The 56892-nt window shown below is 69.5% G+C and carries 50 protein-coding genes and 4 tRNA genes (1 of these 54 running past the window's edge); 22 read left to right on the forward strand and 32 right to left on the reverse strand.

Annotated elements, in window-relative coordinates:
* Positions 1-59 precede the first annotated feature (59 nt).
* The 13 genes from nusB to ACX80H_RS02215 all read right to left on the reverse strand — a co-directional run bounded on the left by nusB (position 60) and on the right by ACX80H_RS02215 (position 12881).
* Positions 60-470 (reverse strand): transcription antitermination factor NusB, encoded by a 411-nt coding sequence (nusB, locus tag ACX80H_RS02155; RefSeq protein WP_459310776.1) that lies wholly within the window; start codon positions 468-470, stop codon positions 60-62.
* Positions 467-1030, reverse strand: a complete 564-nt coding sequence (gene efp / locus ACX80H_RS02160; protein WP_087075808.1) for an elongation factor P — start codon at positions 1028-1030, stop codon at positions 467-469. The genes nusB and efp overlap by 4 nt, the downstream gene beginning before the upstream one ends.
* Positions 1031-1142: 112 nt before the next feature.
* Positions 1143-2237, reverse strand: coding sequence for a 3-dehydroquinate synthase (aroB, locus tag ACX80H_RS02165; protein WP_459310777.1), 1095 nt, complete (start codon positions 2235-2237; stop codon positions 1143-1145).
* Positions 2227-2814: a shikimate kinase gene (locus ACX80H_RS02170; RefSeq protein WP_459310778.1), complete on the reverse strand. Its 588-nt coding sequence runs from the start codon at positions 2812-2814 to the stop codon at positions 2227-2229. The genes aroB and ACX80H_RS02170 overlap by 11 nt, the downstream gene beginning before the upstream one ends.
* The gene (gene aroC / locus ACX80H_RS02175) at positions 2814-4022 is read right to left on the reverse strand and encodes a chorismate synthase (protein ID WP_459310779.1); all 1209 of its coding nucleotides are present in this window, start codon (positions 4020-4022) and stop codon (positions 2814-2816) included. Before aroC ends, ACX80H_RS02170 begins: the two co-directional genes overlap by 1 nt.
* Positions 4023-4054: 32 nt before the next feature.
* Entirely contained in the window at positions 4055-4933 is an 879-nt protein-coding gene (locus ACX80H_RS02180) for a shikimate dehydrogenase (RefSeq protein ID WP_459310780.1), read from the reverse strand.
* A complete protein-coding gene (mltG, locus tag ACX80H_RS02185) occupies positions 4934-6157 on the reverse strand; it encodes an endolytic transglycosylase MltG (RefSeq protein ID WP_459310781.1) in 1224 nt (407 codons plus the stop codon). It lies immediately after the preceding gene.
* Positions 6154-6771: a Holliday junction resolvase RuvX gene (gene ruvX / locus ACX80H_RS02190; RefSeq protein ID WP_459310782.1), complete on the reverse strand. Its 618-nt coding sequence runs from the start codon at positions 6769-6771 to the stop codon at positions 6154-6156. Before ruvX ends, mltG begins: the two co-directional genes overlap by 4 nt.
* A 7-nt stretch (positions 6772-6778) precedes the next feature.
* Positions 6779-9457: an alanine--tRNA ligase gene (gene alaS / locus ACX80H_RS02195; RefSeq protein ID WP_459310783.1), complete on the reverse strand. Its 2679-nt coding sequence runs from the start codon at positions 9455-9457 to the stop codon at positions 6779-6781.
* A 140-nt stretch (positions 9458-9597) separates the two neighbouring features.
* Positions 9598-9873, reverse strand: a complete 276-nt coding sequence (locus tag ACX80H_RS02200; protein WP_459310784.1) for a hypothetical protein — start codon at positions 9871-9873, stop codon at positions 9598-9600.
* Positions 9874-9898: 25 nt separating this feature from the next.
* Positions 9899-10273: a DUF948 domain-containing protein gene (locus ACX80H_RS02205; protein WP_087075824.1), complete on the reverse strand. Its 375-nt coding sequence runs from the start codon at positions 10271-10273 to the stop codon at positions 9899-9901.
* A 155-nt stretch (positions 10274-10428) separates the two neighbouring features.
* On the reverse strand, positions 10429-11055 hold the full coding sequence (gene rpsD, locus ACX80H_RS02210) for a 30S ribosomal protein S4 (protein WP_459310785.1): 627 nt from the start codon (positions 11053-11055) through the stop codon (positions 10429-10431).
* 347 nt (positions 11056-11402) lie between these two features.
* On the reverse strand, positions 11403-12881 hold the full coding sequence (locus ACX80H_RS02215; RefSeq protein ID WP_459310786.1) for a replication-associated recombination protein A: 1479 nt from the start codon (positions 12879-12881) through the stop codon (positions 11403-11405).
* A gap of 84 nt (positions 12882-12965) precedes the next feature.
* Here ACX80H_RS02215 and ACX80H_RS02220 point away from each other — a divergent pair, with 84 nt between their 5' ends.
* The gene (locus ACX80H_RS02220; protein ID WP_459310787.1) at positions 12966-13628 is read left to right on the forward strand and encodes an acVLRF1 family peptidyl-tRNA hydrolase; all 663 of its coding nucleotides are present in this window, start codon (positions 12966-12968) and stop codon (positions 13626-13628) included.
* A gap of 107 nt (positions 13629-13735) precedes the next feature.
* Here the strand turns inward: ACX80H_RS02220 and rpe are convergent, their stop codons facing one another.
* From rpe to ACX80H_RS02245, 5 genes are all read right to left on the reverse strand, one after another.
* Positions 13736-14395 (reverse strand): ribulose-phosphate 3-epimerase, encoded by a 660-nt coding sequence (rpe, locus tag ACX80H_RS02225; RefSeq protein ID WP_459310788.1) that lies wholly within the window; start codon positions 14393-14395, stop codon positions 13736-13738.
* A gap of 44 nt (positions 14396-14439) precedes the next feature.
* A complete protein-coding gene (locus ACX80H_RS02230; RefSeq protein WP_459310789.1) occupies positions 14440-16035 on the reverse strand; it encodes an RsmB/NOP family class I SAM-dependent RNA methyltransferase in 1596 nt (531 codons plus the stop codon).
* Positions 16032-17003: a methionyl-tRNA formyltransferase gene (locus tag ACX80H_RS02235; protein ID WP_459310790.1), complete on the reverse strand. Its 972-nt coding sequence runs from the start codon at positions 17001-17003 to the stop codon at positions 16032-16034. Before ACX80H_RS02235 ends, ACX80H_RS02230 begins: the two co-directional genes overlap by 4 nt.
* Positions 17000-17614, reverse strand: coding sequence for a peptide deformylase (gene def, locus ACX80H_RS02240; RefSeq protein WP_459310791.1), 615 nt, complete (start codon positions 17612-17614; stop codon positions 17000-17002). The genes ACX80H_RS02235 and def overlap by 4 nt, the downstream gene beginning before the upstream one ends.
* Positions 17615-17811: 197 nt before the next feature.
* Positions 17812-18687 carry a cytochrome gene (locus tag ACX80H_RS02245; RefSeq protein ID WP_459310792.1) on the reverse strand — a complete coding sequence of 292 codons (876 nt, stop codon included), beginning with the start codon at positions 18685-18687 and terminating at the stop codon, positions 17812-17814.
* 210 nt (positions 18688-18897) lie between these two features.
* On the opposite strand from ACX80H_RS02245, the gene ACX80H_RS02250 reads away from it, so the two are divergent.
* The 5 genes from ACX80H_RS02250 to ACX80H_RS02270 all read left to right on the forward strand — a co-directional run bounded on the left by ACX80H_RS02250 (position 18898) and on the right by ACX80H_RS02270 (position 19717).
* A tRNA-Gly gene (locus ACX80H_RS02250) sits at positions 18898-18971 on the forward strand.
* Positions 18972-19023: 52 nt separating this feature from the next.
* Positions 19024-19094: transfer RNA gene (locus tag ACX80H_RS02255), tRNA-Cys, on the forward strand.
* Between the two features lie 26 nt (positions 19095-19120).
* A tRNA-Val gene (locus ACX80H_RS02260) sits at positions 19121-19192 on the forward strand.
* Positions 19193-19221: 29 nt separating this feature from the next.
* Positions 19222-19295: transfer RNA gene (locus tag ACX80H_RS02265), tRNA-Gly, on the forward strand.
* Positions 19296-19465: 170 nt separating this feature from the next.
* Entirely contained in the window at positions 19466-19717 is a 252-nt protein-coding gene (locus ACX80H_RS02270; RefSeq protein WP_459310793.1) for an antitoxin, read from the forward strand.
* A 63-nt stretch (positions 19718-19780) separates the two neighbouring features.
* On the opposite strand, the gene zapE is transcribed toward ACX80H_RS02270, so the two are convergent.
* The gene (gene zapE, locus ACX80H_RS02275; protein ID WP_459310794.1) at positions 19781-20815 is read right to left on the reverse strand and encodes a cell division protein ZapE; all 1035 of its coding nucleotides are present in this window, start codon (positions 20813-20815) and stop codon (positions 19781-19783) included.
* Between the two features lie 369 nt (positions 20816-21184).
* On the opposite strand from zapE, the gene ACX80H_RS02280 reads away from it, so the two are divergent.
* A complete protein-coding gene (locus ACX80H_RS02280; protein WP_459310795.1) occupies positions 21185-22102 on the forward strand; it encodes a sulfurtransferase in 918 nt (305 codons plus the stop codon).
* A complete protein-coding gene (locus ACX80H_RS02285; protein ID WP_459310796.1) occupies positions 22099-22539 on the forward strand; it encodes a SufE family protein in 441 nt (146 codons plus the stop codon). Before ACX80H_RS02280 ends, ACX80H_RS02285 begins: the two co-directional genes overlap by 4 nt.
* Here the strand turns inward: ACX80H_RS02285 and ACX80H_RS02290 are convergent.
* Complete coding sequence (locus tag ACX80H_RS02290) at positions 22523-23791, reverse strand: alpha/beta hydrolase family protein (protein ID WP_459310797.1); 1269 nt, start codon at positions 23789-23791, stop codon at positions 22523-22525. The genes ACX80H_RS02285 and ACX80H_RS02290 overlap by 17 nt on opposite strands.
* Positions 23792-23881: 90 nt before the next feature.
* Here ACX80H_RS02290 and ACX80H_RS02295 point away from each other — a divergent pair, with 90 nt between their 5' ends.
* From ACX80H_RS02295 to ACX80H_RS02340, 10 genes are all read left to right on the forward strand, one after another.
* A complete protein-coding gene (locus ACX80H_RS02295) occupies positions 23882-24367 on the forward strand; it encodes a putative universal stress family protein (RefSeq protein WP_459310798.1) in 486 nt (161 codons plus the stop codon).
* 14 nt (positions 24368-24381) lie between these two features.
* Positions 24382-24807: a peptide-methionine (R)-S-oxide reductase MsrB gene (msrB, locus tag ACX80H_RS02300; RefSeq protein WP_459310799.1), complete on the forward strand. Its 426-nt coding sequence runs from the start codon at positions 24382-24384 to the stop codon at positions 24805-24807.
* A 209-nt stretch (positions 24808-25016) separates the two neighbouring features.
* Positions 25017-26381, forward strand: coding sequence for a DUF6421 family protein (locus ACX80H_RS02305; RefSeq protein WP_459310800.1), 1365 nt, complete (start codon positions 25017-25019; stop codon positions 26379-26381).
* A complete protein-coding gene (locus tag ACX80H_RS02310) occupies positions 26378-27085 on the forward strand; it encodes an SDR family NAD(P)-dependent oxidoreductase (protein ID WP_459310801.1) in 708 nt (235 codons plus the stop codon). Before ACX80H_RS02305 ends, ACX80H_RS02310 begins: the two co-directional genes overlap by 4 nt.
* Positions 27086-27092: 7 nt before the next feature.
* Positions 27093-28163: a threonine aldolase family protein gene (locus ACX80H_RS02315; RefSeq protein WP_459310802.1), complete on the forward strand. Its 1071-nt coding sequence runs from the start codon at positions 27093-27095 to the stop codon at positions 28161-28163.
* An 88-nt stretch (positions 28164-28251) separates the two neighbouring features.
* Positions 28252-28878 carry a DUF3000 domain-containing protein gene (locus tag ACX80H_RS02320; protein ID WP_459313347.1) on the forward strand — a complete coding sequence of 209 codons (627 nt, stop codon included), beginning with the start codon at positions 28252-28254 and terminating at the stop codon, positions 28876-28878.
* A 113-nt stretch (positions 28879-28991) separates the two neighbouring features.
* Complete coding sequence (locus ACX80H_RS02325; protein ID WP_459310803.1) at positions 28992-30302, forward strand: HRDC domain-containing protein; 1311 nt, start codon at positions 28992-28994, stop codon at positions 30300-30302.
* 104 nt (positions 30303-30406) lie between these two features.
* Complete coding sequence (locus tag ACX80H_RS02330) at positions 30407-31657, forward strand: thiolase family protein (RefSeq protein ID WP_459310804.1); 1251 nt, start codon at positions 30407-30409, stop codon at positions 31655-31657.
* Positions 31654-33780, forward strand: a complete 2127-nt coding sequence (locus ACX80H_RS02335; RefSeq protein ID WP_459310805.1) for a 3-hydroxyacyl-CoA dehydrogenase NAD-binding domain-containing protein — start codon at positions 31654-31656, stop codon at positions 33778-33780. The genes ACX80H_RS02330 and ACX80H_RS02335 overlap by 4 nt, the downstream gene beginning before the upstream one ends.
* A gap of 293 nt (positions 33781-34073) precedes the next feature.
* Positions 34074-35549 carry an HNH endonuclease gene (locus ACX80H_RS02340; protein WP_459310806.1) on the forward strand — a complete coding sequence of 492 codons (1476 nt, stop codon included), beginning with the start codon at positions 34074-34076 and terminating at the stop codon, positions 35547-35549.
* 148 nt (positions 35550-35697) lie between these two features.
* Here the strand turns inward: ACX80H_RS02340 and ACX80H_RS02345 are convergent, their stop codons facing one another.
* The 5 genes from ACX80H_RS02345 to ileS all read right to left on the reverse strand — a co-directional run bounded on the left by ACX80H_RS02345 (position 35698) and on the right by ileS (position 42362).
* Positions 35698-36663 carry an aldo/keto reductase gene (locus tag ACX80H_RS02345; RefSeq protein WP_459310807.1) on the reverse strand — a complete coding sequence of 322 codons (966 nt, stop codon included), beginning with the start codon at positions 36661-36663 and terminating at the stop codon, positions 35698-35700.
* Between the two features lie 76 nt (positions 36664-36739).
* On the reverse strand, positions 36740-37156 hold the full coding sequence (ndk, locus tag ACX80H_RS02350; protein WP_087075871.1) for a nucleoside-diphosphate kinase: 417 nt from the start codon (positions 37154-37156) through the stop codon (positions 36740-36742).
* Between the two features lie 77 nt (positions 37157-37233).
* Positions 37234-37665: a DUF4233 domain-containing protein gene (locus tag ACX80H_RS02355; RefSeq protein ID WP_459310808.1), complete on the reverse strand. Its 432-nt coding sequence runs from the start codon at positions 37663-37665 to the stop codon at positions 37234-37236.
* 7 nt (positions 37666-37672) lie between these two features.
* On the reverse strand, positions 37673-39064 hold the full coding sequence (locus ACX80H_RS02360; protein WP_459310809.1) for a bifunctional folylpolyglutamate synthase/dihydrofolate synthase: 1392 nt from the start codon (positions 39062-39064) through the stop codon (positions 37673-37675).
* Positions 39057-42362 (reverse strand): isoleucine--tRNA ligase, encoded by a 3306-nt coding sequence (gene ileS / locus ACX80H_RS02365; RefSeq protein ID WP_459310810.1) that lies wholly within the window; start codon positions 42360-42362, stop codon positions 39057-39059. The genes ACX80H_RS02360 and ileS overlap by 8 nt, the downstream gene beginning before the upstream one ends.
* A 421-nt stretch (positions 42363-42783) precedes the next feature.
* Between ileS and ACX80H_RS02370 the strand changes: the two genes are divergently transcribed.
* Positions 42784-43713, forward strand: a complete 930-nt coding sequence (locus tag ACX80H_RS02370) for a cytochrome P450 family protein (RefSeq protein WP_459310811.1) — start codon at positions 42784-42786, stop codon at positions 43711-43713.
* On the opposite strand, the gene ACX80H_RS02375 is transcribed toward ACX80H_RS02370, so the two are convergent.
* Positions 43604-44578 (reverse strand): diacylglycerol/lipid kinase family protein, encoded by a 975-nt coding sequence (locus tag ACX80H_RS02375; protein ID WP_459310812.1) that lies wholly within the window; start codon positions 44576-44578, stop codon positions 43604-43606. The two genes, ACX80H_RS02370 and ACX80H_RS02375, sit on opposite strands and share 110 nt — an antisense overlap.
* 5 nt (positions 44579-44583) lie before the next feature.
* Positions 44584-45378, reverse strand: coding sequence for an SDR family oxidoreductase (locus ACX80H_RS02380; RefSeq protein WP_459310813.1), 795 nt, complete (start codon positions 45376-45378; stop codon positions 44584-44586).
* Positions 45379-45623: 245 nt separating this feature from the next.
* On the opposite strand from ACX80H_RS02380, the gene ACX80H_RS02385 reads away from it, so the two are divergent.
* Positions 45624-47150, forward strand: coding sequence for a SulP family inorganic anion transporter (locus ACX80H_RS02385; RefSeq protein ID WP_459310814.1), 1527 nt, complete (start codon positions 45624-45626; stop codon positions 47148-47150).
* Between the two features lie 53 nt (positions 47151-47203).
* Positions 47204-49828: a valine--tRNA ligase gene (gene valS, locus ACX80H_RS02390; protein ID WP_459310815.1), complete on the forward strand. Its 2625-nt coding sequence runs from the start codon at positions 47204-47206 to the stop codon at positions 49826-49828.
* 61 nt (positions 49829-49889) lie between these two features.
* Here valS and ACX80H_RS02395 read toward each other — a convergent pair whose 3' ends face one another.
* Positions 49890-50507, reverse strand: coding sequence for a mycothiol-dependent nitroreductase Rv2466c family protein (locus tag ACX80H_RS02395; protein ID WP_459310816.1), 618 nt, complete (start codon positions 50505-50507; stop codon positions 49890-49892).
* A gap of 167 nt (positions 50508-50674) precedes the next feature.
* On the opposite strand from ACX80H_RS02395, the gene ACX80H_RS02400 reads away from it, so the two are divergent.
* Positions 50675-52204 (forward strand): glyceraldehyde-3-phosphate dehydrogenase, encoded by a 1530-nt coding sequence (locus ACX80H_RS02400; protein ID WP_459310817.1) that lies wholly within the window; start codon positions 50675-50677, stop codon positions 52202-52204.
* An 80-nt stretch (positions 52205-52284) separates the two neighbouring features.
* Here the strand turns inward: ACX80H_RS02400 and clpX are convergent, their stop codons facing one another.
* From clpX to tig, 4 genes are all read right to left on the reverse strand, one after another.
* Positions 52285-53577, reverse strand: coding sequence for an ATP-dependent Clp protease ATP-binding subunit ClpX (gene clpX, locus ACX80H_RS02405; protein WP_301227294.1), 1293 nt, complete (start codon positions 53575-53577; stop codon positions 52285-52287).
* 165 nt (positions 53578-53742) lie between these two features.
* On the reverse strand, positions 53743-54417 hold the full coding sequence (locus ACX80H_RS02410) for an ATP-dependent Clp protease proteolytic subunit (RefSeq protein WP_087075895.1): 675 nt from the start codon (positions 54415-54417) through the stop codon (positions 53743-53745).
* Positions 54418-54462: 45 nt separating this feature from the next.
* Positions 54463-55089 (reverse strand): ATP-dependent Clp protease proteolytic subunit, encoded by a 627-nt coding sequence (locus ACX80H_RS02415; RefSeq protein WP_459310818.1) that lies wholly within the window; start codon positions 55087-55089, stop codon positions 54463-54465.
* A 298-nt stretch (positions 55090-55387) separates the two neighbouring features.
* On the reverse strand, positions 55388-56892 hold the 3' portion of the coding sequence (tig, locus tag ACX80H_RS02420; RefSeq protein WP_459310819.1) for a trigger factor. It continues 10 nt past the right edge of the window; only the last 1505 of its 1515 coding nucleotides appear in the window; its start codon lies beyond the right edge, outside the window — the gene reads right to left on this strand; the stop codon is at positions 55388-55390.

The following is a 56892-nucleotide window of genomic DNA, read 5'->3' on the forward strand; positions in this document are numbered from 1 at the left end:
CGGGAGCTTCTGGAGGATACTGCGGGACTTGCTCGTGCAGAGCCTTATCGTGCAGGGCCTTACGCGAGCAGGGTCGGCTTGAGCTGCTGGAGCCGGCCGAGGAGCCCGTTGACGAACTTGGGCGACTCGTCGGTGGAAAGGATCTTCGCAAGCTCCACGGCCTCGCTGACGGCCACGCCGTCGGGCACGTCCCCGTTGTACAGGAGTTCCCAGCTGCCGATCCGCAGGATCATGAGGTCGACCGCGGGCATGCGGTCGAGCGTCCACCCCTGCGAGTAGGTGCTCAGGAACTCGTCGATCTGCTCCTGGTGCTCCAGGACGCCCTCCACGATGTCCACCGTGTAGTCGGCGATGACCATGTCCGTCTTCTCCCGGCGGGCGCGGATGACCTCGAGGGCCGGCATGGCGCGCTGCTCGGATTCGAAGAGGATGTCCAGGGCCCGGCGACGGGCCTTACTGCGTGCGCTCACTCGTTGACGCGTCCCAGGTACTCGCCCGTGCGGGTGTCGACCTTGACCTTGGTGCCGGTACCGAGGAACAGCGGCACCTGGATCTCGTGGCCGGTCTCGACCGTGGCGGGCTTCGTACCGCCGGTGGAGCGGTCACCCTGCAGGCCCGGCTCCGTGTAGGTGATCTCCAGCGTCACGGAGGCGGGGAGCTCGACGTACAGGGGCGAGCCCTCGTGGAGGGCGATGGTGGCCATCTGGCTCTCGAGCATGAAGTTCGCCGCGTTGCCGACGGTCTTGCCGGGCACGGTGATCTGGTCGTAGTCCGAGGTGTCCATGAACACGAAGTCCTCGCCGTCCTTGTACAGGTACTGGTAGTCGCGGCGGTCCACGGTGGCCGTCTCGATCTTCAGGCCTGCGTTGAAGGTCTTGTCGACGACCTTGCCGGAGAGGATGTTGCGAAGCTTGGTGCGGACGAATGCTCCACCCTTGCCAGGCTTGACGTGCTGGAATTCGAGGACGTTCCAGAGGTTGCCTTCGAGCTTCAGCACAGTGCCGTTCTTGATGTCGTTCGTGGTCGCCACAGATTCACTTTCGTCGGTTTCGCGGATGGATGGGCCGGCCGAGGCACAGCGGGCACGCGGAAGCGCGCTAAAAGTCCACGGTCCAGTCTACCCTGTGCAGCGTGAGGGGGAATCAGGAGGCGATTTCCTGGTAGGCGGCGAAGAGCAGCGAGGTGTCGGGGACCTCGAGCATGCCGGGGCGGCCGATGCCGTCCAGCACGACGAAGCGGAGGAGGTCGCCGCGCGACTTCTTGTCGCGGCGCATCCCGTCGAGCAGTGAGGCCCACCGGTCGCGCCGGTACGTCACCGGCAGGCCGAGGGACTCGAGGATGCTCCGGTGGCGGTCGGCGTCCGCGTCGCTGAGGCGCCCCACCATCCGGGAGAGTTCGGCCGCGAAGACCAGGCCCACCGACACGGCGGCGCCGTGCCGCCAGGAGTACCGCTCGGCGAGCTCGATGGCGTGCCCGAGGGTGTGGCCGTAGTTGAGGTACTCACGGCGGCCCGTGTCGCGCAGGTCCTCGGAGACGACGTCGGCCTTCACCCGGATGGCGCGTTCCACGAGCTCGCGGAGCACGGGCGATGCCGCGTCCGTGGCGGCCGCGGTGTCCTGCTCGATCAGGTCAAGGATGACGGGGTCCGCGATGAAGCCGCACTTGACCACCTCGGCGAGCCCGGTCACGAGCTCGTTCTTCGGCAGCGTGGCCAGGGCGTCCAGGTCGGCGAGGACGGCGGCGGGCGGGTGGAAGGCGCCCACGAGGTTCTTGCCCTCCGCCGTGTTGATGCCGGTCTTGCCGCCGACGGCGGCGTCCACCATGCCGAGCAGGCTGGTGGGGAGGTGCACCACCCGGACGCCGCGCAGCCAGGTCGCCGCGACGAAACCGCCGAGGTCCGTCACCGCGCCACCGCCGACGGTGACGACGGCGTCCGAGCGCGTGAAGTCGTTCTGGCCGAGCACCTGCCAGCAGAACGCCGCCACCTGGATGTGCTTGCCCTCCTCGGCGTCGGGGATCTCGGCGGTCACGGCCGTGAAACCGGCGTCGGCCAGTTCGGCACGCACCGTGTCACCGGTCGCCCGCAGCGCCCTCGGGTGGATCACCAGCACGCGGTGGACGCGCTCCCCGAGGATCGCGGGAAGCCGGCCGAGCAGCCCCCGTCCGACGACGACGTCGTACGTGTTCTCCGGAGTGCTCCCGGTGACAGGGATGATGGTCGGTTCGTCAGTCGCCATGGGGGTTCGTCCCGCTTTCCTCGTTCAGATCGTTCGGTGGTGCCGCGACGCTGTCGCGGGATGTTCCGGGGGCGGCCTCGAGGGCCGAGAGCACGGCGTCGGTCACTTCGCGCACCGACCGGCCGCGGGTGTCCACCACGACCGTCGCCACCGCGGCATAGACGGGCCGCCGCTCGTCGTACAGTTCCTGCCACCGCTCGGCGGGGCGCCCCGCGAGGAGCGGCCGTCCCGTGTCCCCGCTGATCCGCGGCAGCACGGTCGCGACGTCGGTGTCGAGGAAGACCACGGTGGCCCGCGCCAACAAGGCCTGCGTGGCCGGATGGAGCACCGCTCCCCCACCGAGCGAGACGACGGCGTCCCCCGCCCCGAGCGCCTCGCCGACGATGCCTGCCTCGAGGGTCCGGAACGCCTGCTCGCCCTGCTCCTCGAAGATGGTGCTGATGCTGCCGTGGCGCTCGACGATCTCGCGGTCCGAGTCGATAAACCGGGCACCGGTCCGCTGCGCGAGCATGCGGCCCACCGCCGACTTGCCGGAGGCCATCGGTCCGACGAGGACCACGGGGTGGTTCCGTTGCATCAGACCCCGGCGGAGTCCAGGAACTCCGGGATGTTCTCGAGGTAGCTGCGCAGATTGCGTGCGGTCTCCGCGAGGGAGTCGCCGCCGAACTTCTCCGTGACGGCCTCCGCCAGCACCAGGGCCGTCATGGCCTCGGCGACGACGCCGGCAGCAGGTACCGCGCACACGTCGGACCGCTGGTGGTGCGCCCGGGCGGCCGCGCCGGTGCTCACGTCCACGGTGCGCAGGGCCCGCGGCACCGTGGCGATGGGCTTCATCGCGGCGCGCACACGGAGGACGTCACCGATGCTCATGCCGCCCTCGATGCCGCCTGCACGGTTGCTGGCGCGGACGATCTTGCCGTCGTCGTTCCGCACGATCTCGTCGTGTGCCGCGGTGCCGCGGCGCGCCGCCGTCTCGAAGCCGTCACCGACCTCCACACCCTTGATGGCCTGGATCCCCATGAGGGCGGCAGCCAGTCGCGAGTCGAGGCGCCGGTCCCAGTGCACGTAGCTCCCGAGTCCCGGCGGCAGGCCGTAGGCGACCACCTCGACGACGCCGCCGAGGGTCTCACCCTCCTTGTGGGCGGCGTCCACCTCGGCCACCATCGCATCCGAGGTGTCCCGGTGGAAGCAGCGCAGGGGGTCGGTGTCGAGGGCGATGACGTCGCTCGGCGTGGGCAGGGGGGCGTCCTCGGGCACGGACACGGTGGCGATGGACACCGTGTGGCTGACCAGGCGGATGCCGAGGCCCTCGAGGAACTTCGCGGCCACGGTGCCGAGTGCCACGCGCGTTGCGGTCTCGCGGGCGCTCGCACGCTCGAGGACGGGACGGGCCTCGTCGAACCCGTACTTCTGCATGCCGGTGAAGTCGGCGTGCCCGGGCCGGGGCCGCGTGAGCGGGGCGTTGCGTGCGGAGACGGCGAGTTCCGCGGCGTCCTCCTCGTCGAGGGGATCCGCGGACATGATCTTCTCCCACTTGGGCCACTCGGTGTTCGCCACCTCGATGGCGACGGGACCGCCCTGCGTGAGGCCGTGACGGACACCGCCGATAATGCGGACGGAATCCTGCTCGAACTTCATGCGGGCTCCGCGGCCGTACCCGAGGCGCCGGCGTGCCAGGGCCTCCTGGATATCGCCGCTCGTGATGCCCACACCCGCGGGCATTCCCTCGATGATCCCGACCACGGCCGGACCGTGGGATTCTCCTGCCGTCAACCAACGCAACATGGTTTCCATACTGCCATGCAGGGCACCGGGCTTCAGCGCCGGGGAGCCCCCACTGCGTCACACATCACGTTTAAGACGGTCGCCGGGTCCTGGACCACGTCCGGGAAGAACAGGCGGACCTGCTCGACGGCCTGGTGGAGCAGCATGTCGAGGCCGGGGACGATCCTGCCGCCCGCCCGCTTCCATGCGGCGGCCAGGGCGCTCGGCCACGGGTCGTAGGCCACGTCGAGCAGCGTGCCGTCGGTCCGGAACCCGTCGCCGAGCGAGGCGGTGAGGGGATCCCCGGCGCGCGGCGGCAGCGTGGAGACGACGACGTCCGCGGAGCGCAGCGCAGCACCGGCCTGCGGCCAGCCCTGCAGCTCGACGCCGATGCCGAGGAGCGCCCCGATCCGCAGGAGATCGGAGGCTGCCTCCGGGCGGCGCACCACGACCCGCGTGGTCGAGGCGCCGAGGCGCGCCAGTCCCGCGACGGCGGCAGCGGCCGTGCCTCCACCGCCGACGATGACGGGCTGGGCGGGAGTGCCCACCCCGGCGCCCGCCAGGGCATGCGCCACGCCGGCGACGTCCGTGTTGTGCCCGGTGAGCACGCGGCGGGCACCGTTGCCGTCGACGACCACCGTGTTGACGACACCCAGCACGGTCGCCAGATGGGTGGTGGTGTCGGTCAGCCGTGCCGTCCCGGCTTTGAGGGGCATGGTGACGGACAGGCCGCGCCAGCCGTCGTCGGAGCGCACGGTGCCGAGGAACTCCTCGAGGGACCGCTCATCGACGTCGATCGCCGTGTAGGAACAGGTGATGCCCAGAGCGCGGTAGGCGGCGGCGTGCAGCAGGGGCGACTTCGAGTGTCCGATCGGCGAACCGATCACGGCGGCCCGGAGAGTCCGGGCCGCCGGAGATGCCTCCGGATGCACCTAATCGCACCGTCCGGGGTGGTCGGCGCACCATGCGTCGTACTCCGCGACGTAACCCAGGTGCTCCGCATACGTCTCGGAGAACTTGGTCTCCGCCGTGTCGAGGTCCACCGTCACCCAGAAGTAGAACGGGACGTCCGCCGGGTTCACCGTCGCGTCGATCGCCTCGTCGCTCGGGGAACCGATGGGGCCCTTCGGGAGACCGGGATTCGCGAAGGTGTTGTACGGGTTCGACGCGTCCGCCTTCTCTTCCTCGCTGAGCTGGTAGGTCCGCTTTCCCAGGCCGTACGCGACGGTCGCATCGGACTGCAGGAGGCCGTTGGTCTCGGTGTTGCCGGGCGTCAGCCGGTTGTTGATCGCGCCGGCCACCGTGGCGTAGTCGCCCTCGCCGGCCTCGGCCTGGACGATACTGGCGATCGTCAGGATCTCGTACTGCTTGGCGGGATCCGTGACGCCGTCCTCGGCGAGGCGGTCCGTCGTGGCCTTGACCATCTCCTCGATGATCTGCGGGGCCGTTGCCTCGACGTCGAAGCGGTACTCGCCGGGGTGGAGGTACCCCTCGAGCGACAGCGCCTGCGGCGGGAGGCCGAACTGGGTGGGATCTTCGGCGAGGGCGTCGAACTCCGCGCGTGGAATGCCGGTGGACTCGCTGAGGATGTCGAAGACCTCACCCTGCCGGAGGTCGCGGGCGACGGCGGCGTACGAGACGAGCGACGGGTCGGCCCCGAGCAGTGCCTCGGCGGCGTCTGCCGCCGGCATCTGCAGGCGCATCTCGTACTCGCCGGGCTGGACCTCGCGTCCTTCGGAGATCGCGGACAGCGCCGTGATGAACGTGGCGGAGTCGGCGACGATATCGGCACTCTCGAGGCCGGTGCCGATCGCCAGGGCGCCGGCTCCCTCGGGCACCGTGAAGACGGTCTCCTCGCCGCCGGGGCCCGGGTAGTCGGTCACCTTGTTGAGGCCGAGCATGTCGCGCAGCATCAGCGCGACGCCGAAGACCATACCGGCGAACAGCAGAAGGACGACGAGTACGACGACGGTGCGCCGACGTCGCCGGCGCTGCCTGGCCTTGGAGGGCGGGTGCTTCGCGGTGCGCGCGGGGGCGTCCTGCGCTGCGAAGAATTCCTCGACGGGCTCGGGATGCGCGTAGCCGTCATCCTCGTAGTACGCGTCGACGTCGCTGGGGTCCTGCGAGGCAGTGGAGTTGCGGGTACCGTCGTTCACGACTCCGCATCCCTCTTGCTCGGCGAATTGTCCTTGATAACTGGCTCCTCTGTAGGGGTCAGCAGCGGGCCCTGGATGCCTGCTGCGTCACGCGCAGGAACCGGATCCCCCACGTCCCGTCCACGTGAACGTTGCATATCGATGGCATGCTGGAGTATTTCGACAGCAGCCACCTGATCAACTACCTTACGATGCTCGCGGCTACTCAGACCAGCAGCACGGAGCGACCGGTGGGCCGACACCGTGCTCAGCCGCTCATCCACCAAGCGTACCGGGACCACGAGGGACTGTCGGTCAAGTTCCTCGACGAGGAGTTTCGCATAGGTCCTTGCCATTTCGGCGGATGCCCCCTCGCGGCCGCTCAGGTTCCGGGGCAGTCCCACGAAGATCTCGACGACGCCCCGCTCGACGGCCTCCCGCAGGAGGATCCGGATGTCGTAGTTCTTGCGTGCGTCGCGCTTCAGCGTGCGGATCGGGGTCGCCAGCAATCCGTCCCTGTCACACCCCGCGAGGCCGACACGGACCTGTCCCACGTCGACGCCGAGCTTCGGGCCGAAGGGGTAGGGAGCGGCGTCCTGCGTGCCGGACGCCGCTCCGGAACCGTCGTCGCCCACGGAGGCGTCAGCGCTCCGCCACGGCGGTGCGGATGGCCGAGAGCGCCTCGGGGATGCGGGACGCATCGGACCCGCCGCCCTGCGCGACATCGTCCTTGCCCCCACCGCCGCCTCCGAGGATCTTCGCCGCGGTGCGCACCAGCGCCCCTGCCTTGACCCCGGCGCTCCGGGCGGCCTCGTTCGTGGCGACGAGCACCAGCGGACGGTCCTGGGAGACACCGGTCGCGGCGATGACGGCGGCATCGGACCCGAGGCGACCGCGCAGGTCCAGGACGAGCGTCCGCAGTTCGTCCGCGCCGCCGATCTCGCCGGCGTCGTGCGCGATGAGGCGGACGCCGTCGACGTCGACCGCGGTGTCCACGAGGGAACCCGCAGCAGCAGCCAGCTGTTCCTTGCGGAGCCGGTCCAGTTCCTTCTCGGCCGCCTTGAGCTTGTTCAGGGTCGCCGAGAGGCGCTCCGGCAGCTGCGACGAGGGCACCTTCAGCATGTCGGAGAGCTCGGAGACGAGGGCACGCTCTGCCGCCAGGTGGCGGAACGCGTCGAGCCCGACGAGGGCCTCGACGCGCCGGTTGCCGGACCCGACCGACTGCTCGCCGAGGAGCGTCAGGCTCCCGATGAGGGACGTCGATGCCACGTGCGTGCCTCCGCAGAGTTCGCGGGAGAAGTCGGCGTTCATCTCGACCACGCGGACGGTCTCCCCGTACGCCTCGCCGAACAGGGCCGTGGCACCGAGCGCCTTGGCATCGGCCAGGGACATGATCTTGGTCTCGACCTCGTAGTTGTTGCGGATCGCGATGTTCGAGACCTCCTCGATCTCGGACCGTGCCGCGGCACTGATGCCCTCGCCCCACGAGAAGTCGAAGCGCAGGTAGCCCGCCTTGTTGAACGAGCCGCGCTGCAGCGCCTCGGGGCCGAGGATCTCGTGCAGGGCCGCGTGGACGATGTGCGTGCCGGAGTGCGCCTGCTCCCCTGCGTGGCGGCGCTGGCGGTCGACGGCAGCCGTCACCGTTGCACCCTGGGCGACCTCGCCCTCCCGCACGACGGCGCGGTGCACGCTGAGGCCCTTGACGGGCCGCTGGACGTCGAGGACCTCGACGACGAAGCCGTTCCCTGTGATCAGGCCGACGTCGGCCGCCTGGCCGCCCGCCTCCGCGTAGAACGGGGTCTGGTCCAGGACGAGCTCGATCTCGTCGCCCTGGAGCGCACTCGGGACCGACGCGCCCTTGTCGAGCACGCCGATGATGGTCGCTTCGGACGTCAGCTCGTCGTAGCCGGTGAAGACCGTCTGGCCGCGTCCGAGCAGCTCGTTGAACACGGAGAGGTCGGCGTGCCCGGCCTTCTTGCCGCGGGCGTCCGCCTGGGCCCGCTGACGCTGCTCGAGCATGAGCGAGCGGAAGCCGTCGGCGTCGACCGCGAGGCCGGCCTCCTCCGCCATCTCGAGCGTCAGGTCGATCGGGAAGCCGTACGTGTCGTGCAGTGTGAAGGCATCCTGTCCGGACAGCGGGCGCTGCTCGGACAGGGACTCGCGGACCGCTTCCTCCAGCCGTGCCGTGCCGGACGCGATGGTCCGCAGGAACGCCTTCTCCTCGGCGTAGGCGATGCGGCTGATCCGCTCGAAGTCCTTCTCGACCTCCGGGTAGACGCCCTTCATCGCGTCCCGGGACGCCGGCAGGAGCTCGGGCAGGCACGCCTTCTCGACGCCGAGGAGGCGCATGGCCCGGACGGCGCGGCGGATCAGGCGGCGCAGCACGTAGCCGCGGCCCTCGTTGGAGGGCGTGACGCCGTCCGCGATGAGCATGAGGGAGGACCGGATGTGGTCGGCCACCACGCGCATGCGGACGTCGTCGGTGTGGTGCGGGTCGTCGGGCGATTCCGCGCTCGTATAGGTCCTGCCGCTGAGCGCCGCGGCCCGGTCGAGCACCGGGCGCACCTGGTCCGTCTCGTACATGTTCTCGACGCCCTGCAGGATCATCGCGAGGCGTTCGAGGCCCAGCCCCGTGTCGATGTTCTTCTTCGGCAGTTCGCCGAGGATCTCGAAGTCGTCCTTGCCGGTGCCTTCGCCGCGCTGGTACTGCATGAAGACGAGGTTCCAGATCTCCACGTAGCGGGTGTCGTCCGCCTCGGGACCGCCGTCGACGCCGTACTCGGGTCCGCGGTCGTAGAAGATCTCGGAGCAGGGGCCGGCGGGGCCGGGCTGGCCGGTGGACCAGTAGTTGTCCTTCTTGCCCATCTTCTGGATGCGTCCGGCGGGGACACCGATGCTGTCGCGCCAGATCGCCAGCGCTTCCTCGTCCTCGTGGTAGACCGTGATCCAGAGCTTCTCCGCCGGCAGCCCGAAGCCGCCGTCGGCCACGTCGCTGGTCAGCAGCTGCCAGGCGAGACGGATGGCGTCGGCCTTGAAGTAGTCACCGAACGAGAAGTTGCCGCACATCTGGAAGAAGGTGCCGTGGCGGGCGGTCTTGCCGACTTCCTCGATGTCGCCCGTACGGATGCACTTCTGGACGCTCGTCGCGCGGCTGTAGGGAGCCTCTTCACGCGCCGTGAGATAGGGGATGAACGGCACCATGCCGGCGACGGTGAACAGGAGCGACGGGTCGGAGGAAATCAGCGACGCCGAGGGCACGACGGTGTGCCCGTTCTTCTCGAAGTAGCTCAGCCAGCGGCTGGCGATCTCGTGGGACTTCATGGGGCAATCCTTCTGGTGGTCGGGACGCGGCGGAGCGGGAGCATCGGCAAGCCCGCGCTGCGGAGAGCTGCGCCGCGGTCAGGGCACGGCACGGTCAGGTACTGGGCGGCGTGCAGGGGCAGGACCTGCGGCGTGCTGTCCTAGCGGATGACGCGGCGCGGGGTGGGCAGCGCGTCGGCGGTACCGGCGTCGGACGCGGCAGGAGCCTCGACACCGAGCGCGGCACGGAGATCGCCCTCGCGCTCGGCCATCGCTGTGCGCAGCGTGTCCGCGAAGTCCGCGATGCTGTCACTGATCTGACCGACGGCGCGGTTCAGGCCCTCGGGCCCGAGGTTCGATCTGGCCTGGGATACCTTGCGTACGGCGACGACGCCGATCGTGATGCCGGCTGCCAGCCAGAAGGCTCTTCTGATCATCGTTCTCTCCGGTTCGGTGGGGGGACTAGCGGCTGCGCCGACGGCGCGCAGGCGACTTCCGGCCCGCGAGGGCCGAGCGGACACCGTACGAGAACGCCGACACCTTGATGAGCGGAGAGCCGATCGTGGCGGCGACGAGCGACGACAGGGCGGAGATGTTGGCCGACGCGTCGGAGACGTTCGAGGTGATGCCGTCGACGGTCCTGAGCTGCTGGTGGGTGGTGCTCACCGTGCTCGTGACCTCCTCGATCAGCGGGGTCGTCTCATCGGTGACGGTGCGGATGGCTTTGCGCAGCTCGTCGAACACGCGGCCGAGCTTCCAGATCGGCACGGCCAGCAACAGCACCAGGACGGCGAACACGCCAGCAGCTATCAGGCCCGCAATATCTCCACCTGACATGGGCGGTCTCCTTTACGCAGGGGTGCCCGCCTCTCGGGCGGGCATGGGAATTCTTGCTCCTAGTACCTTACAGAACGAAGAGCCCGCGGCGTGTGCCGCGGGCTCTTGGTCTGCACGTCTCGCTCGAGGCTGCCGGATCCGGTCAGCCAGCGCGACTAGCGTGCGTAGTACTCGACGACGAGCTGCTCTTCGCAGGTCACGGGGACCTCGGAGCGCTTCGGGCGACGCACGAGGCGCGCCTGGAGCTTGTCGAGCTGGACGTCCAGGTAGCCGGGAACGGCGGGGAGGACGTCGCGGTGCGCACCAGCGGCAGCAACCTGGAGCGGGACCATGGTCTCGCTGCGGCTGTGGACGTGGATGAGCTGGCCTTCGGCCACGCGGAACGAGGGGCGGTCCACGCGGGAGCCGTCGACCATGATGTGACGGTGCACTACGAGCTGGCGGGCCTGGGCGATCGTGCGGGCGAAGCCGGAACGGAGCACGAGGGCGTCGAGACGCATCTCGAGCAGTTCGATCAGGTTCTCACCGGTCAGGCCTGCGGTACGGCGGGCTTCCTCGAAGACACGGGTCATCTGTGCTTCGCGGATGCCGTACTGGGCGCGCAGACGCTGCTTTTCGCGGAGACGTACGGCGTAGTCGCTGTCCTGCTTGCGACGCGCACGGCCGTGCTGGCCCGGCGCGTAGGGCCGACGCTCGAGGTACTTCTCTGCCTTGGGGGTCAGAGCAATGCCGAGGGCACGCGAGATGCGGACCTTCCGGCGGGCACGTGTGTTGTTAGCCACGTTTACCTTTCGATGTTTTTGCGGCGAAGGAACGGACTTGCGCCACGAGGGCGTCCGCACTTCTGGTGTCGCTGGCCTCCACTTGCGGAGAGCCGGGATTGGCCGCTTCCCGGTACTACAGTTCGCTGCGACCCTGGCCGCCACTCCGCGCCGGGCAGCAGGAAACCTGCGGAACGGCATGGGGAGGAAGGCTGGTACACGACGACTTGCCAGTCAGCCTTCAATGCTAGCAGTCGGCCCGCCGGGCCACCGAATCGTGGGGCTGCGCATCGCGCGCCCGTTCACCCCGCAACGCCTCGTGGGGCGGTGTCGGGATGTGTCAGGCGGTGTCGGGCCTCTTCCCGGCGCTACTTCCCGCGGATGATCCGCCGGAGCTTCGCCAGGCGGGAGGCGATGTCCCGCTCGACGCCCCGGTCCGTCGGCTCGTAGTAGTTGCGCCCCACGAGGTCATCCGGCGCGTACTGCTGCAGCGCGATGCCGTGCGGCTCGTCGTGCGAGTACACGTAGCCCTTCCCGTGCCCGAGCTGCGATGCTCCCGGGTAGTGCGCGTCCCTCAGGTGGGCGGGGATCCCCTGGCCCCGGCCCGCCCTCACGTCCGCGACGGCCGCGTTGATGCCGTTGTACGCCGCGTTCGACTTCGGGGCGGTCGCGATGTGCACCACCGCCTCCGCGAGGATGATCCGTGCCTCGGGCATGCCCACGAGCTGCACCGCCTGGGCGGCGGCGACCGCGGTCTGGAGGGCGGTCGGATCGGCCATCCCCACGTCCTCGGACGCCGAGATCATCAGTCGCCGGGCGATGAACCGGGGGTCCTCCCCCGCCTCGAGCATCCGTGCGACGTAGTGCAGCGCGGCGTCGACGTCCGATCCGCGGAGGGACTTGATGAAGGCGCTCGCCACGTCGTAGTGCTGGTCCCCCGCGCGGTCGTAGCGCAGGGCGGCGACGTCGACGGCCTTCTCCGCGTGATCGAGCGTCACCAGGACGGGCGCCGCGTCCCGGCCTGCGTCGTCCCCCCCTCCGTCCTCGTCTTCGCCCTCGGTCCAGTCCTCGCCGCCCCGGTGGGCGGCAGGCTGCGGTTCCCGTTCGGAGTGCGCGACGCCGGCCGCCGCTTCCAGCGCCGTCAGGCCGCGTCGCGCGTCCCCGGCCGCCAGGCGGACGAGGTGCTCGAGTGCCTCCTCCGAAAGTTCCACGGTGCCCGCCAGGCCGCGCTCGTCGTCGACGGCGCGCTGGAGCAGGCCACGGATGTCCGATTCGTCCAGCGGCCGGAGGGTCTGCAGGAGCGAGCGGGACAGCAGCGGCGACACCACGGAGAACGACGGGTTCTCGGTGGTCGCGGCGATCAGCACCACCCACCCGTTCTCGACCCCCGGCAGCAGGGCATCCTGCTGGGCCTTGTTGAAGCGGTGGATCTCGTCGAGGAACAGCACGGTGGTCTGCCGGTACAGGTCCCGGGAGGTCAGGGCGTCGTCCATGACGCGCCGTACGTCCTTGACCCCGGCGGTGATGGCGGACAGCTCGACGAACTTCCGGCCCTGGCCGCGCGCGATCACGTGGGCGAGGGTCGTCTTGCCGGTGCCCGGCGGGCCCCACAGGATCACGGACGACGGCGCCGCATGCGCTCCGGGGTCGTGCTCGCCGGCGAGCGTGCGGAGCGGTGATCCTCGGCCCAGCAGGTGTTGCTGCCCCACGACCTCGTCCAGACTGCGTGGACGCATGCGTACGGCGAGGGGGCTGCGGGGGCGGCCGGTGCCCGCCGCCCGGACGCCACCGGCAGGTGCGTCGTCCGACCCGTCGTCGTCCGCCGCGGCACTGAATAGATCATTCACAGCGTCAACGTTACTGTGGGGCACTGACCCGGCCGCCACCGCGGAGGCCCCGTGCGGTTGCCGCCGCGAGCGGAAAGGAAGGCCATGCCCGCCAGGTCCGTCCTCGTCGAGGTGCACCGCCTCGATGGCTGGCTCGCCCGATTCGGAGAGCGCAACGGCTCCTACTCCCTGCAGCCGGACGCGGAAAAACCCGACGGTTCCGTGAGGGTGACGGGCGCCAACGGCTGCACCGCGGTCCTGAGCCCACCGCTGCCGGGAGCGCCGGCACCCGCCGGAGCAGGCGCTGGCGATCTCCTGCGGGCCCTGGTGTCCGGAGTCGACGCTTCGGCCGTCGTGGGCCTCCTGCTGGTCCGGCGCGGCGGCTACTCTGTCGGGGTCGCCCGGGCGGGCGCGGTCCTGTCCTCGAAGACGGGGACGCGGTACGTCCAGGGCCGGACGGCCGCCGGGGGCTGGTCCCAGCAGCGCTTCGCCCGCCGACGCGCCAACCAAGCCGATGCCCTCGTGGAGGAGACGGCCGCCCGCGCCGCGGCCCTCTACGGAGCGGAACCGCCGTCGTGCCTCCAACTCGGCGGGGACAGGGCGCTCGCGACCAGCACGCTCGGCGAGCCGGTGCTCGCACCCTACGCCGGGCTCCCGCAGCTTCCCTTCCTCACGGTGCCGGATCCGCGCTTCGCGGTCCTCAAGGAGGCGGCCCGCTCGGCGCTGTCGATCAGGATCACGGTCACCGATCCTCCGCCTGCGCCCTGACCGGGCCGGAACCGTGCATGACCCTGCCCGCGCCCTGACCGGGCCGGAATTGGGTCTGAACTGTCTCGCCCTGACCGCTCCGGGTGCCGGACCCAGGTGGTTCCCGCTCAGTCCCGGGAGGCCGACGTACGCAGGGCCGTGATGGCGGCGGCCGCGTCGTCCGCCCCGTAGACCGAGGAACCCGCGACGAACACCGTCGCCCCGGCATCCGCGGCGCGGAGGATGGTCTCCTCCGTGATGCCGCCGTCGACCTGGATGACCAGGTCGAGTCCCGCACCCTCGATGGCCGCAGCGGCCCGGCGGATCTTCGGCAGCGTGAGGTCCAGGAAGGACTGCCCGCCGAAGCCCGGCTCCACCGTCATCACGAGCAGCATGTCGAGTTCGCCGAGCATGTCGAGGTACGGCTCGACGGGTGTCGCCGGTCGCAGTGCCATGGCCGCCTTCGCGCCGGCGTCCCGCAGCTCCCGGGCCAGCTTCACCGGGGCCTTGGCGGCTTCGGCGTGAAACGTCACGGACGCGGCGCCGGCCTCGGCGTACTGCGGCGCCCAGCGGTCGGCGTCCTCGATCATGAGGTGCACGTCGAGCGGCAGCGGGCTGACCTGCTGGATCCGGCGGACGACGGGCAGGCCGAGCGTCAGGTTCGGCACGAAGTGGTTGTCCATCACGTCCACGTGCACGGCGTCCGCGGAGGAGATGCGCTGCAGTTCGGCCTCGAGGTTGACGAAGTCCGCCGAGAGGATGCTCGGGTTGATACGGAGGTGCGTCACAGCCGTTCCTTTCGTTGCGGGTACGCCGGGAGCGAGGTCCGTCGTCAAGGGGTCTTCCGGAGCAGCGCGAGGTACATCGCGTCCGTGCCGTGGACGTGCGGCCAGAGCTGTGCGCTGGTCCCGTGGCCGGCACCGAGCGCTCCCCCGATGCTCACGGCGTCGAGCGCGGCACCCGCGTCGAGCCGCTCGAATCCCGGGCGCTTGCGCAGGCAGTCGTCGACGACGGCATCCGTCTCCGCGTGGTGCGGCGAGCAGGTCACGTAGGCGACGACGCCGCCCGGCGCGACGGCGTCGAGGGCGGACGCGAGGAGTTCGCGCTGCAGTGGCGCCAGTCCCACGAGGTCAGCCGGCTTGCGCCGCCACCGGGACTCCGGTCGGCGCCGCAGCGCTCCGAGGCCGGTGCAGGGGGCGTCGACGAGGACGCGGTCGTAGCGGTCCGGCTGCTCCCGCCCGACCTCGCGCCCATCGCCCACGCGCACTGTCCACGAGTCCTCGGGCAGCGGCCGCAGCGCCTGCCGGACGAGCTGGGCGCGGTGCGGGACGGGCTCGTTCGCGGTGAGGTGGACGCCGCTGGCCTGGCCGATCGCCGCGAGCAGGGCTGTCTTGCCGCCGGGACCGGCACACAGGTCGAGCCATTCCTCCGCTCCTGCCCTCCGTCCCGTCCCGAGATCGACGGCGGCCAGGGCGCGGGCCACGAGCTGCGACCCCGAATCCTGCACGCGGATGGTGCCCGTCGAGACCCCCGGGAGCCGGCTGACGTCGCCGCCCGAGTAGTAGGCCGACCCGGGAGCGAGGCGGCCGGGCTCGGCTCCTTCCGCCAGGGCGTCGTCCAGCGAGGCGAGTCCCGGCAGCGCCACGAGGTGCACCACGGGCGCGGCATTGTCCGCGGCCAGCAGTGCGTCGATCTCGGCGACGTCGCGCCCGTGGGCGACGAGTGCCTGGCGCAGTGCGCGGACGATCCACTCCGGGTGGCTGTATGTCAGGGCTGCAACGGCGGTGGCGTCCGTCATGCCGTCGACGAGCTCGCCGATCCACCCGTCGAGATCGTGCGCGGTGACCTTGCGGAGCACGGCGTTGACCAGCGACGACGGTCCGGCTCCGATGACGGCGCGCACCAGCCCCACGGTCTGGTCGAGGGCGGCGTGGGCGGGAACGCGCATGGCGAGCAGCTGGTGGACCCCGATCCTCAGGGCGTCCAGCACCGCGGGATCGAGCTGGTCGAGCGGCCGGTCCACGCAGCGGGCGAGGACGGCGTCGTAGGTCCCGTGGCCCCGGAGGGCCCCGTAGGTCAGTTCGGTCGCGAACCCGGCGTCCCGGCGGTCCAGCTTGTGCTTGCGGATGCTCGCCGGCAGCACGAGGTTCGCGTAGGCGTCCTCGGCAGCGACGGCCCGGAGGACCTCGAACGCCACGAGGCGCGCGGGATCGGCGCGGCGCGTGCGCTGCGCCGGGGCGGCCTGCGAGAACTGCCGCTCGCCGCCCCGGTTGCGCTCGCGCCCCTGCTCGTTGCGACGCCGGTTGCCGCCCTGTCCCCCGCCCTTGCCGGCGGAGCCCCTGGACCCGGGTCCTCCGGAACCGCCGGACCCGCCGGACCCCCTGTCGGTTCCGCCGGATCCCCTGTTCGTTCCTCCGGTAGCGCTCACTCGAACACCAGCTCTCCGCGCGTCGCCGCGCCCCGTGCCCAGTCGAGGGCATCCATCATCTTCTTGCCGGCGGGCTGGAGGGCCCCGAGGGCCACCGGTTCCGTCCCCGTCCCGACCCGCACTTCCCGCCCCACGACCTGAAGGGCGCCCGGTGCCGGACGGGACACTCCGCCTCCGGTGTCGGACGCCGTTCCGGTGTCGGGCGCCGTTCCGGCGCCGTGCGCCGGGGGCGCTACCGGGCCGAGCTTCACGCGCTGACCGTCGAGGGTGGTCCACGCACCGGGTTCGGGGGTGACCGCATTGATGCGGCGCCGCACCGCGACGGCGGACTGGGACCAGTCGATGCGCGCGTCGTCGATCGTGAGCTTCGGTGCGAAGGTCGGCTCGCCGGTCTGCGGGGTGGCCGTCACGCGGCCCGCATCGATGCCGGACAGGGTCTGCACGAGGAGGACGGCGCCGCTGTGCGACAGGCGCTCGAGGATCTCGCCGCTCGTGGCCCCGGCCTCCAGGGTCTCGGTCATGACCCCGAAGACGGGCCCCGTGTCGAGTCCTTCCTCCAGCCGGAACGTGGTTGCCCCCGTGATGTCGTCCCCGGCGAGTACGGCGTGCTGCACCGGAGCCGCGCCCCGCCAGGCGGGGAGCACGGAGAAATGCAGGTTGATCCAGCCGTGCTCGGGAACGGCGAGTCCGGCCGGCGGCACGATCCCGCCATAGGCGACGATCGCCGCTGCGTCGAGGTCGAGTGTTCCGAGGTGGTCGATCAGTTCCGGCGTGAAGCGGTTCGCCTTGAGGACCGCCAGTCCCAGGTCCTCGGCGGCCGCGGCAACCGGGCTCGGGGTCAGGACCTTCCTGCGGCCCACCGGGGCGTCGACGCGGGTGAGCACGGCGGCGACGTCGAAGCCGGCGTCGACGAGGGCACGCAGCGACGGTACGGCGACCTCGGGTGTCCCGGCGAACAGGATCCTCATCGGGCGCCCTGCCCGAACGTCCCGGCGCTGCGGGACGCCGTTCCGCCCGATGCGGGCCCCGGCGTGAAGCTCGAGCCGAGGGACAGGGAGCGCTGTGCGGCGGTTCGGGAGGTGACCCGGTTGTACTCCGCGCTGCGGATGGCCCTGAGGGCGCTCTTGCGGTCCTCGCCCTCCAGGCGGTCGATGTACAGGGTGCCGCGCAGGTGGTCGGTCTCGTGCTGCAGGGCCCGGGCCAGCATGCCCGTCCCCTCGACCACGACGTCGCCGCCCGAGACGTCCTTGCCCGTGACGCGCGCCCAGTCCGTCCTGCCCACGAAGCTTCCCAGACCGGGAACGGACAGGCAGCCTTCGACGTCGGACTCCCCCTGGGACTCCCCGCCGACCTCGAGCACCGGGTTCACCACGTGGCCCTGGACGCCGTCGACCCGGTAGGTGAACACCTGCAGCCCGATACCGACCTGGGGAGCGGCGAGGCCTGCTCCCTGGACGTCGATCATCGTCTCGGTCATGTCCTCGACCAGCCGGGCCAGCTCCGGTCCGAAGTCGGTGACCTCCGCTGCCGGCGTGCGGAGGATCGGGTCGCCGATCATTCGGATACTCAGGACGGCCATCGGTGCTCTGTTCCTCGCTTCGGTCGCGGAACGCGCGGAATGCGCGGGGATTGTCGGTGCCCGCGGCGGAACTCCTGCCGCGAGGCTCCCATCAATCCTAGTGCCGCTGCGCGGCGCGCCGGGCAGGAACCGGCCCGCATCGCGACACCGCCCCGGCCGGGAGTCCGTTCGCCCGAACCCCGTGCCCGACCCCGGCCTCAGGCGGGCAGTGCAGGCGCGGACGGGGTGACCCTGCTGGGCGGGGGTCCGATCGGCAGCAGGGCCCGCCCGGCCTCCTCGGCGTCGAGCCCCGCCTCCCACGCCCGCCGCAGGGCGCAGAACCGCAGCCAGTGATTGCGCAGCACGGCCGGGTTGGCGCGCATGGCCCGCACCTCGGTCTGTCCCACGGCGACCCCGAGCAGCAGCGGCTGGTCTCCGTGCGCCCAGGGGCGCCATTCGCCCTTCTGGGGATCCACGAGCGATTCCTCGGCCTTCATCCCCGCGACCAACTGCATGACCACCTTGTCATCGAGGGCCTTCACGAAGCCGTCCCGGTCGGTGTTCTTGGTCTTGTAGTCGATGAGGCACGTCCTCCCGCCGATCGTGGCGACGAGGTCCAGCGTTCCTGCGTAGCCCAGTTCCGTGTTCCACACGGTCAGCTCCGGCTCGACGGGACGGACGTCGTACAGCTCCCACCACTCGTCGAACCGCTGCGCGAAGCCCCCCTCACCGTTCTCCTCCAGCATGAGCCGTGCGGCGTCGAGCTCCTCGGGGCGCCCCAGCGCCCGCAGGGCTACCTGTTCGCAGTAGTGGTGCACGCGCGTGCCCCGCTGGGCGGCCTCGTCCCGATAGCGTTCGGCCGCCGAGGCGGCTTCCCTGACCGCCGTCCTCAGTTCGGCCGGATTCGCCAGCGCGCCGGGAAGGCGCGGGTCCCGCGACAGCGCACTGGCGGCCATGTGGCCGAACCAGCCGCCGAGGGAGCTGGGCAACTGCGAGATGACGGTGGTGATGGACGGGACGGAGGGCTGATCCGCGGTGGAACGGGCGTACATCCTGCCGTGAGGTGTGGCGTGTGCGAGGAGCGGGGCGGTCATGACCCCAGTCTCTCAGCTGCCTCTGACAGCCCCTGGACACCGCGGGCGGACAGGGCGGAGATCTCCCGTGGACACCGCGGGCAGACGGTCCGGTCCGACGCCGATTGGACGAACCATCAAACGTCCTATAGAGTTTTTTCTCGTTGGAAAACGAAGAAACACCGCGAAATGCACGGCATCGAGCGGGAATCTCGGATGTTTTTTCCTTCTGCGGACGTAGCTCAGCTGGCTAGAGCACCACCTTGCCAAGGTGGATGTCGCGGGTTCGAATCCCGTCGTCCGCTCGCAAGTCACTGTAAAGCCGGATCAGTCCGGTGACCGGAGCCATTCGGTCATGGTGGGGTGGCCGAGAGGCGAGGCAGCGGCCTGCAAAGCCGTATACGCGGGTTCGAATCCCGTCCCCACCTCGTTACGGTACGAGCACCATGAAAATGGGCGATTGGCGCAGCGGTAGCGCGCTTCCCTGACACGGAAGAGGTCACTGGTTCGATCCCAGTATCGCCCACTACGGCGCCCCCTCGGGGGCGCTTTTTTGCGGACGTAGCTCAGCTGGCTAGAGCACCACCTTGCCAAGGTGGATGTCGCGGGTTCGAATCCCGTCGTCCGCTCTCAGGCCGGTCGTCGGCCGTTGCCCGGTCCTGGCGAGGACCGGGCATTTTTTATGCCCTGCGCGTACCTACCGCCGATCCGCCCCTTCTCCGAGGACATCCCCGGCGTCGTGCCCTAAAATCTGTGGTGCGGAAACGGACTGCGTTTCCACGACCGAAAGGAGGTGTCCGTGGGTTTATTGGACGGGCTCAAGGGCAAGGCCGGCACCCTCGCGGGTAAGGCGACCGAACTCATTGGCGATAATTCCGACAAGGTGAAGAACGGCATCGGAAAGGCTGGCGGCTTCGTCGACAGCAGGACCCATGGCAAGTACTCACACCACATCACCGGAGTGCAGGCGAAGGCTTCGGAGATGGTCGACAGGATCGACAAGAAGGACGGCAAGGGCGACGTCGGCCCTACCTCCCCGCCGGCCGTGTAATTCCCAGCCTGGCAATAAGGAAGCGCCGGTCCCGCCGAGAGGCGGCACCGGCGCTTCTTGCGTCTAGGACGCTACCTCACTCCCCTGGCGCGCCAGGGCTGTGAGGCGGGAGACCGCGCGGTAGTACTTCTTCATGTAGCCCCCGCCCATCATTTCCTCCGTGAAGAGGTGGTCGAAGGTCGTCCCGCTCGCCATGATCGGCACATCCCGGTCGTACAGGCGGTCGGCCAGGACCACGAAGCGCAGGGCCACGGCCTGCTCGGTGATGGTCTCCACGTTGTGCCAGGCGACCGCGTCGATGCCGTCGAGGAGCTGCCGGTAGCGGCTCGGGTGTACATCCGCGAGGTGCCCGATGAGGGCCGCGAAGTCGTCCTCCGCGAGGACACCCCCGGAGTAGGAGGAGATCCGCTCCTGCAGCGCCGCGTCGTCGAGCGCGTCCGGAGCCTGCGGGAGTCCGCGGTGCCGGTAGTCCTCACCGTCGATCCGGGCCACCTCGAACTGGTCCGCGAGGACCTGGATCTCCCGCTGGAAGTCCACTGCGGCGAAGCGCCCGTCTCCCAGGGAGCCGGGGAGGGTGTTCGACGTCGCGGCGAGCTTGACGCCGGCATCGGCCAGTTCCCTCATCAGGCGGGACATCAGCACGGTGTCCCCCGGATCGTCGAGCTCGAACTCGTCGATGCACACGAGGCTGTAGCTGCTCAGGGCGTCGACGGTCTTGCGGAAGCTCAGCGCACCCACGAGGTTCGTGTACTCGACGAACGTCCCGAACGCCTTCCTGCCCGAGGATGCATGCCACAGCGATGCGAGCAGGTGTGTCTTGCCGACACCGAACCCGCCGTCGAGGTAGATCCCGGCCCGCGTCCCGACCTTCTTCCCGCCGCCGAACAGCTTGCGGAAACCCGACGGCTCCGGCTCGTTGACGGAGGTGGCGAACTCACGGAGCTTGGAGACGGCCGCGGACTGCGACGGCTGCTGGGGGTCGGGACGGTAGGAGTCGAAGGACACCTCGCCGAAGCGTGGCGACGGGTAGAACCCGTCCAGCAACTCATCGACGGAGACTTTGGGCGAGCGCTCTGTCAGGTGTTCGATGGCTGGCACTGGGGACCGCTTTCTTTTGCCGGCAGGGGTGGCGGCGGACCTACGGGCGGCCGCTTCGCTAGGCAAGAATACGGCAAACCGGTGCGCGCCATCCCGGATGTCCCGCGCCCGCACCTCCTTGACCGGACGTCCGGATACCGTTTCCGGTGCTGTTCCTGGTGCTGTTCCCGGTACTGTTCCCGACGCCGCGTCCGGTGACATTCCCGCCGCCGTCCCTGTGCCTTCCCTGTACGGTCCGTGTGCCCTGCGCGGTGTGTCGCCTTCCGCCGTAGCCCCGGAAGTAATTGCCGCAGCGCGTGGTTAGGCTAGGTGGAAGGACGCGCACCGCGGGCAGAGACCGCGGTGCACACAGCTACGCGAAAGGCCCCCATGACCCTGGCAGCAGATCCGCAGGACAAGTTCTCCGAGTACGCCCACCCCGAGCGGCTGGTCTCCACCGACTGGCTCGCGGCGAACCACGACGCCGAAGGCCTCGTCGTCGTCGAATCCGACGAGGACGTCCTGCTGTACGAGACGGGCCACATCCCCGGCTCCGTCAAGATCGACTGGCACACCGAGCTGAACGACGAGGTGTCGAGGGACTACATCGACGGGGAGGGCTTCGCACGGCTCATGGCGGCCAAGGGCATCTCCCGCGACTCCACGGTCGTCATCTACGGCGACAAGAGCAACTGGTGGGCCGCGTACACCCTCTGGGTCTTCACGCTGTTTGGGCACGAGGACGTCCGCCTCCTGGACGGCGGCCGCGACAAGTGGGTGGCCGAAGGCAGGCCGATGACCACCGACAAGCCAGAGATCACCGCAGGCGATTACCCCGTCGTCGAGCGCAACGACGCCCCCGTGCGTGCCTTCCTCGGCGATGTGCTGGAGCACCTGGGCAAGCCCCTCATCGACGTGCGGTCAGGTGACGAGTACACCGGTGCCCGCACCACCATGCCCGCCTACCCGGAAGAGGGCGCTCTGCGCGGCGGACACATCCCCACCGCGGTGTCCGTCCCCTGGGCCCGCGCCGCCGCGGAGGACGGGACGTTCCGCACCCGGGCGGAACTCGACGCCATCTACCGGGGCGAGGCCGGACTGCAGGAGGGGGACGACGTCGTCTCCTACTGCCGCATCGGCGAGCGCTCGAGCCACACGTGGTTCGTCCTGACGCACCTGCTCGGGTTCGAGAATGTGCGGAACTACGACGGGTCCTGGACCGAGTGGGGCAACGCGGTGCGCGTTCCCATCGTCCGGGGCAGCGAGCCCGGCGAGGTACCCGCGGCATCGGCACGGGCCGCGCGATGACCGGCGGAGCCGTCCCGGCGAAGCTCGCCGAGATCATCGACGACTTCCAGGACCTGACGGAGCCCGACCGGCTCCAGCTGCTGCTCGACTTCTCCCGGGAGCTCCCGGACCTCCCCGAGCGGTACAGCGACCACCCCGAGCTCCTGGAGCAGGTGGTCGAGTGCCAGAGCCCTCTCTTCCTGACCATGGAGATCGGGCAGGAGCCGGAGCGGCGGGTCCACCTGTTCTTCTCGGCGCCGCCCGAGGCCCCGACGACGCGCGGGTTCGCCGGAGTGCTCCTCGAGGGACTCGACGGCCTGCCCGCCGAGGAGCTCCTCGCCGTCCCGGACGACGTGCCCGACCGGCTCGGGCTCACCCGGGCCATCACCCCCCTGCGGATGCGCGGCATGGCCGCGATGCTCGGGCGGATCAAGCGGAAGATCAGGGAAGCGCAGTAGCCTCCGGGTCGGGCGCCTTCCCGCCGGGAAGCGTCCGGCCGAACAGCCGCCCGCCGAGCCAGCGTTCGACCACGGCTTCCCACCGCTCCGGGTCCACGTTCCACTCCTTCGTGTGGCGGGCGCGGTGGAACCGCTCCAGGGTGACGAAGGCCGGGTTCCTGTCCGCCAGTTCGGCGGAGGGCCCGATGGGGACGAACTCGTCGTCCTCGCTGTGCAGGACGAGCGTCGGCAGGGTCAGCTGCTCCGCCCGAGCGATCCAGTCCATGCTCTTGAGGTCCAGCGGCGCGGCCAGTCCCGTAATTCTCCGGGCCCTTCGGCTTGCGAGCAGGTACTGTCCGAGCCGCCCCACGGGAGCCGGTATCCGGTTCAGCTCTGCGTGGTGCGCCAGCACTTCGATCCAGTTGATGACGGGGCCGTCGAGCACCAGTGCGCTGATCCGTTGCCGATGGCGGGACAGGTCCGCTGTCTGCAGGACGATCGCGCCTCCCATGGACCAGCCGAAGAGGACGACGTCGCGGGCCCCGTGGGAGACGGCGAAGTCGATGGCGGCGTCGACGTCGTGCCATTCCGTCATCCCGAGTCCGTAGCGGCCGTCCGGCGCCGACGGCGCTTCGCCGTCGTTCCGGTAGGACAGCACCAGGCTGGTCAGTCCGAGGCGGCGCGCCGGTCCGAGCGCGCGCAGCGCCTCCGCGCGGGAGGCCCCGCGGCCGTGCACCATGATCGCCCACGTGCGGGCGGGCGCCTCTGCGCGGACGAGCCAGGCGGGGGCGGAACCGCCCTCGACCGGGATGAGCACCTCCTCGTCGGCGAAGCCCATCGCCGCCGGCGAGGGGTAGACGGCGCCGCCCCACCAGCCGCGCGTGGCGGAGGCGAGGTCGCCGACGTAGACCTTCTCCACCACGCGTTCCACCGTGCCCTCGCGGGGCACGTACGAGCGGATCGCCCCGATGCGGGCATGACCGGTCCCGCGGGCGAAGTGGAGGCTGTACGTCCCCTCGACCGTGGTGTCGTCGTTCGCGGGCAGGATGACGGTCTGTTTGCCGGCGGGGCCGACGACGGCGAGGATGTCCAGGTTCTCGTCCCGCGTGCGCGCGGGCGTCACGATCTGCCGCGCGAAGTAGACGGCGAGTCCCGAGACCGCCCCGGCTGCGGAGGACGCGAGGGCTGCTCCCGCCCCCACCCCGAGCGCCGTCCATTTGAGCCAGGGAGCGGTGGTCCGCTGCTCCGCGGCCGTTGACCTCGTCGATGCCATAGCTCCATTTCTACCCTGCCCTTCCAAGCGCCGTCGATTCGTTGCGCAACCCCGGCGTGGTGCCCCGGGATCCGGCAGTACAGTGGCGCCATGACCCAAACAATCCTGGTGCTGACCGAGGAAGCCCTCACCCACGCCGATCTTCGCAACCTGCTGACACTGCAGGGCGAGGAGCCCGCGGACGTCGTCGTGCTGATCCCCGAGGACCGCCACGAGTCCGTCCTGGGGGAGTTCTTCCGCCACCTGAGCCTGCTCGAGGTCGGCGAGGCCTTCCGGACGTTCTCGTCCGACGACCGCCGCCACGACGAGGCCGCGGCGCGCACCGCCCTGTCGGAGTCCCTGCAGCTGCTGACGGCGGAGGGGTTCGCTGCACGCGGTCGGACGACGACGGGGAACCCGGTCGACGCCCTGGTGCAGGAGGCTGCGGACAGCGGAGCCGGGCAGGCCGTGGTGATCACGCGACCGCACGCCATGGCCGACACGTTCCACACCGACTGGGCCAACAAGGCACAGGACAAGCTCGGCATCGCCGTGCTGCACCTGTACTCCGGCTCGGGATTTATTGGCGACTCGTAGGCGTTGGAGCCAGTATGACTACCGAACGCGATGCCTACCGGCCCGAAATCGAGAAGTCCGACGCCGAGTGGCGCCAGGAACTGACACCGCAGGAGTTCCAGGTCCTGCGCAAGGCGGGCACGGAACGCCCCTACACCGGGGAGTACTACGACGCGAAGACGGCCGGCACCTACGAGTGCCGCGCCTGCGGCGCCGAGCTCTTCACCAGCAACGAGAAGTTCGACTCGCACTGCGGGTGGCCCTCCTTCTGGGCGCCGCTGGCCGAGGACAAGGTGCGGTACCTGCATGACCGGTCCCTGGGCATGGAGCGCATCGAGGTGCGGTGCGCCCGCTGCGATTCGCACCTCGGGCACCTCTTCAAGGGAGAGGGCTTCGACACCCCCACCGATCAGCGGTTCTGCATCAACTCGATCTCGATGAAGCTGGTGGCGGCGGAGTAGGTCCGCCGCAGGCACTACCGCGAAAGGCCGGCTCCTCGGAGCCGGCCTTTCGCGTAACCGTCGTGTGAAGCCGCTCTGGTTCTTCTGGAGCAGGGCGTACGGTTGAGCATAAGTATTCCTTTAGAGAGGTACTCCGACCTGTAAGGAATACTGTTCTTGTTGCTACGCTCGCGTCAGTACTGATGACCGCACGACAGAAAGCAGGAGCCATGACCGTCACGCCCCTCGCGCACGTAGCATCCACCCCCCAGGAGACCGCCGCCTGGCACTCCCTGAAGGCCGCAGCCGAGGAACTCCGCCTGCTGCAGGTCAAGGACGGTTCCATTCCCGACACCGAGCACCATGCCGCCGCTGCGGGACTGACCGCGGCCATCGTGTCGGCCGTCGAGGAGCTCGCTCCCCTGTTCCCCCACGACGCCGAGTACCTCCGCCGCACCGTCAGCGCCTTCGAGGCGTGGCACGCGAGTGGTTTCGCCGTCCCCGACTTCCTCGAGCCGCTGCTCGCCTTCCAGCCGCAGCAGGACCGGATCGACGGACTCCAGCACCTCGTCGTCTTCCCGATGTACACGCAGAACGGCAGCACCAGCAGGCTCGTCGAGGCCGTACTCATCGAGGTGCTCTGGCCCGAGTTCATCGCCGAGCTCGAAGCCGGCGAGTACTCGAACGCACTGTTCGTCCCCATCCGGTTCCTCGACTTCACCGAGGGTTACAACACCAACTCCGCGGTGCTCTTCCCCGAGACCGTCGCCGTCAGCGAGACGCCGACCTTCACCTGGGGCGCCATCTTCGCGGACCGCGAGGCGGCCCGGTTCCGCCGCGTGGTCCGGGCCGCAGCGGACATCACCCGCCTCGAACTGCCCGACGACGCGCTGGAGCTCCTCGACGACCAGAAGCTCACCGAGGAGACCTTCGTGATGTGGGACCTCATCCACGACCGGACGCACATGCGCGGCGACCTCCCCTTCGATCCGTTCATGATCAAGCAGCGCATGCCGTTCTTCCTCTACTCCCTCGAGGAACTGCGCTGCGACCTCACCGCGTTCCGTGAGAGCGTCCGGATCGAGAAGGACGAGGACGCCTCTCCCGAAGCGCGGAAGCACGCCCGGCTCGTGCAGTACGCCGTCATCTTCGACCGCATCTTCCGCTTCAGCATCACGGGCAGCCGGGTGCGCAACTACGACGGCCTCGGCGGACAGCTCCTGTTCGCGTGGATGCACCAGCATCGCGTCCTCCACTGGACCGACACCAAGCTGGCCATCGACTGGGACGAGGCCGCCGACGTCGTCGTCGCCCTGGGCGAGCAGATCGAGCAGCTGTACTGGCGCTCCATCGACCGTCCGAAGATCGCGCACTGGCTCGCCGCCTACGACCTGGTCTCCGCCACGGTCACCCCGCACCCGGCATCGGTCTGGGCGAAGGGCCCCGAGGCCCTCGAGCTCCTGGGCCCCCCGCGCGCCCTCACCGACGCGGTGCTCGACGACGAGTTCCCCCTCTCCATGTTCTTCGAGGCGCTCGACCGCAAGATGAAGCCGGTCATCGAGTCCACCGCGGGCATCACGGCGGACGCGGCGTGACCGACGTCTCCGGGGGCCGTACCGCCGTCGTGGCAGGTGCAACGAGCGCGTCCGGCGTCGCCCTCACCCGGCGACTGGTCGCGGACGGACTCACCGTCGTCGCCGTCGGCTCCGACGGGGGCCGCCTCGACGCGGCCTTCGCCGGGGTCGACGGCGTCGTCCGCGAGGTGTGCGACCTCACGGACGAGGCCGCGGTCGGCGCCCTCGCGGACCGCGTGCGCTCCGGGCAGGGTGGAGCGGACGCCCTGTTCCACCTCGTCGGGGGCTGGCGGGGCGGCAAGGGCATCACGACGCAGTCGACGGCGGACTACGAGGTCCTCCACCGCTCGGTCTTCCTCACACTGTTCAACACGAGCAGGGCGTTCTACGACCAGCTGGCCGAACGCGGCGGGCGGCTCGCCGCCGTGTCCGCGACGGCGGTGGCGAAACCGACGGCGGGCAACGCGTCGTACGCAGCGGTGAAGGCCTCCGTCGACGCCTGGCTCCAGGCCGTGGCCGACGGCTTCACGCGCGACGGCGCCTCGGCAGCCGCGACCGCCGTCGTCGTGAAGGCGCTCCTCGACGACGCGATGCGGGAGCAGCACCCCGAACGGTCGTTCCCGGGATTCACGCACGTCGACGACCTCGCCGCCATCCTGGCGTCGCTGCTCGAGACGCCGGCCGCGGAGGCCAACGGGGCCCGCATCGATGCGGTTCGGGGATAATGGGACAGTGACCGACACCCTGACCTCACCCGCATCCCTGCACGACCGGACCCAGCGCAGTTTCGCGTCCGACAACTACTCGGGCGTGCACCCCGAAGTCCTTACGGCGCTCGCGGCCGCCAACGAGGGGCACCAGGTCGCCTACGGCGAGGACCAGTACACCGCCCGGCTGCAGGAGGTGATGGAGCACCACTTCGGCGAGGGGATCTCCATCTACCCCGTCTTCAACGGCACGGGGGCCAACGTCCTCTCGCTGCAGTCGATCCTCCCCCGTTGGGGAGCGGTCGTCTGCCCGCAGACGGCCCACATCAACGTGGACGAGAACGCGGCACCGGAACGCGTGGGCGGCATCAAGCTGCTGACGGTGCCCACACCGGACGGCAAGCTGACGCCCGAACTGATCGACCGGGAGGCCTGGGGCTGGGGGGACCAGCACCGCGCGCAACCCCTGGCCGTCTCGATCACGCAGACCACGGAACTCGGCACGCTGTACTCGGTGGCCGAGATCAAGGCCATCGCCGACCACTGCCACGCCCGTGGCATGCGCGTGCACATGGATGGAGCGCGGCTCGCGAACGCCGCCGCGGCGCTCGGGCAGCCCCTGCGGGCCTTCACGCGTGACGCAGGGGTGGACATCCTGTCCTTCGGCGGCACCAAGAACGGCCTCATGTTCGGCGAGTGCATCGTCGTGCTGAACCAGGAGGCGTCCACCGGGCTCGACTACCTGCGCAAGCTCAACATGCAGCTCGCCTCAAAGATGCGCTTCGTCTCCGCGCAGCTCATCGCCCTGCTCGAGGGAGACCTCTGGCTCCGCTCGGCGTCGCACGCCAATGCCATGGCCGCCCGCCTCACCGAGGGCGCCCGGGGCATCCAGGGCGTGACCCTCACCCAGGAGACCACCGCCAATGCGGTCTTCGCCATCCTCCCTCCGGGAGCGGCTGACCGCATCCGCGAGAGTTTCCGCTTCTACGACTGGGACCAGGCGACGGGCGAGGTGCGCTGGATGTGCTCGTTCGACACTACGGAAGAGGACGTCGACGCCTTTCTCGACGCGATCCGCCGGGAAGTGTCCGCCTGACCCACGCTGCGTGCGGGCGCCACGCCCGTGCCCGGCGCGCCGCCGTCGAACTTGCTCCCGCAGGGCATAGCCTGCGGGAGTGAGTGCAATCGGTGGCGTATCGCAGCTTCCTGCGGAATTCGTCGACGCCCTCTCCGGACTCCGGAAGGCAGCCCGTCGCAGCGAGATCCGCCTCGAGGAGATACCGGCACCCTCACGGCTAGCGCCCTTCGCCGTGGCCCTCGGTACCGAGGTCGTCGAGGCGACGCCGGTCGTGCCGCCGCCGCTCCACGGGCCGGCACGGAACCTCATCCTTCCGGCCGAGCCCGCGGAACTGGCCACGGGGCGGTTCATCCTCCTCTACGATCCCGAAGGGTCGAAGGTCTGGAACGGCCGCTTCCGCATCGTCACGTACATCCGCGCCCAGCTCGAACCGGACATGGGCAACGACGTCCTCCTCGGGTCGGTCGCCTGGACCTGGCTCGTGGAGGCCCTCGACAACCATGGGGCGCGGCACCACAGCACGGGCGGTACCGCCACACGCATCCTGTCCGAGAGCTACGGGACGCTCGAGGACCGCGGCGACACGATCGACATCGAGCTGAGAGCCTCCTGGACGCCTGCGACGGCGGACGTCCGCCGGCACCTCGAGGCGTGGTCCGAGATGGTGTGCACGTTCGCCGGGCTGCCGCCCCTGCCATCCGGCGTGGCACACCTGCCGGTCCGCCGGTCCTGACCGGGCCACGGTATCCGGCAAGAGGATGGGGACATTGCTGCCGGACGAGTGGTTCCGTGCGGCGGGCCGTCGCTTCCGGGTGCGGCTTCACGCGGGGATAGACTGAAATCACCATGAGTTCCCACACCTCCGAACAGACGGACAGCACCGGCGCGTCCGATCCCGCCGTCGATCCCGGCACTCCTCCTCCCCTCCCCCTCCTGACCGAGCCACGCGAAGGCGTCCCGCTCGTCATCGACACCCCTGCCGGCCTCGAGCGTGCCGCAGCCGCGCTGGCCGCAGGAACGGGACCGGCAGGAGTCGATGCGGAGAGGGCCTCCGGGTTCCGCTACGGACAGCGTGCGTTCCTGGTGCAGATCCGGCGCGAGGGCGCCGGGACGTGGCTCATCGACCCCGAGCCCTTCGACGACCTGCGCATGATCGACGACGCCCTCGACGGCGTCGAGTGGATCCTCCACGCGGCCAGCCAGGACCTCCCCTGCCTCTCGGAACTCGGCATGTGGCCGGACAAACTGTTCGACACCGAGCTCGCAGCGCGACTCGCGGGCCTTCCCCGGGTAGGGCTCGCCGCAGTCATCGAATCCCAGCTCGGTTTCAGCCTCGCGAAGGAGCACTCGGCGGCCGACTGGTCCAAGCGGCCACTGCCCGAGCCCTGGCTCCGCTACGCAGCCCTCGACGTCGAGGTCCTGACGGAGCTGCGGGACAAGCTCGCAGGCCTCCTGGAGGCAGACGGCAAGCTCGGGATCGCCGAGGAGGAGTTCGAGCACATCCGCCGGACCCCTCCAGCCGAGCCCCGCGTCGATCCCTGGCGCCGCACCTCCGGCCTGCACCAGTTGCGTGACCGCCGGCAGCTCGCCGCGGTTCGGCAGATGTGGCTGGAGCGCGAGGACCTCGCACAGCGCCGCGACGTCGCACCCGGGCGCCTGATCCCGGATTCGGCGATCGTGGCGGCCGCCAAGGCGATGCCGAGCACGGTCCCGCAGCTGCTGGCCACCAAGGGTTTCCACGGCAGGGCAGCCCAGAAGGAAGCACCGCGCTGGCTCCGGTGCATCAGCGAGGCGAAGAAACTTACCGACCTCCCGCCCCTCCACGTCTCGACGAACGCTCCGCCGCCCCCGCGCATCTGGCCGGAGAAGGACCCGGAGGCCGCAGCGAGGCTCCTGACGGCGCGCCCCCGGGTCGCGCAGCGCGCGGAGAAGCTCGGCATGCCCGTGGAGAACCTGCTGACGCCGGACTACCTGCGCCGGATCGCCTGGCGCCCGCCTGCCGAGATCTCCCTCGAGTCCGTCTCCGAGGCCCTCGCCGGGCTCGGCGCGCGCCGGTGGCAGATCGAGCAGGTCGCGGCGATCATCACCGTCGCCTTCCTGGACCCCGATCCCGTGCCCGCCAAGGGACAGCGGGGAGAAGAGACGGTCGCAGGCTGACCGGAGGGCACCAGCGGACCGCTTGCCGACTATGTTACTCGCCAGTAACATAGTCGCGGATCCCTTTCCCGCTGAGGGATCCCCATCTCGATGAGGAGCAACAGGTGAGCCTAGCAACAGGGACCGCGTCCACACGGAGCGCAGCACGTGCCGTCCGCGATGTCGTCTTCGTCGACGGGGTACGCACGCCGTTCGGCAGGGCGGGCGACAAGGGCATCTACGCAGGCATGCGCGCCGACGACCTCGTGGTGAAGTGCATCCGCGACCTCCTCCGCCGCAATCCGTCCCTCCCGCCCGAACGCATCGACGACGTCGCGATCGCGGCGACCACGCAGACCGGCGACCAGGGCCTGACGATCGGCCGCACCGCCGCCCTCCTCGCGGGACTCCCCCGCACGGTCCCCGGCTTCGCCATCGACCGCATGTGTGCGGGTGCCATGACCGCCGTGACCACGACCGCCTCGGGCATCGCCTTCGGCGCCTACGACGTCGTCATCGCCGGCGGCGTCGAGCACATGGGCAACCACCCGATGGGCGCGGACGCAGACCCCAACCCGCGCTTCCAGACGGAGCGGATCGTCGACCCCGCGGCGCTGAACATGGGCGTCACGGCGGAGAACCTGCACGACCGCTTCCCCGCCATCACGAAGGACCGGGCGGACGCCTACGCCGTCCGTAGCCAGGAGAAGCTCGCCGAAGCCTACAAGGCCGGGCAGATCCAGCCCGACCTCGTGCCCGTCGCGGGCAGGAAGCCCGGGGCCGGGTGGACCCTGAACACGGTCGACGAGCCACCGCGTCCCGGCACCACGGTGGAGGACCTGGCCACGCTGCGCACGCCCTTCCGCCCCCACGGGCGCGTCACCGCGGGCAACGCCGCGGGACTGAACGACGGCGCCACCGCGGCACTCCTCGCCTCCGCCGACGCCGCCGCCGAACTGGGACTGCCCGTCCGCATGCGCCTCGTCGCCTACGCCTTCGCCGGCGTCGAACCCGAGGTCATGGGCATCGGTCCGGTACCGGCCACCGAGAAGGCACTGCGGCAGGCCGGGCTGGACATCTCCGACATCGGCCTGTTCGAGATCAACGAGGCCTTCGCCGTGCAGGTCCTGAGCTTCCTCGACCACTTCGGCATCGACGACGACGACCCCCGGGTGAACCGGTACGGAGGCGCCATTGCCGTCGGCCACCCGCTGGCATCCTCCGGCGTCCGGCTGATGAACCAGCTCGCACGCCAGTTCGAGGAGGATCCGTCCGTGTGCTACGGCATGACCACCATGTGCATCGGCCTCGGCATGGGCGCCACCGTCATCTGGGAGAACCCCCGCCACGAGCACTACGGACAGGATGCAGCATGAGCTTCGAACGCTACGACGAACTGGCCGGGCTCGTTCCCGCGGAGATCGTCACCCACTCCTACGTCCAGGACATCACCCTGCCCGGTGGGGCCGGCGTCCTCGCCCTCATCACGCTGGACAACGATCTCGATTCCACCCGGCCGACGACGCTCGGGCCGAACACCCTGCTCGAGTTCGGCCGCACGCTCGAGGGCCTTCGGGACCGCGCCGCGCGCGGCGAGATCTCCGGCGTCGCCGTCACCGGCAAGCCCTACTTCCTCGTGGCGGGCGCTGACCTCAGCACCGTCAAGAGCGTACGATCCGAGCATCTGGGCCGCCTCATGGCGGAACTCGGCCACGAGGCGTACGACCTCCTCGCCGACCTCGGCGTCCCCAGTTTCGCCTTCATCAACGGCGTCGCCCTGGGTGGAGGCCTCGAGATCGCCCTCGCAGCCAACTACCGCACCGTGTCCTCCGGCGCCAACGGCATCGGCCTGCCCGAGGCCTTCATCGGACTCGTCCCGGGCTGGGGCGGCGTCTACCGGCTGCCGCGCCTCATCGGGCCAGCGAATGCCGTGAAGGTCATGATCGAAAACCCCCTGAGCAACAATCGCAGCCTGGACGGCAGGGCGGCCTACGAACTCGGTATCGCCGACGCGCTCTTCGAGCCCGCCGACTACCTCGAACAGTCACTCCTCTGGGCCGCGCAGGTGCTGGTCGGCGGTGAAGCCGCCGACGCCGTCGAGCAGCGACGGGCGGAGCGTGCACGGTACGACGACGCCGACTGGAAGGCCGCCGTCGCCGCCGGCCGGGCGTTCGTCGAGGCGAAGACCAGCAATGCGGCGCCCGCGCCCTCACGGGTCCTGGATCTTCTCGAGGGCGGCCTCACCTACTCGCGGCAGGAATCCGCGGCGGCGGAATGCGAAGCCCTCGCCGAACTGATGCAGACGCCCGAGTTCCATGCCACCGTCTATGCCTTTCTGGACCTCGTGCAGAAGCGCGGCAAGCGCCCCGCTGGAGCTCCGCACGGGAAGCTCGCGCGTCCCGTCGCGAAGGTCGGCGTCGTCGGCGCCGGCCTCATGGCAAGCCAGCTGGCCCTGCTGTTCGCCCGCCAGCTCAAGGTGCCGGTGGTCCTGACCGACATCGACCAGGCCCGGGTCGACAAGGGCGTCGCCTACGTCCACGCCGAGGTGGACAAGATGCTCGCAAAACGGCGGCTGTCCCAGGACGCCGCGAACCGCACGAAGGCGCTCGTCTCGGGCTCGGTGTCGAAGGACGTGTTCGCCGACGCCGATTTCGTGATCGAGGCGGTCTTCGAGGAACTGTCGGTGAAGAAGCAGGTGTTCGCCGAAGTCGAGGCCGTCGTCTCCCCCGAGTGCATCCTCGCGACGAACACCTCCTCCCTGTCCGTGGCCGAGATGGCCGCGGACCTGATGCACCCCGAGCGCGTGGTCGGCTTCCACTTCTTCAACCCCGTGGCCGCGATGCCGCTGCTCGAAGTCGTTCGGGCGCCCAAGACGGACGACGCCGTGCTGGCCACGGCCTTCGTCCTGGCGAAGGGCCTGAAGAAGAACGCCGTGCTGGTCCAGGACGCGCCCGCCTTCGTGGTGAACCGCATCCTGGGACGCATGTTCGGCGAGATCACCGCAGTCTTCGACGAGGGCACCGACCCGGAGACGGCCGACAACGCGCTGCGCCCCATGGGCCTTCCCATGACGCCCTTCCGGCTGCTCGCACTGGTGGGCCTGCCCGTCGGCCAGCACGTGCAGGAGTCGCTGCACGCGGCCTTCGGAGACCGCTTCCACGTGTCGGCGAACCAGCAGAAGCTGATCGACGCCGGCATCAAGAGTCTGTGGGAGAAGCAGGAGGACGGCAGCTATGCGGTCCCCGAGTCGGTCCTCGCCCAGCTGGACCGCGGAACCAGCCCCTCGTCCGCCGAAGAGGTCCTGCGCCGCACACAGGACGCGCTGGCGGACGAGATCGGACGCATGCTCGCCGAGGGCGTGGTCGCAGCGCCGGAGGACATCGATCTCTGCATGATCATGGGTGCGGGGTGGCCGATGCACCTCGGCGGGATCACCCCCTACCTGGACCGGGTCGGAGCGTCCGAGCGCGTCAACGGGAAGACCTTCCACCAGGCCTGACGTGCGGAAGGGGCCCTGCCTCTGCGGGCGGGGCCCCTTGTCACCGACTTTCGGGCGCCCTTTGTGCAGTGGAGTCCTTCATCTCTGATGTGATCCACCTGTCAGAATGTCAGTGGCGGCTGACAGACTGGGGCATGGACAACAAGCAGGGATACGAGGCCAGGCCCACGCTCTCGTCCCCTTCGCGCCTCACTTCGAGCAGCGTTGCTTCGTCCCCTTCGCGCCCCACCTTGAGCAGCGTTGCTTCGTCCCCTTCGCGCCCCAGGACCGGCAGTGCGGTCTCGGAAAGCACGGTGCCCTATACCGAAGGCGGAACGCTTCCGCGCTCTCCCGTTCGGGACCTGATTCGTGAGGTGGCCTCACTGGGGACCGGCAGCGAGAGGGCCGGGTTGATAGATCAGCTGCGCGACCTGGAAGACCTCAAGTCCGCGGTGGCCGCCGCGCAGGCCCGGATCGCGGTTGCGTTCGACCTCGCCGAGCGCCGCGCCCAGACCGAGGCGGGCGTGCCCGCGGCGGACCGGGGACAGGGTGTGGCCGCGCAGATCGCCCTCGCCCGCCGCGAGTCTCCCTCCCGCGGGAACCGGCTCCTCGGCCTGGCACGAGCGCTCGTCACGGAGATGCCGCACACCCTGGCGGCCTTGGACACGGGCCGGCTCAATGAATGGCGGGCAACCCTGCTGGTCCGCGAGACCGCGTGCCTGAGCGCGGACGACCGGTGCGCCGTCGACGAGGAACTCTCTGCCGATACTGGAACATTCGACGGAGCGGGCGATCGGGCCGTGATTGCAGCAGCCCGGACCGCCGCCTACCGCAGGGACCCCCGCTCCGCCTCGCAACGCGCCAGCCATGCCGCCGCGGACCGGTACGTCAGCCTCCGCCCTGCGCCTGACACCATGACCTACCTGACCGCCCTGCTTCCCGTCGCGCAGGGCGTGGGCCTGTACGCAGCCCTGACCCGGCACGCCGACTCACTCCGTTCGGCCGGCGACACCCGTTCGCGGGGCCAGCTCATGGCGGACACCCTCGTCGAGCGGACCACCGGCACCGCCGAAGGTATCTGCGGCGTGGAACTCCAACTCGTGATGACCGACCGCACCCTTCTTCGAGGCGGCACCGAACCGGCCCACCTGAGCGGCTACGGCATCGTTCCCGCGGCCTGGGTGCGCACCACCCTGAACCCGGCCGGCAAGGCGACCTCCGCGACTCGGACCACCCGTTCCCGTGCGGGCATCACCGGCGGCGGCGTTGCTGACGCCCTTGATGGTGCCGTCGGGGGCACCAAAGGTAGTCCGGGGCACGGACAGGAATTCAGGGTCTGGGTGCGCCGGCTGTACACGGCTCCCGGCACGGGAGATCTGCTCGCCGTCGACTCGCGAGCCCGGCTCTTCACCGACGGGCAGCGCCGCTTCATCGAGGCGCGCGATCGGTCCTGTCGGACCCCCTACTGCGATGCGCCCATCCGCCAGGTGGACCACGTCCTCCCGTGGCGGGACGCCGGACCGACAAGTCTCTGGAACGGCGCGGGCCTATGCGAGGCATGCAACCACACCAAGGAGATCGACGGGTGGAAAGCCATCACCCGCAGTGGTCCGACCCACACCATCGACCTCCGGACCCCGACCGGACATACCTACCGATCCGCGGCGCCCCCGGCATTGGGCACCGGACCCGGTGAAACCGCCCACGCACAGACCCGACTCCCCCGGCACGAGAAGCGGCGCCGCATCAAGTCCCTGAAGAACGCGCACCGCAGACCGGTCACTGCCTGACACAGCAGGAAGGCGGACACCACGCTCATCGGTTCTGTGTCAGAGGGGCTGTGTCAGAGGGGCTGTGTCAGAGGGGCTGTGTCAGAGGGGCTGTGTCAGAGGTGCCGTGTCAGAGGTGCCGTGTCGGAGCCCTTTCATCCTGGGAGCGCTACCCCTTGGGGTGCGGGAAGATACCGTCCAGTTCGGCCAGATCCTGGTCCGACGGCGTCCACTCGGCCGCCGTCGCGTTCTGCCGCACCTGCTCGGGCGACGTGGCGCCGGCGATGACCGACCCCACGGAGGGCTGGGCAGCGAGCCAGGAGAAGGCGACCTGCACCTCGGTGAGCCCACGCTCGGCCGCGAACGCCGAGAAGGACTCGAGCTGGTCCCAGTCCGCCGCCTCCAGCAGGTTCTTCCGGGAGTGCGTGAGCCGACTGCCCGCGGGAACCTCGTTGCGCCGGTACTTGCCGGTCAGCAGCCCGTTGGCGAGCGGGAAGTAGGGCAGGACGCCGAGACCGTAGGCCTCGGCGGCCGGGACGACCTCCCGCTCCAGACGGCGGTCCAGCAGGCTGTAAGGGTTCTGGGCGGAGATGAACGGCGTGTAGCCGCCGCTGCGCGCCGTGAACTCGGCCTCGGCGATCTGCCACCCGGCGAAGTTGGAGTGTCCGAGGTAGCGGACCTTGCCGCTCGTCACGAGGTCGTCGAGTGCCGCGAGGGTCTCCTCGATCGGCGTCTGCGGGTCCGGCGCGTGGTACTGGTACAGGTCGATCCAGTCGGTCCCGAGGCGCCGCAGGGACGCTTCGACGGCCCGGATGACGTAGCGCCGGGATCCCCGCGCACCCCAGTCCGGTCCGTTCACGCCGCCCATGTCGAGCCCGAACTTCGTGGCCAGGACGACGTCGTCGCGCTTCGCCCCGAGGGCCTTGCCCAGCTGCACCTCGCTGACGCCGGGCGTCTTGCCGTACATATCGGCGACGTCGAACAGCGTGATCCCGGCGTCGATCGCCGCGTGCACGACGGCGTCGGTGCCCTCCTGGGACTGGGAGGCGGTACCGGCCCTGCCCAGGTTGTTGCAGCCCAGTCCGACGGTGGAAACGCTGAGTCCCGAGGAACCCAGTCTGCGGTAGGTCATCATGGACCTAACCTACCAAGATCCCGCCTATTCGTTGCCCCGGCACACGACCCGGGGCAACGGCCGCTTGGGTGGGCGATCAGGCGAACCAGATACCGATCTCGCGCTCGGCCGACTCGGCGGAGTCGGAGCCGTGCACGAGGTTCTGTTGGACCTTGACGCCCCAGTCGCGGCCCAGGTCGCCGCGGATGGTGCCGGGTGCCGCCGTCGTCGGCTCCGTCGTCCCTGCGAGGGAACGGAATCCTTCGATCACACGCTGTCCCTCGAAGACGGCGGCGACGATCGGCCCGCTGAGCATGAATTCCACCAGCGGTTCGAAGAACGGCTTGCCGACGTGCTCCGCGTAGTGCTCCTCGAGCAGCTCGCGCGAGGCGTGCACCTGCTTCAGCTCGGCGATGGTGTAGCCCTTCGCCTCGATGCGGGACAGGATGGTGCCGGTCAGCCCGCGGGACACGCCGTCGGGCTTGACGAGGACAAGGGTACGCTCAACGCTCATGGGGACTCCTGGAGAGGTGGGCGCCGTCCGGGACGGCGCAGTGGGTATCACGATCGACTCTACTAAAGGCGGCGCCGTTATTCGGGGTTGGCCTTCTCCCACTCGGCCTGCAGCCGGTCCCGCTCCGCGTTCTCGCGGTTCACACGAATGCCCTGCCGGATGCCGTAGAGCCAGGTCAGGGCGAAGGCGGCGCCGACCACGAACATCGTGGGCTCGAGGAAGCCTCCGGCGATGATGACCAGCTGGAGGATCCAGCCAAAACCGATCCCCCACTTCTTCGTCAGCACCGCGCAGGTCAGGACCAGCACGACGCTGAGGATGATGCCCGAGGTCAGGATCAGGACGGGCGAGATCTCGTCACGCCGGAGCCCGAACACCGTGAGCGTGGCGAAGAACACGACGAACGCCTCGAGCAGCAGGACCGTGGAGGCGAACAGGATCTTCGTGGACCGGCGTTTCTTCGGCATCCCGGGCCGCCACTCGCGCTGGGCCCTGGTCATCCGTGCCATGCTCTGCCTACTTCCCTAGGAGCGTGCGGGCTTCCCCGACCACCGTGATCGAGCCGGTCACGAGGATGCCTCCGGCGAGGTCGTTGTTCTCCTCCGCCTTCATCACGGCCCATTCCAGGGCGTCGTCCAGCCCGGGTGCGATGTTGATGTTCTCCTCCGCGAAGCCTGCCGACAGCGCTGCCTGCAGCAGGTCGGCGGCAGGGATGGAGCGGGGCGACGTCGACTGCGTCAGGCACACGTCCTCGAGGATCCCGCCGAGCTCCTCATGGAGTTCAGTGAGGATCGCGGCGGCGTCCTTGTCCTGCAGGACGCCGATGACGAGGACGAGGCGTGAGAACTCGAAGGCCTCACGAATCCCCTTGCCCGCTGCGCGGGCACCGGCCGGATTGTGGGCCGCATCCACGATGATGCTCGGAGCCGTGCGGACTACCTCGAGGCGTCCGGGCGACGTGACGGCGCGCAACCCGTTGCGCACGAGCTCCGTCTGGAGCTCCCGCTCGCCGCCACCGAGGAAGGCCTCCACCGCGGCCACGGCCACGGCCGCGTTCTCCGCCTGGTGCTCACCATGGAGGGGCACCAGCAACTCCCCGTAGCGGCCGGTGAGCCCGGTGAGCGACACCACCTGTCCGCCGACGGCGACCGTCCGTGATTCCACGCCGAACTCGACGCCTTCGAAGCGGAACTCCGCTCCCACCTCGCGGGCACGCTCGAGGAGGACCTGAGCGGCGTCCCGGGGCTGGATCGCGCTGACCAGGAAGGAGCCGGGCTTGATGATGCCGGCCTTCTCCAGTGCGATGTCCTCGACGGTGTCGCCGAGGAGGTCCGTGTGGTCGAGGGAGATGGGGGTGATCACGGCGACCTGCCCGTCGCCCACGTTGGTGGCGTCGGTGATCCCGCCGAGCCCCACCTCGATCACGCCGACGTCGACCGGCTCGTCCGCGAAGATCGCGAACGCGAGGATGGTGACGCACTCGAAGTAGGTCAGGCGTGGTTCGCCGGCGGCCTGCAGCTCACCGTCGACGATGTCGAAGTAGGGCCTGATCTCGTCCCACACCCGGACGAAGGTCTCGTCCGCCACGGGCTCTCCGTCGATGCTGATGCGCTCCGTCACGCGCGAGAGGTGGGGGCTGGTGTAGCGCCCGGTCCGCAGGTCGTGCGCCAGCAGGATGCTCTCGATCATGCGCGCCGTCGACGTCTTGCCGTTGGTGCCGGTGATGTGGATGATCGGGAAGGCCCTGTTCGGCTCACCCAGGATCTCCATGGCCCGGTGCAGCGGAGCCATCCGGGGCTCCATCTTGTCCTCCGGCGCCCTACTCAGCAGCTCGGCGTAGACGCTCTCGACCGAGAACGCGTCGAGTTCCGCGCGGCCCTCGGGGCCGGTGTCGTTCGTGTCATCCATGCTGCTGCTCCTGCTTTTCGACGGTGATGCTGAATTCCTGACCCGAGCCCTCGACCGCCGTGATGCGCAGGTCCAGCGTCAGGGTCTCCGCCCTGATCAGCTTGGCATTCGCCTCGAGTGCGGCCATCTGGTCCGGCGCCACGCCGATGGTGGTGGTGATGCGGTCGCTGATGTCGAGGTCGGCATCGCGACGGGCCTGCTGGATGGCGCGGATCGCGTCGCGGGCTGCTCCCTCCGCCGCCAGTTCGTCCGTGACCTCCGTGTCGAGGACGAGGAACCCGCCACCCGGCAGGACCGTCACGGCCTTGGAGGCCGCATCGTTCCCCTCCACCACGGTGTCGAGCGTGTACTCGTGCGGCTCGAGGGCGAGACCGCCGGCGGTGACGCCGCCGTCGTCGTCCACGGACCAGCCCCCGGACTTCGACGCCCTGATGACCGTCTGCACGTTCTTGCCGAGGCGAGGGCCGGCGGCGCGGGCGTTGACCACGAGGCGCTGGGAGATGCCGAACTCGGCCGGCTCGGCGTCGGCCGAGTCGACGAGCCGGACGCCCTTGAGGTTGAGTTCGTCCGCGATGATCGCCGAGTACTGGCCCGAGAGGTCCGCTGCGCCGGGCGCGACGACGGTCAGTTCCCGCAACGGGAGCCGCACCCGCAGGTTGGCCGCCTTCCGCAGGCTCGAGCCCACGGAGCACACCTGGCGGGTGCGGTCCATCTGCTCCACGAGGTCGGGAGCGGCGGGGAACGACGCCGCCGCGGGCCAGTCGGTGAGGTGGACGGACCGGCCGCCGGTGAGGCCGCGCCAGATCTCCTCGGTGACGAGGGGAAGCAGTGGGGCCGCGACGCGGCACACGGCTTCGAGGCACGTGTAGAGCACGTCGAAGGCGTCGGTGTCCTCGTCGAAGAAGCGCTGGCGGCTCCGGCGGACGTACCAGTTCGTGAGGGTGTCCAGGTAACGGCGCAGGGATTCGCACGCGTCGCTGATGGTGAAGGCGTCGAGTGCCTCGGTGAGGTCGCGGACGAGGTTGCCGGTGTTCGCGAGGATGTAGCGGTCGATCGGCTCCCTCAGCTGGGCCGCGGCCTCGGGAGTGACGGTCTTCGCCTCGTAGCCGTCGCCACCGCTGGCCGCGTTCGTGTAGAGGCTGAAGAAGTGCCAGACGTTCCACAGCGGCAGGATGACCTGGCGGACGCCGTCGCGGATGCCCTGCTCCGTGACCACGAGGTTGCCGCCGCGGAGGATCGGGGAGGCCATGAGGAACCAGCGCATGGCGTCCGAGCCGTCCCGGTCGAAGACCTCGGAGACGTCCGGGTAGTTCCGCAGGCTCTTGGACATCTTCTGCCCGTCGGAGCCGAGCACGATCCCGTGGCTGATGACGTTGCGGAAGGCGGGCCGGTCGAACAGCGCCGTGGACAGGATGTGCAGCATGTAGAACCAGCCGCGCGTCTGCCCGATGTACTCCACGATGAAGTCCGCGGGGTTGTGGGTGTCGAACCACTGCTCGTTCTCGAACGGGTAGTGCACCTGCCCGTAGGGCATGGACCCGGAATCGAACCACACGTCGAGGACGTCCTCGACGCGGCGCATGGTGGAGCGTCCCGTCGGGTCGTCGGGGTTGGGCCGCGTGAGCTCGTCGATGAAGGGACGGTGGAGGTCCACCTCGCCCTGCTTGTTGAGCGGGAGGCGGCCGAAGTCCGCCTGCAGCTCGGCGAGCGAGCCGTAGACGTCGGTGCGCGGGTACTCGGGGTCGTCCGACTGCCACACCGGGATGGGGCTGCCCCAGAAGCGGTTGCGGCTGATGGACCAGTCACGCGCGTTGGAGAGCCACTTGCCGAACTGGCCGTCCTTCACGTTGCCGGGGATCCAGGTGATGTCCTGGTTGAGCTCCACCATGCGGTCGCGGATCTTGGTGACCTCCACGTACCACGAGGACACGGCGCGGTAGATGAGGGGCTTGCGGCACCGCCAGCAGTGCGGGTAGCTGTGCACGTAGCTGGCCTGGCGCACCAGGCGTCCCTCGGACTTCAGCACGCGCGTGATGTGCCGGTTCGCGTCGAAGACCTGCAGCCCGACGATCTCGGCCAGCGGACCGCGCCCGAACATCGGGAGGAACTTCGCACCCTCGTCGACCGAGAGGATGACCTGGATGCCGGCCTCCTCGCACACCTTCTGGTCCTCCTCGCCGTAGGCGGGTGCCTGGTGCACGAGGCCGGTGCCGTCCGTCGTCGTGACGTAGTCCGCCACCAGGATGCGGAAGGCGTTGCGGTAGCCGCCCTCCTCGGGATCGGCGAGGTAGTCCCACAGCGGCTCGTAGGTGAGCCCCTCCAGCTCGGAGCCGAGGTGCCGCGAGGTGACGGATTCCCGGGCGGCGGCGGCGTCCGCGAAGCCGAGGTCCTTGGCGTAGTTGCCGAGCAGGTCCTCCGCGAGCAGGTAGCGGCCGGTCCCGCCGTCGCGTTCCGCCTGGACGACGACGTAGGCGATGTCGGGCCCGACGGCGAGCGCGGCGTTGGTGGGCAGCGTCCAGGGCGTGGTGGTCCAGGCGAGGGCCTGGACTCCGGCGAGGTCCTTCGAGAGGGCCGACTCGCCCGTGAGGAGGGGGAAGGTGACCGTGACGGTCTGGTCCTGGCGGTCCTGGTAGACGTCCTCGTCCATGCGGAGTTCGTGGTTCGACAGGGGGGTCTCGTCGTTCCAGCAGTACGGCAGCACGCGGTAGCCGTTGTATGTCAGGCCCTTCTCGTGCAGCGTCTTGAAGGCCCAGAGGACGGACTCCATGTACTCGGGGTTGAGGGTCTTGTAGTCGTTGTCGAAGTCCACCCAGCGGGCCTGGCGGGTCACGTAGTCGCGCCACTCCCCCGCGTACTTCATGACGGAGGCCCGCGCCGCGTCGTTGAAGTTGTCGATGCCCATGGCGAGGATCTGCTGCTTGTCGGTCATGCCGAGCTGCTTCATCGCCTCGAGTTCGGCGGGCAGGCCGTGCGTGTCCCAGCCGAAACGGCGTTCCACCCGGTGGCCGCGCTGCGTCTGGTAGCGACCCACGAGGTCCTTGGCGTAACCGGTGAGGAGGTGGCCGTAGTGCGGCAGGCCGTTGGCGAAGGGAGGGCCGTCGTAGAAGACGAACTCGTTCGATCCGTCGACCCCGGGATCGCGGGCATCGATGGATGCCTGGAAGGTGCCGTCCTCCTGCCAGTAGCGGAGGACGCGTTCCTCGAGCTCGGGGAAGCGCGGGGAGGCGCTGGTTCCGGAGGAAGCACCGCTGTCGTCGGGCGACACGGCTTTGGGGTAGATCTGCGGCATTTGTCTCATCCTGTGTACGGCGGCGTCGGGTGGAGCAGGAGTCCTGCCGTGAGGACGGGCGCCCTTCCGCCCGCCGCCGGTTGCCTGACCGGCCGCAGGGAACTGGACCCGCGGTACCACCTCACTTGCCGCCGTCGTCCGCCGTGCCGCTCGTCGCGGTCACGCCGGCCTGGGCCGCCGCTCGTTCGCAGGCTGTGACGGGCCGCCCCGTCCGGTTCTACGGGCCACAGCCGACATGTCGGCCGGCCTTTCTTCCGGAAGCTCACCGGTGATTGCCGGGTCGATGCTTGTCCTCCAAGTCTAGCCCTGCCGCGAATTCGTTGTCGAAAGGGCACGCACACCGCCACCGCCCGCGGGACCTGCGAAATGCGTTGTGGGCATGGGGCGTGCTTGGCAAGGTGGGAGACATCCGCCAGCGACAGGACACGCCATGCCAACGCCTCCCCTCCCCACCGCGTCCGCACTCGACACCGCCCGGGTGCTGATGGGGGTCTTCCTGCCGGCGGTCGCAGAGGGTCCCGTAATCCGGCGCCCCTGGGCCGTCGGACTCGCCGCCCGCCTCGAGCTCGATGCGAGGGCCGTCGGCATCCTCCAGCGGCTTCATGCGCGGTACCCGGACGGTCCGCTGATGCTGAAGCTCCCCTTCCGGAGGCAGGCCGTCGTGCTCGCACCGGAGGACGTGGACACCGTGCTGGCCCGGTCGCCCGAGCCGTTCTCGCCGGCCAGCAGCGAGAAACGCGCGGTCATGGCGCATTTCCAGCCCTCCAACGTCCTGGTCTCCCGTGGTCCGCAGCGCACCGTACGACGCGCCCTGCAGGAACAGGTCCTCGACACGAGCCACCCCGTACACCACCTCGCCGACCGGTTCGTCCCCGTGGTGGAGGAGGAGATGCGGCAGCTCCTGGCCGGTGCCGGGCAGAGCGGCTCACTGCCGTGGAGCGATTTCGCCGAGGCCTGGTACCGCGTGGTGCGCCGCGTGGTCTTCGGTGACCATGCCCGGGACGACACGGAACTCACCGCGATGCTGAACAGGTTGCGGAAGGACGGGAACTGGGCATTCCTGAAGCCCGTGCGCAGGAGCACGCGCGAGCGGTTCCTCACCCGCATCCGGGACGAGCTCGCCCATGCCGAGCCCGGGAGCCTCGCCTCGGTCCTGGCCGCCGTCCCCGAGGGCGACGGCGCCGAACCCGCGGACCAGGTGCCCCAGTGGCTCTTCGCCCTGGACAACAGGCGTCCTCCGAGGGCCCGCGTCAGTGCAGGGCGGGTGAATCCGCCGGCATCAGCACCTTCAGTGCCCGGGGCTCGATCGTCACGGCCGCCGGAAGCGGGCCCACCAGCTCGCCGTCCGCGTACACGTTGAGGGGTTCGTCCGCCGTGATCCTCACGCTCGAACCGCGTTCCGCCGCGATGCCGGAACGTCCGAGATGCCGCCCCCGGTACGAGAGGAGGAAGGTGACGGCGACGGTCACGAAGGACGAGCGGCCCAGGGACACCACGTCCAGCAGTCCGTCGTCGACCTTCGCCCGAGGACAGATCCGCAGCCCACCGCCGTACTGCCCCCCGTTCCCGACAGCGACGAACCAGCCGGGGAAGACCCGCTCCGCCCCGTCGACGGACAGCGTGAACGTCACGCCGCGCCAGGCCCGGAACGCCTTCAGCCCGCCGTAGAGATAGACGAACGGACCCAGCGCGACCCGTGCCGCGTTCCCGTACTCGTTCGCGAGCGCATCGAAGCCGACGTGTGCGACCCCCAGGTAGGGCCGACCGTTCACGTGGCCCAGATCGATCGCCGTGACCTCGTAGTGCTGGAGTGCCCCGACGGCCCGTACGGGGTTCAGCGGCAGGCCGAGGCGCCGTACCGCGTCGTTGGCGCGGCCACCGGCCAGGGGCAGGAGGACGGCGCCGGAGTCCCGGGCGCCGCCCGCGACGGCACCCAGGAACCCGTCGCCGCCCAGGGCGGCGACGACGCTCCCCGGCGCGGCGTTCCGCGCCCGCTCCATGGCTTCGCGGAGACTCCCTGTCATGACGACGGAGGGTGTGAACCCTGCACGCCGGAGCGCTTCGGACGTGCGGGGTGCGAGCCGCCGTGCCCGGCCCCTGCCGGCGGTCGGACTGACGAGGAGCAGGGCGTCTCCCCTGGCCCCCGGCAGCGTTCGCGGCTCCCGGCGCGGACGCCACCGGTCGGCGCCTGCGGCCGGGCGGCGAGGGCCCTTCTGTCGGGGCACGGGGATCAGCCCCGGAGCACCTTGTGGTTGGCGGCCTGCGCGAGCGGACGCAGGACGAGCTGGTCGATGTTCATGTGGTGCGGCGCATCCAGCGTGAAGGCGACCGCGGAGGCGACGTCGTCCGCCGTCAGGGGGTGGTCCACACCCTCGTACACCTTGTCTGCGGCGCCCTGGTCCCCGCCGAGGCGGTTTAGGGAGAACTCCTCGGTGCGCACCATGCCGGGCGACACCTCGATCACCCGGATGTTGTTCTCCGCTTCCTCCAGGCGGAGCGAGCGCGCCATCGACTCCTGGGCGGCTTTCACGCCGCAGTATCCCGCGCCGCCCTCGTAGGCCGCGAGCGCGGCCGTGGAGGTCAGGAAGAGGACGCTGCCCTGGCCGCCGGACCGGAGCGCCGGCAGCAGGGCGCGCGTCATCCGCATCGACCCGAGCACGTTCACGTCGTACATCCGCTGCCAGTCCTCGGTGACGCTGTCCACCACGCGGTCCGCCCCGAAGGCGCCGCCCGCGTTGTTCACCAGGGCGTGGACGGGACCGGCAGCCGTGACCTCCGCGGTGAAGGCGTCGACGGACGCCTGGTCCGTGACGTCGAGGGCCACGGCCGTCGCACCGGTCTCCTCCGCGAGGGCCTCGAGACGGTCGACACGGCGCGCCGCCGCGACGACGTTCCAGCCGTTCCGTCGCAGGGCACGGACGGTCGCCGCACCGATGCCGGAGCTGGCTCCGGTGACGACGGCTCGCAGGGCCGGAGGGGCGGGGGCGACGGGTGCGCCGAGCGGCGCCGGGGATGTCGGAGTCATGGGGCCACTGTAGCGAGCCGTGGCGGCACGCAGCTTCCAGGGAGCGCGAACCGCCCCCGGCGGCCGGAATCCGCTGCCCGTTCGGTGCACCGCCGGTCCCGCCGGTACCGTGGACGACGCCTGTCTTTCCCGGAGACGACGCCGGGTGAGTCGTTCCGGGTGCCCTCCTGTGTCCCATCCCGCGTCCTGGCACACTCCCCGCTCCAGCAGGCGCTCCGATCCGCCACCGAAGGAAGAAACGAACCATGACCACCCCAGGCCCTTCGACGACGGACGCTCCCCTGTCGCCCCTCGACCGCCAGTCGGTCCGGACGGTGCTGCGCACCCCGAGGCTCCTGAAGACCGAAGTGCTCGCCGGTCTCGTCGTCGCGCTCGCGCTGATTCCCGAAGCCATCGCGTTCTCCATCATCGCCGGCGTCGATCCGCGCCTCGGGCTCTTCGCGTCCTTCACCATGGCGGTGTCCATCGCGTTCCTCGGCGGCAGGCCCGCCATGATCTCCGCCGCCACCGGGGCCGTGGCCCTGGTGGTCGCACCCCTGGTCGCCAGCCACGGACTGGACCACTTCCTCGCCGCGGTCATCCTCGGTGGAGTGTTCCAGGTCGTCCTGGGACTCACCGGCGTGGCACGGCTCATGCGGTTCATCCCGCGCTCGGTCATGGTCGGTTTCGTCAACGCCCTGGCCATCCTCATCTTCCTCTCGCAGGTCCCCGAACTCCTCGGCGTCCCCTTCCTCGTCTACCCGATGACCGCCGTCGGGCTGCTGCTCGTCTTCGGCCTGCCGCGCGTCACCCGGGCCGTCCCGGCACCCCTGGTGGCCATCGTGGTGCTGACCGTCGCCGCCGTCCTCGCGCACGCCGCCGTCCCGACCGTCGGTGACAAGGGTGACCTGCCGGACAGCCTGCCCTCGCTGTTCTTCCCCGACGTGCCGCTGGACCTCGAGACCCTGCAGATCATCGCGCCGTTCTCCCTCGCCCTCGCCGCCGTCGGACTCCTGGAATCGCTGATGACCGCCAAGCTCGTCGACGACATCACGGACACCCGCTCCGACAAGACCCGCGAGTCGTGGGGGCAGGGTGCCGCGAACATCATCACGGGCTTCTTCGGCGGCATGGGCGGGTGCGCGATGATCGGCCAGACCATGATCAACGTGAAGGCGTCCGGGGCGCGCACGCGGATCTCGACCTTCCTCGCCGGGGTCTTCCTGCTCATCCTCGTCGTCGTCCTCGGCAACATCGTCGCGCTGATCCCGATGGCCGCACTGGTCGCCGTCATGATCTTCGTCTCGATCGCGACGTTCGACTGGCACAGCATCCGGCCCTCCACCCTCAAGCGCATGCCGAAGAGTGAGACCCTGGTCATGCTGGCCACCGTGGTCGGGACGGTCTGGACGCACAACCTCGCGATCGGCGTCGGCGTCGGAGTCCTCGTCGCGATGGTGGCCTTCGCACGCCGCGTCGCGCACTTCGTCACGGTGACGCGCCGGGGAGACATTCGCGACGGGGAACCGCACGTCACCTACCTGGTCGACGGCGAACTCTTCTTCGCGTCGTCCAACGACCTCTACACCCGGTTCGACTACGCCCGCGACCCCCGCCGGGTCACCATCGACCTGCACCGGTCGCATCTGTGGGACGCCTCGACCATCGCCGCCCTCGATGCCATCTCCGAGAAGTACCGGGCGCACGGTACCGAGGTGGACGTCGTCGGCCTCAACGAGGCGTCAGCGTCGATGCGCGACCGGCTGCGCGGCCAGCTCGGCGCGGGCACCTGAGCCCGGGGCACCCGGCGGATCCCGGGCCACCCGCCGTAGGGAACAATGGACCTATGGCCGATACGACCCAGGGCACAGACACGCCCTCCCCCCAGCCCGTTTCCGTTCCCGACAAGCCCGCCCTCGAGGGCCTCGAACAGAGGCTCTCCCGGCAGTGGCGCGAGGACGGCACCTACGCCTTCGACCGCGACACCACACGCGAGCACGTCTACTCGATCGACACTCCCCCACCGACGGCATCCGGATCCCTCCACGTCGGACACATGTTCTCCTACACCCAGACCGACGTGATGGCACGCTTCAAGCGCATGCGCGGCGCCAATGTCTTTTATCCCATGGGATGGGACGACAACGGGCTGCCGACCGAGCGCCGCGTCCAGAACTACTACGGCGTCCGCTGCGACCCCTCGGTGCCGTACGACGCCGACTACCGGCCGCCGGCAGAGCCCGCGAAGAACCAGCGCGACTTCGACGCCGTGTCGCGCCGCAACTTCATCGAGCTCTGCGAAGAGCTGGCCGTCGAGGACGAGAAGGTCTTCGAGAACCTCTTCAGCACGCTCGGTCTCTCGGTCGACTGGGACCTGACCTACCGCACCATCGACGACACGTCCCGTGCCGTGTCGCAGCGCGCCTTCCTCGAGAACCTCAAGGCCGGCGACGCCTACCTGGCCGAGGCCCCCACCCTCTGGGACGTCACCTTCCGCACCGCCGTCGCCCAGGCGGAGCTCGAGGACCGCGAGCAGCCCGGCGCCTACCACCGGATCGCGTTCTCCGCCCCGAACGGCGAGCAGATCCACATCGAGACGACCCGGCCCGAGCTGCTGCCGGCGTGCGTCGCCCTCGTGGCCCACCCGGACGACGAGCGGTACAAGCCGCTCTTCGGCACGACCGTCTTCTCGCCCCTGTTCGACGTCGAGGTCGAGATCAAGGCGCACCCCCTGGCCAAGCCCGACAAGGGCAGCGGCATCGCCATGATCTGCACCTTCGGCGACCTGACGGACGTCACCTGGTGGCGCGAGCTCCAGCTGCCGACACGCGCCGTCGTCGGCCGGGACGGGCGGATCCGCTCGGAGACGCCGGACTGGATCACGACCGAGCGCGCCCGCGCGAACTACGCGCAGGTGGCCGGCAAGACGATCTTCAGTGCCAAGGAGGCCGTCGTCACCATGCTCCGCGACAGCGGGGACCTCGACGGCGAACCGAAGAAGATCCTGCACCCGGTCAACTTCTACGAGAAGGGCGACAAGCCCCTCGAGGTGGTCACCAGCCGCCAGTGGTACATCCGCAACGGCGGGCGCGACGCCGGGAAGCGGGACGCCCTGATCCGGCGTGGCCGCGACATCGACTTCCACCCGTCCTTCATGCGCTCCCGCTACGAGAACTGGATCGAGGGGCTCAACGGCGACTGGCTCGTCTCGCGCCAGCGCTTCTTCGGTGTGCCCGTGCCCGTCTGGTACCGCCTCGACGCCGACGGCGAACCGGAGTACGACGACCCGATCCTGCCCGCACTCGAGTCGCTGCCGGTCGACCCGGCGGCGGACCCGGCACCCGGCTTCGAGGAGTCCGCCCGCGACCAGCCGGGCGGCTTCATCGGCGACAGCGACGTGCTGGACACCTGGGCGACGTCGTCCCTCACACCCCAGATCGTCGGTGGCTGGGCGCGTGACGAGGACCTGTTCGGGAAGGTCTTCCCCTTCGACCTCCGCCCGCAGGGCCACGACATCATCCGGACCTGGCTGTTCTCGACCGCGGTCCGCGCGGACGCGCTGCAGGATTCCGTGCCGTGGAAGCACGCCGCACTCTCCGGCTGGATCCTCGACCCGGACCGCAAGAAGATGTCGAAGTCCAAGGGCAACGTGGTCGTCCCCACCGATGTCCTGGAGCAGTTCGGTGCCGACGCCGTGCGCTACTGGGCGGCCTCGGCGAAGCTCGGCGCGGATACCGCGTACGAGGTGAACCAGATGAAGATCGGCCGCCGCCTCGCCATCAAGCTGCTCAACGCGTCCAAGTTCGTCCTCAACCTGGGCGTCACGGAGGCGTCGATCGGCGAAGGCTCGCTCGCACGCGTCACGAACGCCCTGGACCAGTCCCTGCTGGCACAGCTGCGGTCGGTGACCGAACAGGCGACGGCCGCCTTCGAGAAGTACGACTACGCGAGGGCGCTCCAGCTCAGCGAGTCCTTCTTCTGGACCTTCACCGACGACTACGTGGAGCTGGTCAAGGACCGCGCGTACGGTGATGCCGGCGACGCCGGGACGCAGTCGGTGCAGACCGCGCTGGCCACCACGCTCGACGCCCTGCTGCGCCTGTTCGCGCCGTTCCTGCCGTTCGCCACGGAAGAGGTCTGGAGCTGGTGGCGCTCCGGTTCGGTCCACCAGGCGGCGTGGCCGGGTGCCGGCGCGCTCGACGCCCTGCCGGGGACCTCCGACCCCGAGGTGCTCACGTCCGTCGCACTCGCGCTCGGCGGCATCCGCAAGGCCAAGTCCGAGGCGAAGGTCAAGCAGCGCACCGAGGTGGAGACCGCCGTCGTGACGGCACCCGCCGCACAGGTGGAGCAGGTCCGGGCGGGCCTCGCCGACCTCCTCGCCGCCGGCAACGCCAGGGATCTCCAGCTCGCGGAGGGGAACGGCCCCCTGGCCGTCTCCGACGTCGAACTGGTTCCCCAGCCCGCCGAGTAGGCGCTCGGGCAGACAGGAGGGGACCCACCCTGCGGTGGGTCCCCTCCTGTGTCCGGCAGCCCTAGTCGAACGTGGGGCGCTCGGTGCGGGAGCGCTTGAGCTCGAAGAACTCGGGGAACTCCGACATCAGGACGGCGCCGTCGAAGATGCGCCCGGCCTCCTCGCCCCGCGGGATCCTCGTGAGGACGGGCCCGAAGAACGCCGTGCCGTTGAAAGCGACGACCGGGGTTCCGACCTCGTCGCCCACGCGGTCGATCCCGTCCTTGTGGGAGGCCCGGAGCTGCTCGTCGTACTCGTCGGAGTGCGCGAACTTCGCGAGGTCGGCGGGCAGTCCCACTTCCTCGAGCGACTCGCGGATGACGACGTCGAAGTCCTTGTTCTGGCCGATGTGGATGCGGGCCCCCATGGCGTCGTACAGCTTCTTGACGTACTCGTCCCCGTGCAGCTCCGCTGCGGCGATGACGACCCGGACAGGGCCCCAGCCCTGCAGCATCAGTGCCTTGTACTCCTCGGGCAGGTCGCGTCCCTCGTTCAGGACGGACAGGCTCATGACGTGCCAGTCCACCGAGATGTTCCGGACCTGCTCCACCTCTCCGATCCAGCGCGAGGTGATCCAGGCGAAGGGGCACAGGGGGTCGAACCAGAAATTGGCTTTCTGGGTGGTGGTGGACTCGCTCATACGGGACTCCTTCTGGGGTTGGTGAGGCCGTGGCCTTTTCCGGTGCAACCCGCCGTACCTGCTCGCTATTCCGTCCGAGTTGGTGCCGTACGCCGCGAGGCGGTCTAATGAAGGGACACGACCGGTCGAGGATGCCTGGCGCTATTCCTGCGTCGCCATCCGGCTGGATGAGTTCGCGCCGGGCACCCCGGCGCAGTAAGGGACGCGTTTTGCAGCAGCACGGGACCGAGAGCCACGCCGAAACCTCTGACAGCTGGCTCGACCGCGAGGCACTCGCCGAGGCCATGATCCCGCTGATCGGGCATCTGTACCGCAACAACAACGTGGTCACGAGCATCCACGGACGCAGCCTCATCAACAAATCCACCATGAACATCCTCAAGGCGCACCGCTTCGCGAGGCGCATCACCACCGAGGAACTCCGCCTCGAGGACACCGCCCCCATCCTGCGCATCCTCGCGGACCTGGACCTCGGCGCCGCGGCCATCGACATCGGCCGGCTCCGCCTCGCCTACGACCGCGCGGGCGACGGGCAGAGCCTGGAGGACTTCCTGCGCACCGAGCTCGCCGACATCGTCGGCCAGGGCGGACGGGACGAGCGCACCAGCACCGACGTCGTCCTCTACGGCTTCGGGCGCATCGGACGCCTCGTGGCCCGCCTGCTCATCGAAAAAGCCGGCGGCGGCCATGGACTGCGCCTGCGCGCCGTCGTCGTGCGCCGCGGCTCCGCCAACGACCTCACCAAACGCGCCAGCCTGCTGCGCCGCGACTCCGTGCACGGATCCTTCGACGGCACCATCCAGGTCGACGAGGCCACCAACACCATCACCGCCAACGGCACCCGCATCCAGGTCATCTACTCCGATGACCCGGCCTCCATCGACTACACCGCCTACGGCATCACCGACGCCCTCGTCGTGGACAACACCGGCCGCTGGCGCGACGAGGAAGGCCTCTCCCAGCACCTGGCAAGCACCGGCGTCGCCAAGGTCCTGCTCACCGCCCCCGGCAAGGGCACCCTGAAGAACATCGTGCACGGCATCAACCACGGCACCATCCTGGATTCGGACCGGATCATCACCGCCGCGTCCTGCACCACCAACGCCATCACCCCGGTCCTCAAAGCCATCAACGACCGCTACGGCGTGATCCACGGCCACGTCGAGACCGTCCACTCCTTCACCAACGACCAGAACCTCATCGACAACTTCCACAAGGGCGACCGCCGCGGCCGCTCCGCAGCCCTGAACATGGTCCTCACCGAGACCGGCGCCGCCACCGCCGTCGCCAAGGCCCTCCCCGAACTGGCGGGCAAGCTCACCGGCAGCAGCATCCGGGTCCCCACCCCCGACGTGTCCATCGCCATCCTGAACCTCACCCTCGAGCAGGAGACGACGAAGGAGGAGGTCAACACCTACCTCCGCGAGATGTCCCTGCACTCGGGCATGCGCAAACAGGTCGACTACATCGACAGCCCCGAAGTCGTCTCCACCGACTTCGTCGGCTCACGACGCGCAGGCATCGTCGACGGCCTCGCCACCATCGCCGACGGCATCCACCTCGTCCTCTACGTCTGGTACGACAACGAATTCGGCTACAGCTGCCAGGTCGTCCGCGTCATGGAGGAAATGGCCGCCGTCCACCCACCCACCTACCCGGCCGCCGACGCGGACGCCACGGTAGCGGCGACCGTCTGACACCGCCGGCGCGCACGTCGACGCAGGAAGGGCCCAGCCGATCGGCCGGGCCCTTCCTGTCTGCTTCCGGTACGCCCGGGTCAGGCGGACTTGTTCCGCCGCTTCGCGACCACCTCGTGGGAGATGAGCGTGGGCTCCGCCCGCTTGGCGACGACGTCGTCCGTGATCACCACGGTGGCGATGTCCTCACGGCTGGGAAGGTCGAACATGACCGGGAGGAGGACCTCCTCCATGATGGCGCGCAGGCCGCGGGCGCCCGTGCCGCGGTCCAGGGCGAGATCGGCGATGGCCTCGAGCGCCTTCGGCTCGAAGACGAGCTCGACCCCGTCGAGCAGGAACATCTTCTGGTACTGCTTCATGAGCGCGTTCTTCGGTTCCGTCAGGATCTGCATGAGCGCCGGACGGTCCAGGTGCGTGACCGTGGTGATGACGGGAAGGCGTCCGATGAACTCGGGGATGAGCCCGAACTTCAGCAGGTCCTCCGGCATGACGTCGCCGTAACTCGCCTCCTCGTTCTTGAGGGAACTCAGTGGCGCACCGAAGCCGATGCCCTTGCGGCCCGCCCGCGAGCCGATGATCTCCTCGAGGCCTGCGAAGGCACCGGCCACGATGAAGAGCACATTCGTGGTGTCGATCTGGATGAATTCCTGGTGCGGGTGCTTCCGGCCGCCCTGCGGGGGCACGGAGGCGACCGTCCCTTCGAGGATCTTCAGCAGGGCCTGCTGCACGCCCTCGCCGGACACGTCACGCGTGATCGAAGGGTTCTCGCTCTTGCGGGAGATCTTATCGATCTCGTCGATGTAGATGATGCCCTGCTCGGCCTTCTTGACGTCGTAGTCCGCGGCCTGGATGAGCTTGAGCAGGATGTTCTCGACATCCTCGCCGACATAGCCCGCTTCCGTCAGCGCCGTGGCGTCCGCGACGGCGAACGGCACGTTCAGCCGGCGTGCGAGCGTCTGGGCGAGGTAGGTCTTGCCGCAGCCCGTGGGACCGATCAGCAGGATGTTGGACTTGGCGATCTCGACGTCTTCGGTCTCGGCGGCGTCGGCGAGGGTTCCGGCGGCACGCGGTCCGGTGCCCGACTGGATCCGCTTGTAGTGGTTGTAGACGGCGACGGCGAGGGAGCGCTTCGCGGGCTCCTGGCCCACCACGTACTCCTGCAGGAAGTCGAAGATCTCGCGGGGCTTGGGCAGTTCGAACGTTCCGAGATCCGCCACCTCGGAGAGCTCCTCCTCGATGATCTCGTTGCAGAGGTCGATGCACTCGTCACAGATGTACACGCCGGGGCCGGCAATGAGCTTGCGGACCTGCTTCTGGCTTTTTCCACAGAAAGAGCACTTGAGCAGATCCGTGCTCTCACCAATGCGAGCCATGGTTCAATCCCCTTAGGTATTTCGCGATTGCTACCACCACTCTAGGCCACATGCCCGTGGTAGCCAGTATCAAAATGCCCGTGGTGCCTCACGGCGCCACGGGCGGATCCCGGCCTCGGCGGCGTCATCCGAGGGTTCCGGGGAACCACGGATGACGCCTGCCGCTCACGGGGTGTTGATCTTGACCGGGGTGATCTTGCGGGAGTTGAGGACCTCGTCCACCAGACCGTACTCGACGGCATCGGCGGCGGTGAGGATCTTGTCACGCTCGATGTCGAGGTTGACCTGCTCCGAGGAGCGGCCCGAGTGCAGGGCCAGCGTGTCCTCGAGCCAGGTCCTCATGCGCATGACCTCGTTGGCCTGGATCTCCAGGTCCGAAGCCTGTCCACCCTGTCCACCGGAGAGGGCGGGCTGGTGGATCAGGACGCGGGCGTTCGGCAGTGCCAGCCGCTTGCCGGGGGCGCCGGCAGCGAGCAGGACGGCGGCGGCGCTTGCGGCCTGGCCGAGGCACACCGTCTGGACCTCGGGCCGGATGAACTGCATGGTGTCGTAGATCGCCGTCATCGCGGTGAAGGAGCCACCGGGCGAGTTGATGTACAGCGTGATGTCGCGCTCGGGGTCCGTGGACTCGAGGACGAGCAGCTGGGCCATGACATCATCCGCGGAGGCGTCGTCGACCTGCGTGCCGAGGAAGATGATGCGGTCCTCGAACAGCTTCGTGTAGGGGTCCTGGCGCTTGAAGCCGTACGGCGTGCGCTCTTCGAACTGGGGAAGGATGTAGCGGCTGGTCGGGAGGTTCTGCGCCTTGGATCCCGCTGCTGCCTGGAAATCGTGGTTCATGGTGTCTCCTGTAGGACGACTGGTCGGAGGATGGGCTGCTGCGGGCTAGGACGTCTGGTCGGTTCCGCCGCCGCCGGAGACAGAGCCCGAGTGTGCGGAGATGTGGTCGAAGAAGCCGTACTCGAGCGCTTCCTGGGCCGTGAACCACTTGTCGCGGTCGTTGTCCTTCAGGATCCTCTCGACGGTCTGGCCCGTCTGCTCCGCCGTCAGTTCGGCCATGACCCGCTTCATGTGCAGGATCAGCTCCGCCTGGATGCGGATGTCGGTCGCCGTTCCGCCGATGCCACCGGAGGGCTGGTGCATGAGGATGCGTGCGTGGGGGGTGGCGTAGCGCTTGCCCTTGGTGCCCGAGGACAGCAGGAACTGGCCCATCGAGGCCGCGAGTCCCGTCGCGACCGTCACGACGTCGTTCGGGATGAACTGCATCGTGTCGTAGATCGCCATGCCCGCGGTCACCGAGCCGCCGGGCGAGTTGATGTAGAGGTAGATGTCGCGCTCGGGGTCCTCCGCCGACAGCAGCAGGAGCTGCGAGCAGATGGCGTTCGCGTTGTCGTCACGGACCTCGGAACCGAGCCAGATGATGCGCTCCTTGAGGAGCCGATTGTAGATGTACTCGTCGCGACCGGCCGCTTCGGGGCCGGCCATGCTCGGGGTGCTTGGTTCGGTTGCCATGAACGTTAACCTCTCACTCTGGCGGGCCGCTCCAGTTCGGCCGACCCGTCCGTTTGTCTCTCCTTGGACACTAACCCGCTCCGCAGCCGATTTCGTCCCGCTCGCACAACTGTTCGCTGACGGCGCACGGTGTCCGGGCGACATCCGGGCGACCGACGAACAGGCGCCGCGCAGCCTCCGCCCGACGCCCCGGCAGCCCGGAGCGTCGGACCTGCTCCACCCGCAACTCCGGGCTTAACGCGGCAGCGGCGCCGCTGCCCGGAGGCTGCGGCACCGCTGTCTGCGCTGCTGGGACAAGCTACTCGGCGCTTGCCTTCTTCTTGGTCTTCTTCGGTGCGGCAGCCTTGGGAGCCTCTGCCGGCTCGGCCTCGGACACCGCCTCCTCGGTGGCTTCGGACTCGGTGGCTTCGGACTCGGTGGTCTCGGACTCGGTGGTCTCGGACTCCGTGGCCTCGATGTCCTCGGCGACGTCCTGCTCGGTCTCGACGTCGTCGACGTTGATCGTCTCGTCCTCGTCACCCGCGGGGCGGACGAATTCGGTGAGGTCGATCGCGGCACCGTTGGTGTCCGTGACCGTCGCGTACTCGAGGACCTTGGCCAGCGCCTTGCGGCGGCGGACCTCTCCGACGATCATCGGGACCTGGCCGCTCGAGTCGAGCATCTGCGCGAACTGGTTGGGCTCCATGCCGTACTGGCCCGCGGTGGAGACGATGTAGTCGATCAGCTCGCTCTGGCTGACACCGACCTCTTCCTTCTCGGCGACGGCGTCGAGGATGACTTCGTTCTGGAAGGCACGCTCCGTGTTGGTGCGGATCTCCGAGCGGTGCTCCTCGGTGTCGTGGTCCTCACCGGCACTGTGGGCGTTCTCGCCGTTGAAGTGCTGCTCCAGCTGCTCCTCGATGACGCTCTCGGGCACCGGTACGGCGACGAGCTCGATGAGCTTGTCGAGCACCTTGTCGCGTGCCTCGACGCCCTGGTCCATGAGCTTGGACTCGGACGCCTGCTTCGCGAGGTCCGCACGGAGCTCGTCGGCGGTGTCGAACTCGGAGGCGAGCTGGGCGAACTCGTCGTTTACCTCGGGGAGCTCGCGCTCCTTGACGGCCTTGACCTGGACGGTGACCTGGGCGTCCGCGCCGGCGTGCTCGCCGCCTGCCAGCTTCGTCTCGAAGGTCGCGCTCTCATCGGTGGAGAGACCCGTGACGGCCTCGTCCATGCCCTCGAGCATGGTGCCGGAACCGATCTGGTAGGACAGGTCCTGCGCCGAGTCGACCTCTTCGCCGTCGACGGAGGCGGTCAGGTCGATGGTGAGGAAGTCGCCGTCCTTGGCCGGGCGGTCGACTGCGGCCAGCGTGCCGAAGCGTCCGCGGAGCTCGTCCATGGCCTTCTCGATGTCCTCGTCGGATGCCGCGACGGGCTCGACCGTGACCTCGATGCCCTTGTAGTCGGGAAGCTCGACCTCGGGTCGGATGTCCAGCTCGACGGTGAAAGTGAGCTGGCCGTCCTTCTTCGCGGGATCCGGGACCTCGGTGATCTCGACCTCGGGGCGGCTGAGGGGACGGATCCCCGTCTCCTGGACGGCGCTCTGGTAGAACCCGTTCAGGCCGTCATTGATCGCGGTCTCGATGACGTAGCCCCGACCGACGCGCTGGTCGATGAGCTGCTGGGGAACCTTGCCCTTGCGGAACCCCGGAACCTGCACCTGGGTGGCGATGGTCTTGTAGGCCTCGTCGATGCTGGGCTTCAGTTCCTCGAAGGGGACCTCGACGTTCAGCTTCACCCGGGTGGGGGAAAGGGTTTCAACAG

It is taken from the genome of Arthrobacter pasteuri, from assembly GCF_054510955.1.

Excerpts from the sequence above, each read along its gene's own strand:
- ACX80H_RS02220 (WP_459310787.1), top strand. The coding sequence starts at position 12,966 with ATGCCCGCCAGGTCCGTCCTCGTCGAGGTGCACCGCCTCGATGGCTGG.
- aroB (WP_459310777.1), bottom strand. The coding sequence starts at position 2,237 with ATGGCGACTGACGAACCGACCATCATCCCTGTCACCGGGAGCACTCCG.
- ACX80H_RS02345 (WP_459310807.1), bottom strand. The coding sequence starts at position 36,663 with ATGATGACCTACCGCAGACTGGGTTCCTCGGGACTCAGCGTTTCCACC.
- ACX80H_RS02285 (WP_459310796.1), top strand. The coding sequence starts at position 22,099 with ATGACCGGCGGAGCCGTCCCGGCGAAGCTCGCCGAGATCATCGACGAC.
- ACX80H_RS02235 (WP_459310790.1), bottom strand. The coding sequence starts at position 17,003 with ATGAGGATCCTGTTCGCCGGGACACCCGAGGTCGCCGTACCGTCGCTG.
- ACX80H_RS02245 (WP_459310792.1), bottom strand. The coding sequence starts at position 18,687 with ATGACCGCCCCGCTCCTCGCACACGCCACACCTCACGGCAGGATGTAC.
- aroC (WP_459310779.1), bottom strand. The coding sequence starts at position 4,022 with ATGTTGCGTTGGTTGACGGCAGGAGAATCCCACGGTCCGGCCGTGGTC.
- ACX80H_RS02415 (WP_459310818.1), bottom strand. The coding sequence starts at position 55,089 with ATGGCAACCGAACCAAGCACCCCGAGCATGGCCGGCCCCGAAGCGGCC.
- def (WP_459310791.1), bottom strand. The coding sequence starts at position 17,614 with ATGGCCGTCCTGAGTATCCGAATGATCGGCGACCCGATCCTCCGCACG.
- valS (WP_459310815.1), top strand. The coding sequence starts at position 47,204 with ATGGCCGATACGACCCAGGGCACAGACACGCCCTCCCCCCAGCCCGTT.
- ACX80H_RS02200 (WP_459310784.1), bottom strand. The coding sequence starts at position 9,873 with ATGATCAGAAGAGCCTTCTGGCTGGCAGCCGGCATCACGATCGGCGTC.
- msrB (WP_459310799.1), top strand. The coding sequence starts at position 24,382 with ATGACTACCGAACGCGATGCCTACCGGCCCGAAATCGAGAAGTCCGAC.
- ACX80H_RS02325 (WP_459310803.1), top strand. The coding sequence starts at position 28,992 with ATGAGTTCCCACACCTCCGAACAGACGGACAGCACCGGCGCGTCCGAT.
- ACX80H_RS02370 (WP_459310811.1), top strand. The coding sequence starts at position 42,784 with ATGCCAACGCCTCCCCTCCCCACCGCGTCCGCACTCGACACCGCCCGG.
- ACX80H_RS02280 (WP_459310795.1), top strand. The coding sequence starts at position 21,185 with ATGACCCTGGCAGCAGATCCGCAGGACAAGTTCTCCGAGTACGCCCAC.
- alaS (WP_459310783.1), bottom strand. The coding sequence starts at position 9,457 with ATGAAGTCCCACGAGATCGCCAGCCGCTGGCTGAGCTACTTCGAGAAG.
- ACX80H_RS02385 (WP_459310814.1), top strand. The coding sequence starts at position 45,624 with ATGACCACCCCAGGCCCTTCGACGACGGACGCTCCCCTGTCGCCCCTC.
- ACX80H_RS02410 (WP_087075895.1), bottom strand. The coding sequence starts at position 54,417 with ATGAACCACGATTTCCAGGCAGCAGCGGGATCCAAGGCGCAGAACCTC.
- ACX80H_RS02305 (WP_459310800.1), top strand. The coding sequence starts at position 25,017 with ATGACCGTCACGCCCCTCGCGCACGTAGCATCCACCCCCCAGGAGACC.
- ACX80H_RS02295 (WP_459310798.1), top strand. The coding sequence starts at position 23,882 with ATGACCCAAACAATCCTGGTGCTGACCGAGGAAGCCCTCACCCACGCC.
- ACX80H_RS02400 (WP_459310817.1), top strand. The coding sequence starts at position 50,675 with ATGAGTTCGCGCCGGGCACCCCGGCGCAGTAAGGGACGCGTTTTGCAG.
- ACX80H_RS02335 (WP_459310805.1), top strand. The coding sequence starts at position 31,654 with ATGAGCTTCGAACGCTACGACGAACTGGCCGGGCTCGTTCCCGCGGAG.
- ndk (WP_087075871.1), bottom strand. The coding sequence starts at position 37,156 with ATGAGCGTTGAGCGTACCCTTGTCCTCGTCAAGCCCGACGGCGTGTCC.
- ACX80H_RS02360 (WP_459310809.1), bottom strand. The coding sequence starts at position 39,064 with ATGGATGACACGAACGACACCGGCCCCGAGGGCCGCGCGGAACTCGAC.
- ACX80H_RS02380 (WP_459310813.1), bottom strand. The coding sequence starts at position 45,378 with ATGACTCCGACATCCCCGGCGCCGCTCGGCGCACCCGTCGCCCCCGCC.
- ACX80H_RS02395 (WP_459310816.1), bottom strand. The coding sequence starts at position 50,507 with ATGAGCGAGTCCACCACCACCCAGAAAGCCAATTTCTGGTTCGACCCC.
- ACX80H_RS02290 (WP_459310797.1), bottom strand. The coding sequence starts at position 23,791 with ATGGCATCGACGAGGTCAACGGCCGCGGAGCAGCGGACCACCGCTCCC.
- ACX80H_RS02170 (WP_459310778.1), bottom strand. The coding sequence starts at position 2,814 with ATGCAACGGAACCACCCCGTGGTCCTCGTCGGACCGATGGCCTCCGGC.
- ileS (WP_459310810.1), bottom strand. The coding sequence starts at position 42,362 with ATGAGACAAATGCCGCAGATCTACCCCAAAGCCGTGTCGCCCGACGAC.
- ACX80H_RS02355 (WP_459310808.1), bottom strand. The coding sequence starts at position 37,665 with ATGGCACGGATGACCAGGGCCCAGCGCGAGTGGCGGCCCGGGATGCCG.
- clpX (WP_301227294.1), bottom strand. The coding sequence starts at position 53,577 with ATGGCTCGCATTGGTGAGAGCACGGATCTGCTCAAGTGCTCTTTCTGT.
- ACX80H_RS02205 (WP_087075824.1), bottom strand. The coding sequence starts at position 10,273 with ATGTCAGGTGGAGATATTGCGGGCCTGATAGCTGCTGGCGTGTTCGCC.